Origin of the sequence: Desulfobacula sp., from assembly GCF_014237455.1 — a bacterium.
Lineage (GTDB): Bacteria > Desulfobacterota > Desulfobacteria > Desulfobacterales > Desulfobacteraceae > Desulfobacula.
In genome coordinates, this window is sequence record NZ_JABZFL010000068.1 from 56,161 (window position 1) to 98,728 (window position 42,568).

General features: G+C 42.7%; 37 protein-coding genes (1 of these 37 cut by a window edge). 22 read left to right on the forward strand and 15 right to left on the reverse strand.

Going from position 1 to position 42,568, the window contains the following annotated elements:
• The 4 genes from HGJ91_RS10075 to HGJ91_RS10090 all read left to right on the forward strand — a co-directional run.
• A protein-coding gene (locus HGJ91_RS10075; RefSeq protein WP_291347615.1) for an acyl-CoA dehydratase activase crosses the window boundary here: on the forward strand, positions 1 to 3,328 show its 3' portion. It extends 920 nt beyond the left edge of the window; 3,328 of the gene's 4,248 nt are visible here — the last part of the coding sequence; its start codon lies off the left edge, out of view; its stop codon occupies positions 3,326 to 3,328.
• A gap of 88 nt (positions 3,329 to 3,416) precedes the next feature.
• The gene (locus HGJ91_RS10080; RefSeq protein ID WP_291347616.1) at positions 3,417 to 4,907 is read left to right on the forward strand and encodes a 30S ribosomal protein S1; all 1,491 of its coding nucleotides are present in this window, start codon (positions 3,417 to 3,419) and stop codon (positions 4,905 to 4,907) included.
• Positions 4,904 to 5,908, forward strand: coding sequence for a D-cysteine desulfhydrase (locus HGJ91_RS10085; RefSeq protein ID WP_291347617.1), 1,005 nt, complete (start codon positions 4,904 to 4,906; stop codon positions 5,906 to 5,908). The genes HGJ91_RS10080 and HGJ91_RS10085 overlap by 4 nt, the downstream gene beginning before the upstream one ends.
• Complete coding sequence (locus HGJ91_RS10090; RefSeq protein WP_291347618.1) at positions 5,909 to 6,619, forward strand: amino acid racemase; 711 nt, start codon at positions 5,909 to 5,911, stop codon at positions 6,617 to 6,619. It abuts the gene before it with no gap.
• Between the two features lie 7 nt (positions 6,620 to 6,626).
• On the opposite strand, the gene murI is transcribed toward HGJ91_RS10090, so the two are convergent.
• The gene (gene murI / locus HGJ91_RS10095) at positions 6,627 to 7,415 is read right to left on the reverse strand and encodes a glutamate racemase (RefSeq protein ID WP_291347619.1); all 789 of its coding nucleotides are present in this window, start codon (positions 7,413 to 7,415) and stop codon (positions 6,627 to 6,629) included.
• A 287-nt stretch (positions 7,416 to 7,702) separates the two neighbouring features.
• Between murI and HGJ91_RS10100 the strand changes: the two genes are divergently transcribed.
• Complete coding sequence (locus tag HGJ91_RS10100; protein WP_291347620.1) at positions 7,703 to 8,860, forward strand: Fic family protein; 1,158 nt, start codon at positions 7,703 to 7,705, stop codon at positions 8,858 to 8,860.
• Positions 8,861 to 8,895: 35 nt separating this feature from the next.
• On the opposite strand, the gene HGJ91_RS10105 is transcribed toward HGJ91_RS10100, so the two are convergent.
• From HGJ91_RS10105 to HGJ91_RS10120, 4 genes are all read right to left on the reverse strand, one after another.
• Positions 8,896 to 9,228: a type II toxin-antitoxin system RelE/ParE family toxin gene (locus HGJ91_RS10105; protein WP_291347621.1), complete on the reverse strand. Its 333-nt coding sequence runs from the start codon at positions 9,226 to 9,228 to the stop codon at positions 8,896 to 8,898.
• Positions 9,229 to 9,510, reverse strand: a complete 282-nt coding sequence (locus tag HGJ91_RS10110; protein WP_291347622.1) for a type II toxin-antitoxin system Phd/YefM family antitoxin — start codon at positions 9,508 to 9,510, stop codon at positions 9,229 to 9,231. It lies immediately after the preceding gene.
• A 280-nt stretch (positions 9,511 to 9,790) separates the two neighbouring features.
• Positions 9,791 to 10,978, reverse strand: coding sequence for a hypothetical protein (locus HGJ91_RS10115; protein ID WP_291347623.1), 1,188 nt, complete (start codon positions 10,976 to 10,978; stop codon positions 9,791 to 9,793).
• A gap of 586 nt (positions 10,979 to 11,564) precedes the next feature.
• A complete protein-coding gene (locus HGJ91_RS10120) occupies positions 11,565 to 12,458 on the reverse strand; it encodes an alpha/beta hydrolase (protein WP_291347624.1) in 894 nt (297 codons plus the stop codon).
• An 86-nt stretch (positions 12,459 to 12,544) separates the two neighbouring features.
• On the opposite strand from HGJ91_RS10120, the gene HGJ91_RS10125 reads away from it, so the two are divergent.
• Positions 12,545 to 13,405, forward strand: coding sequence for an HAD family hydrolase (locus tag HGJ91_RS10125; protein WP_291347625.1), 861 nt, complete (start codon positions 12,545 to 12,547; stop codon positions 13,403 to 13,405).
• On the opposite strand, the gene HGJ91_RS10130 is transcribed toward HGJ91_RS10125, so the two are convergent.
• From HGJ91_RS10130 to HGJ91_RS10145, 4 genes are read right to left on the reverse strand one after another with little or no spacing between them, the layout of a single operon-like run.
• Positions 13,394 to 14,113: a pyridoxine 5'-phosphate synthase gene (locus HGJ91_RS10130; RefSeq protein ID WP_291347626.1), complete on the reverse strand. Its 720-nt coding sequence runs from the start codon at positions 14,111 to 14,113 to the stop codon at positions 13,394 to 13,396. The two genes, HGJ91_RS10125 and HGJ91_RS10130, sit on opposite strands and share 12 nt — an antisense overlap.
• Before the next feature lie 20 nt (positions 14,114 to 14,133).
• Positions 14,134 to 14,553, reverse strand: a complete 420-nt coding sequence (ybeY, locus tag HGJ91_RS10135; RefSeq protein WP_291347627.1) for an rRNA maturation RNase YbeY — start codon at positions 14,551 to 14,553, stop codon at positions 14,134 to 14,136.
• Positions 14,495 to 16,879, reverse strand: a complete 2,385-nt coding sequence (locus HGJ91_RS10140) for an HDIG domain-containing metalloprotein (protein ID WP_291347628.1) — start codon at positions 16,877 to 16,879, stop codon at positions 14,495 to 14,497. Before HGJ91_RS10140 ends, ybeY begins: the two co-directional genes overlap by 59 nt.
• Positions 16,854 to 17,804 (reverse strand): PhoH family protein, encoded by a 951-nt coding sequence (locus tag HGJ91_RS10145; protein ID WP_291347629.1) that lies wholly within the window; start codon positions 17,802 to 17,804, stop codon positions 16,854 to 16,856. The genes HGJ91_RS10140 and HGJ91_RS10145 overlap by 26 nt, the downstream gene beginning before the upstream one ends.
• A gap of 108 nt (positions 17,805 to 17,912) precedes the next feature.
• Here HGJ91_RS10145 and HGJ91_RS10150 point away from each other — a divergent pair, with 108 nt between their 5' ends.
• Together HGJ91_RS10150 and mazG are read left to right on the forward strand one after the other, a co-directional pair.
• Positions 17,913 to 18,419: a CvpA family protein gene (locus tag HGJ91_RS10150; RefSeq protein WP_291347630.1), complete on the forward strand. Its 507-nt coding sequence runs from the start codon at positions 17,913 to 17,915 to the stop codon at positions 18,417 to 18,419.
• A gap of 3 nt (positions 18,420 to 18,422) precedes the next feature.
• A complete protein-coding gene (gene mazG, locus HGJ91_RS10155) occupies positions 18,423 to 19,208 on the forward strand; it encodes a nucleoside triphosphate pyrophosphohydrolase (protein ID WP_291347631.1) in 786 nt (261 codons plus the stop codon).
• Between the two features lie 84 nt (positions 19,209 to 19,292).
• Here the strand turns inward: mazG and HGJ91_RS10160 are convergent, their stop codons facing one another.
• On the reverse strand, positions 19,293 to 20,582 hold the full coding sequence (locus HGJ91_RS10160; RefSeq protein ID WP_291347632.1) for a class II fructose-bisphosphate aldolase: 1,290 nt from the start codon (positions 20,580 to 20,582) through the stop codon (positions 19,293 to 19,295).
• A 296-nt stretch (positions 20,583 to 20,878) separates the two neighbouring features.
• Between HGJ91_RS10160 and HGJ91_RS10165 the strand changes: the two genes are divergently transcribed.
• The 13 genes from HGJ91_RS10165 to HGJ91_RS10225 all read left to right on the forward strand — a co-directional run bounded on the left by HGJ91_RS10165 (position 20,879) and on the right by HGJ91_RS10225 (position 37,635).
• Complete coding sequence (locus HGJ91_RS10165) at positions 20,879 to 21,463, forward strand: TetR/AcrR family transcriptional regulator (RefSeq protein ID WP_291347633.1); 585 nt, start codon at positions 20,879 to 20,881, stop codon at positions 21,461 to 21,463.
• Positions 21,464 to 21,593: 130 nt separating this feature from the next.
• Positions 21,594 to 23,657, forward strand: coding sequence for a (Fe-S)-binding protein (locus HGJ91_RS10170; RefSeq protein WP_291347634.1), 2,064 nt, complete (start codon positions 21,594 to 21,596; stop codon positions 23,655 to 23,657).
• Between the two features lie 65 nt (positions 23,658 to 23,722).
• Positions 23,723 to 24,508 (forward strand): electron transfer flavoprotein subunit beta/FixA family protein, encoded by a 786-nt coding sequence (locus HGJ91_RS10175; RefSeq protein ID WP_291347635.1) that lies wholly within the window; start codon positions 23,723 to 23,725, stop codon positions 24,506 to 24,508.
• A gap of 3 nt (positions 24,509 to 24,511) precedes the next feature.
• Positions 24,512 to 25,480, forward strand: a complete 969-nt coding sequence (locus HGJ91_RS10180) for an electron transfer flavoprotein subunit alpha/FixB family protein (RefSeq protein WP_291347636.1) — start codon at positions 24,512 to 24,514, stop codon at positions 25,478 to 25,480.
• A 315-nt stretch (positions 25,481 to 25,795) separates the two neighbouring features.
• Positions 25,796 to 28,162 (forward strand): PAS domain-containing sensor histidine kinase, encoded by a 2,367-nt coding sequence (locus HGJ91_RS10185; RefSeq protein WP_291347637.1) that lies wholly within the window; start codon positions 25,796 to 25,798, stop codon positions 28,160 to 28,162.
• A 123-nt stretch (positions 28,163 to 28,285) separates the two neighbouring features.
• Positions 28,286 to 29,017 (forward strand): SIMPL domain-containing protein, encoded by a 732-nt coding sequence (locus HGJ91_RS10190; protein ID WP_291347638.1) that lies wholly within the window; start codon positions 28,286 to 28,288, stop codon positions 29,015 to 29,017.
• The gene (locus HGJ91_RS10195) at positions 29,004 to 29,885 is read left to right on the forward strand and encodes an aldo/keto reductase (RefSeq protein ID WP_291347640.1); all 882 of its coding nucleotides are present in this window, start codon (positions 29,004 to 29,006) and stop codon (positions 29,883 to 29,885) included. The genes HGJ91_RS10190 and HGJ91_RS10195 overlap by 14 nt, the downstream gene beginning before the upstream one ends.
• Positions 29,886 to 29,985: 100 nt before the next feature.
• On the forward strand, positions 29,986 to 31,923 hold the full coding sequence (locus HGJ91_RS10200) for an ASKHA domain-containing protein (protein WP_291347641.1): 1,938 nt from the start codon (positions 29,986 to 29,988) through the stop codon (positions 31,921 to 31,923).
• Entirely contained in the window at positions 31,920 to 33,467 is a 1,548-nt protein-coding gene (locus tag HGJ91_RS10205) for an ASKHA domain-containing protein (RefSeq protein ID WP_291347642.1), read from the forward strand. The genes HGJ91_RS10200 and HGJ91_RS10205 overlap by 4 nt, the downstream gene beginning before the upstream one ends.
• 93 nt (positions 33,468 to 33,560) lie before the next feature.
• Positions 33,561 to 35,183: a glutamate formimidoyltransferase gene (ftcD, locus tag HGJ91_RS10210; protein ID WP_291347643.1), complete on the forward strand. Its 1,623-nt coding sequence runs from the start codon at positions 33,561 to 33,563 to the stop codon at positions 35,181 to 35,183.
• Positions 35,184 to 35,207: 24 nt separating this feature from the next.
• A complete protein-coding gene (locus HGJ91_RS10215) occupies positions 35,208 to 35,489 on the forward strand; it encodes a hypothetical protein (RefSeq protein ID WP_291347644.1) in 282 nt (93 codons plus the stop codon).
• A gap of 69 nt (positions 35,490 to 35,558) precedes the next feature.
• Positions 35,559 to 36,299: an NYN domain-containing protein gene (locus HGJ91_RS10220; RefSeq protein WP_291347645.1), complete on the forward strand. Its 741-nt coding sequence runs from the start codon at positions 35,559 to 35,561 to the stop codon at positions 36,297 to 36,299.
• Positions 36,300 to 36,456: 157 nt separating this feature from the next.
• The gene (locus tag HGJ91_RS10225) at positions 36,457 to 37,635 is read left to right on the forward strand and encodes an acetyl-CoA C-acetyltransferase (protein WP_291347646.1); all 1,179 of its coding nucleotides are present in this window, start codon (positions 36,457 to 36,459) and stop codon (positions 37,633 to 37,635) included.
• Positions 37,636 to 37,687: 52 nt separating this feature from the next.
• Here the strand turns inward: HGJ91_RS10225 and HGJ91_RS10230 are convergent, their stop codons facing one another.
• The 5 genes from HGJ91_RS10230 to HGJ91_RS10250 all read right to left on the reverse strand — a co-directional run bounded on the left by HGJ91_RS10230 (position 37,688) and on the right by HGJ91_RS10250 (position 42,426).
• Complete coding sequence (locus tag HGJ91_RS10230) at positions 37,688 to 39,103, reverse strand: trimethylamine methyltransferase family protein (protein WP_291347647.1); 1,416 nt, start codon at positions 39,101 to 39,103, stop codon at positions 37,688 to 37,690.
• A gap of 20 nt (positions 39,104 to 39,123) precedes the next feature.
• Complete coding sequence (locus HGJ91_RS10235) at positions 39,124 to 39,888, reverse strand: amino acid ABC transporter ATP-binding protein (RefSeq protein ID WP_291347654.1); 765 nt, start codon at positions 39,886 to 39,888, stop codon at positions 39,124 to 39,126.
• Positions 39,888 to 40,766: an amino acid ABC transporter permease gene (locus HGJ91_RS10240; RefSeq protein WP_291347649.1), complete on the reverse strand. Its 879-nt coding sequence runs from the start codon at positions 40,764 to 40,766 to the stop codon at positions 39,888 to 39,890. Before HGJ91_RS10240 ends, HGJ91_RS10235 begins: the two co-directional genes overlap by 1 nt.
• A gap of 71 nt (positions 40,767 to 40,837) precedes the next feature.
• A complete protein-coding gene (locus tag HGJ91_RS10245; RefSeq protein WP_291347650.1) occupies positions 40,838 to 41,689 on the reverse strand; it encodes a transporter substrate-binding domain-containing protein in 852 nt (283 codons plus the stop codon).
• Positions 41,690 to 41,826: 137 nt separating this feature from the next.
• Positions 41,827 to 42,426, reverse strand: a complete 600-nt coding sequence (locus HGJ91_RS10250) for a flavin monoamine oxidase family protein (protein WP_367142596.1) — start codon at positions 42,424 to 42,426, stop codon at positions 41,827 to 41,829.
• Between HGJ91_RS10250 and HGJ91_RS10255 the strand changes: the two genes are divergently transcribed.
• Positions 42,361 to 42,568: hypothetical protein (locus HGJ91_RS10255; protein WP_291347651.1), on the forward strand; the 208-nt coding region annotated here is incomplete at its 3' end. The two genes, HGJ91_RS10250 and HGJ91_RS10255, sit on opposite strands and share 66 nt — an antisense overlap.

Sequence of the window (42,568 nt, forward strand, 5' to 3'; positions counted from 1 at the left end):
GTCTAAAACGATCCCCCTTCAAACCTGCACCATTGAAACCTATGGGGGAAAAGACTGTTTCCTCGGTATTGATTCGGGATCAACCACCACAAAGATCGTTATCATCGGGGAAAATAAGGAGATATTATTTTCCTGGTATGCAAATAATGGTGGAAACCCGATCAAGGCAGTAATTAAAGGCCTGGTTGAATTCAGAAAACAGGTTTTTGAACTCAACCCTGAGGTGAAAATTGTCAAAAGTGCTGTGGCAGGATATGGTGAGGATTTAATCAGGGCAGCATTTAATATTGATAAAGGGATTGTTGAAACCATTGCCCATTATACGGCGGCACAGTTTATCGATCCCAAGGTTTCATTTATCCTGGATATCGGCGGGCAGGATATGAAAGCTATTTTTATTGACCATGGGGTCATCAACCGGATCGAGGTGAACGAGGCCTGTTCTTCCGGATGCGGATCTTTTTTGGAAACCCTTGCCAATTCTTTAAATTATCGTATTGAGGAGTTCGCACGCCTTGCCTGCCACGCAAAGGAACCCTGTGATCTGGGTACCCGGTGTACGGTATTCATGAATTCAAAGATTAAGCAGTCTTTACGGGAAAATGCAGCAGTGGAAGATATCAGCGCAGGGTTGTCCTACTCTGTGATCAAAAACTGTCTGTTTAAAGTCTTAAACCTTCAAGCCAATTCAGAAATGGGGGATCATATTGTGTTGCAGGGCGGGACGTTTAAAAATCCTTCTATTGTTCGGGCCCTGGAGCTGATGACGGGCAAGGCAGTGACATATTCTAAGATTCCTGAACTGATGGGTGCCTTTGGCGCAGCATTGGTTGCCTTTAATGATGATGTGGCAGATCCTGCATCACAAACCGGTTTCCCGGGATTGTCAAAGCTTGAACACATTGACAGCTATCAAACAAGCCAGATGTCCTGCAAGGGGTGTGAAAACAATTGTGCAATAACCCGATTTGTTTTTTCTAATGGAAAGTCCTTTTTTTCCGGCAATAAGTGTGAAAAATACTATACTTCAAAGGAGCTTCAGCAAGACAGGGGATTTAATTTTATAAGGTATAAGAATGATCTGATTTTCAGTCGAGACCTTTCTCCCCATGATCACCCGGTGATGACCATCGGGATACCGCGATGTCTTAATTTTTATGAGAATTTTCCCTTCTGGCATGCACTTTTTACCCGCTGCGGGATCAATATCCAGCTGTCGCCGCCTTCCACCGTCAGTTTGAGTGAAAAGGGCATGGGAACAGTGATGTCTGATAATATCTGCTTTCCTGCCAAACTGGCGCATGGACATATTTATGAACTGGCTCAAAAAAAAGTGGACAGAATTTTTTATCCTATTGTGGTGTTTGAAAAAAAGGAATATGAACAGGCGGTAAATACCTACAATTGTCCCATCGTATCCAGCTATGCCGATGTAATTGAAAGTACCATCAATCCCGAAAAAAGATTTGGTATTCCTCTGGATAAACCTGTGGTGAACTTTAATGATGAAATCTTGTTGAGAAAAACCTGTGTTGCATATTTAAAATTATTTAATATTAATACGCCACAAATTTATAAAGCGTTTGACGCAGCTCTTTCCGCCCAGAAAGAAGTTAAACACCAGATCAGAAACAAGGCCCTGAAAATCGTTGATCAGGCAGAGAAAAATAATTCCCTGCTCATTGTACTGGCCGGCAGACCCTATCATTCCGATGGACTGATAAACCATAAGATTCCTGATATACTGACAGGCCTTGGCGCAGATATTATCACGGAGGATGCAATTCCTCCTGATTCTGAATCCCTTAAGGATGTTCAAGTGGTAACCCAGTGGTCCTATCCCAACAGAATTTATAATGCGGCAAAATGGGTGGCTGAAAAACCGGATAACATTCAAATGATCCAGCTCAATTCATTTGGCTGCGGTCCGGATGCCGTCGTCACAGAAGAAGCAAAGGAAATTTTAAGGACCGGTCAAAAAAATCATACCCAGATAAAGGTGGATGAGATATCAAGCCCGGGATCTGTCCGGTTAAGACTGCGATCAATGGTGGAGTCATTAAAAGTAAAAAGACCGCAGAAAAGATCCGGGCCTGTCCTGAGAAAACCATTCTTAAGTTTTAGAAAAAAAGACAAGAAAAGAACCATTTGGGCTCCGTTTTTTGCAGAAGACTATTCTTCTTATCTGCCGGCAGTATTTAAAAACGCAGGCTATGAACTTAAAGTTCTTCCTAAACCGGACAGACAATCCGTAGAACTGGGTCTGCAATATGCCAACAATGATATTTGTTATCCAGGGATTGTCGTGATCGGGGATATCATAAAAGCATTGAAATACAGCCAGTTTAATACCAATGAAATTGCCATTGGTATTACCCAGACCGGGGGGCAGTGCCGGGCATCCAACTATCTTTCATTGATCAGAAAAGCGATGATTGGAGCAGGGTTTGATGACATACCCATTATTTCTGTTACCACTTCCCAGGGATTGATTGATCAGCCCGGGTTTCACATCAACTGGCTGGGGAAGACCAAGATTCTGTTTGTGGGCACCATGTTTGCAGACTGCATTGCAAAAATGTATTATGCAACAGCTCCCAGGGAGAAAATAAAGGGCTTAAGTCAAAGCTTAAGACAGCACTATATGAAAAAGGTCGGCAATTGTATTGTTACCCACAATTATCCCCAAATTTTCAGGATGCTGGAAAACGCCATTGATGCGTTTAATAAAATACCTGTTAATGAAAAACAATTGCCCCAAATGGGGATTGTGGGTGAGATATATGTAAAATACAATTATTTTTCAAACCAGCACCTGGTTCACTGGTTGATCAAGCAAGGCATTGAACCTGTCCTGCCGCCCATTATCGATTATTTTATCCAGGATCTTGTGAATTATAAAGAAAATATTAAGGCAGGAATACGTCATAGAAAACTCACAGATGTTCTGGGGTTTCCCATTGAATGGATGTTAAACAGATACCATAAAAAGATAAATACACTGTTTTCAAGATTTAAATATTATTTACCCTTTGAAGACATAAAGCAGGTTGCCCGAAAAGCCTCAAAAATTTTGACCATGACCAATCAATTTGGGGAAGGGTGGCTTGTTCCGGGTGAAATTGCCACCTTTGCAGGACAGGGCATTCATCATGTCATCAGCCTGCAGCCCTTTGGCTGTATTGCAAATCATATTATTTCCAAGGGTGTGGAAATAAAAATTAAATCTGTCTATCCTGATATGAATCTTTATTATCTGGATTTTGATGCCGGGATGAGCGAAGCAAATGTCCGAAACAGGCTGCATTTTATGATCGAACACCTGTAAGGCCCGGATGCGTTTTTTGACTTTACACTTTGAGCGGTAAAGGGTAGTACAGGATGCAAAAGAAAAACAAGTATTCAGGAGAATAAAAATGACAGACCCAATTGATGATAAGGCTGATGATACTGCCAGTGATAATAAAGGCGATAATGCGGAAGAATTGAGCTTTGCCGAGCTTTTTGAATCATATGATACAAAAATAAGTCATGAACTGAACCAGGGGGATAAAGTCGAGGGTGTGATTATCTCCATTGGTGATAAAAGCGTATATATTGATACGGGAACCAAAAGTGATGGTGTTGTGGGAAAAGCTGAGCTTTTGGATGAAAACGGTGAATTTCTGTATAAGGCCGGCGACAAAGTCACACTTTATGTGGTCTCATTAAGTGAGAGTGAAATTATATTGTCTAAAGCACTGTCCGGTGCGGGAAAAGCAACCATGCTCAAAGAGGCATCCCAAACCAGAACACCTGTTGAAGGCAAAGTCACCGGTGTGATTAAAGGGGGCTTCTCCGTGGACATTATGGGGAAAAGAGCGTTTTGTCCTGTAAGCCAGATAGATGTTAAATATGTGGAAAACCAGGAAGACTATATCGGGCAGACCCATCATTTTTTAATTACTCGATTTGAAGAAAGCGGAAGAAATATTGTTGTATCAAGGCGAGATTTGCTGAATGAAGAGATAAAAGAAAAACAAAAAGTTTTTTTTGAAAAAGTAAAAGAAGGAGATACGGTTCAGGGCACCGTCACCAAGTTGATGCCTTATGGTGCCTTTATTGAACTGATTCCGGGTGTTGAGGGGATGGCACATATTTCAGAACTGTCCTGGTCCCGTATCGAAAAGGCACAAGAGGTTATTCAACCGGGTGATGTGATAAATGTGAAAGTGCTGAAGATAGAACCCTCAAAGGAATCAGACACCTTTAAAATTTCCCTGTCAATGAAACAGACATCATCCAATCCATGGGACAGCATGGGAAGCGCTTTTAATACCGGTGATCAAGTATCCGGAAAAGTGGTCAGACTGACGTCTTTCGGGGCATTTGTGGAAATCGCACCGGGTGTGGACGGCCTGGTTCATATCAGTGAAATGAGTCATACCAGAAGAGTCCTCAGGCCCGAGGATGTGGTTCAGGCGGGTGACAGTGTCCAGGTGGTGATCAAGTCGATTGATATGGACAGCAAAAGGATCTCGTTGAGTATCAAGGATGCTTTGGGGGACCCCTGGACCGGTGCGTCGGTCAGATATGAAGTCAATTCAGTTGTAGAAGGGCGTTTGAAAAAAAGAGAAAAATTCGGTCTTTTTATAATTCTTGAGCCGGGTGTGACAGGGTTGATGCCGGCATCCAATATCAGCAATGCGGCAAACCCTTCGGATTTTGAAAAATTAAAACCGGGAAGTTCGGTTCAGGTGATGATCCAGGAGGTTGACGAGGATAAAAGAAGACTCACGCTGACATCGCCAGATCAAAAAGAGGGAGACAACTGGAAACAATTTGCAGGCAATGCAAAAACAAAGACATCCGGAACCATGGAAAGCCTGTTTCTGGAGGCCATGAAAAAGAAAAAGGACACAAAATGAATTTTACCGGATTCCCCAGACGAAAATACCTTCAGGGCCCAACCCCCATTGAATTTTTGCCTGCATTGAGCAAGGTTCTTGGTAATGAGACAAACCTCTATGTTAAACGGGACGACCTGCTTCCCGGTGCTGGGGGCGGTAATAAAACAAGAAAACTTGAGTTCTGCATTGCCGATGCCATGGAACAAGGTGCGGACACCATCATTACCTGCGGGGCGGTTCAGTCAAATCATGCCCGCCTTACTGCTGCATGGTCTGCCAAAGAAGGATTAGACTGCCATCTTATCCTTGAAGAGCGGGTCAAAGGATCATACAAGGAAGAGGCCAGCGGCAATAATTTTCTATTTGAACTGCTGGACGTCAAAAGTATTGGCGTTGTCGAAGGCGGTTCCGATATGATGGCTGAGATGAACAAAAAGGCCGGTGAACTTGCGGCAGCCGGTAAAAAACCCTATATCATTCCAGGGGGTGCCTCCAATACAATCGGCGCCACAGGATATGCGGTCTGTGCCGAAGAAACCATGACCCAGTTAAATGAGATGCGGTTAAAAATTGATCATATTGTTGTGCCTTCCGGTTCTGCCGGAACCCATGCAGGAATGGTGGTGGGTATGACCGGTGTGAACGGTAACATCCCCATCAACGGCGTAAACGTATCCAGAACTAAAGATGTTCAGGAAGAAATTGTTTACAAGCTGGCTGTAGATACCGCCGAAAGACTTGACGTAAAAACAGGGATTGAGCGTGACGATATTGTCTGCTTTGATCAGTATGTCGGGCCCGGTTATTCCCTTCCAACAGATGCCATGGTCGAAGCCGTAAAACTGTTTGCCAGAACTGAAGCGATTCTCCTTGACCCTGTGTATTCCGGTAAAGCTGCTGCAGGACTTATTGATTTTGTTCGCAACGGCCATTTTTCAAAAGGGTCAAATGTTCTGTTCCTTCACACCGGCGGATCTCCTGCATTGTACGCATATATGGATACCTTCAGACAGAAATAGATGACAGTGGAAAAAGAAAAAACAGTTGGGATTTTAGGGGGTATGGGCCCGGAAGCCACTGTGGATCTTATGCAGCGTATTATACGACTGACGCCGGCGTTGGATGATATTGATCATATCCGGTGTCTTGTGGATAACAATCCCAAGGTTCCTTCCAGAATAAAAGCCATTATTGAAGGAGAAGGAGAAGACCCGGGCCCGTGTATGGTGGATATGGCCCGTCGGCTTGAATCATGGGGGGCAGACTTCCTGGCGATTGCATGTAATACCGCTCACAATTATTATGATGCGGTTTCCAAAGCCGTTAAAATACCGGTGATTAACCTCATAGATCTTGTTGTTTTCCACGTAAAACAAACCAGGCCGGAGTGCAGTAAAATAGGCATACTTGCCTCCCCGGCGGTGCGCATGACAGGGTTGTATGACAACCGATTTCATTCGGCTGGAATAGAGGTTGTCTATCCAGGCCCTGTTTTTCAGGAAAGGCTTTTTAACGTCATTAAGGCGATTAAAACAGGGGACACATCTGTGGAAGTCGTCCAAACGTATAAAGGCATTTGTGAAAATCTTAATTCATCCGGTGTGGAGTCTGCCATCATCGCCTGCACAGAACTTAGCGTCATCACTTGTGATCTTCCCTTTGAAAGTATAGATTCCACTGAAATTCTGGCCCGGGAAATAGTTGATCTTGCCAAAGGGATAAAACAGTAAAAGCCGATCAGGCAAAATCACTGACGATGACAGGTTCTCCCCATAGTTTTTCAAACAACAGCGCTGTTTTTTCATGAATATTGCTGCTTAAAAATTTTGTATCTCCATCTTTAGTGTTCGATGTCAATAAATTATTTATATTGAGTTGCCTTGACGCCTCTGTTGCAACGGCTTGATACGTATTTATTATCTTTAACTCATTCCCCATTATTTCTCTTAATATTTTTGTCAGAAACGCAAAATGTGTACAGCCCATAACAATAGTATCCGCTCCTTTTTCTACCAACGGCATCACATATCTCTCTAGCATGCATCTAATTTCGTACCCCTCAAATTTATGAGTTTCCATTAGTTCCACCAGCCCTGGGCATGATTGTGTTTCAATGTGAGCTTCATCGGAAAATCGGTTGACTAAATTTCTAAATGATACGCTGTTTACTGTTTGTTCTGTAGCCAGTACGCCAATAGTACCGCTCTTACTTGCAGCCACGGCGGGTTTGATTCCCGGCTCAACCCCTATAATCGGGAGTGAGTAAGTGTTGCGCAGCATAGCAATGGCACTGACTGTAGCGGTATTACATGCGACAACGACTGCTTTGGCTTTCATGCCGATTAAGTGATCAATAATATAAGAGGATCGCATGGAAATAAACTTGTCAGATTTATCTCCATAAGGCGCATTTAATGAGTCCGCCATATAAACGATATCTTCATTCGGCAGTTCTTCCCTTATGCTTCGCGCAACCGATAGCCCGCCGACACCTGAGTCAAATATTCCTATAGGATTGTTATTCATTTCAAAATTTTCTTAGTACCTTTTTATGTTAACCGGATAGCATAAGCTGTCGGGAAAAGTGAAACATAATCAGGCACATAAGTCAACTAGGATTGCACACGGTGCTTTGTCCTAAAAGGTACTGAATTTTCCCGATCAATCTTACTGCAATTGCTGTGTTGTTTTTTCTTTACATTTGGCAAATGTAGTTATATAAGACAATGGACATTAATTAAGATATTTTGTTGGACTTATTTTATATTTTATATAAAATCTAAATAGTTGCACATATTTTAAGGTGGACATTTATGAAGACATTTGAAAAGACACACAATTGGATAAACTTCAGGCTTGACCTCCGAAAGGCTTCATATAAATTATGGGTGCAGCTTGGCGAAGCGCAATCAAAGTGCCGGCATATTTCCGGAGTACCTCTAATGCCAAGTGTTGCCGGAGAACTATATAAAGTTTTTTTAGCCAAGGGCGCTTTGGCAACCACAGCAATTGAAGGAAATACGTTGACAGAGGAAGAGGTAAAAAAACATCTGGATGGAGAATTAAAACTTCCCCCCTCAAAAGAGTATTTGAAAAATGAGGTAAACAATATCATTGAGGCATGTAATACTATTGGTAAAACTATCATTAGCACCGGAAACACCAAGCTGACACTAGATAAAATAAAACAATATAATGCCTGGGTATTAAACGATTTGCCACTGGATGAAGATGTTGAACCCGGAATAATAAGAAAACATAGTGTCGGGGTTGGAACATATATAGGAGCACCTGCAGAAGATTGCGAATATTTGCTTAAAAGATTGTGCGAATGGATAAACAAGGACTTCAATCCATCCGGGGACGAGGTAATTATATATGGAATTTTGAAAGCTATCATCTGCCATATATATATTGCGTGGATACATCCATTTGGAGACGGAAATGGACGAACAGCAAGATTGCTTGAGTTTGAAATGCTGCTTTCTTCCGGTGTGCCGGCCCCTTCAGCCCAACTATTAAGCAACCATTACAACCAGACTAGAACGGAATATTATAGACAGCTGGATGCGACTCACAAATCCGGCGGTGATATTTTCAAGTTTATTATGTATGCCCTCCAGGGATTTATTGATGGTCTTTTTGAACAATTAGACCTCATACAGGAGCAGCAGCTCCATGTTCATTGGCTGGATTATATCCATGATGTTTTCAGCGACAAAGACTCTGCTCCCGAAGTAAGGCGAAGAAGGTTTGCTGTGGATCTTTCAAATCTGGTTGACCCTGTGCCTGTAGCCAAAGCCAGACATATCTCACCTCGGATTGCTGAAGCATATGCCTCATTGACTGAAAAAACGGTAACAAGAGACATCAATGCATTAATAAAACTTGGTGTTGTAATTAAGACACCCCAAGGTATCGTTGCCAACAAAGGATTAATGCATGCCTTCCTTCCCCCAAAGGTTTCATGATTTTAAGTATTTCGGCTACATGATTCGCAAACACTTTATCCCATGTAAGTGAGTCTTTTAAATAAAGTGTCTTCTATGTTACGTCTTGAATCAATAACTGATAATACATAAACTTTCATATCTGTTATTTTAAACATAATTCTCCAAGGTGACACAATTAATTCTCGATACTGCATGATACCCTGGTCTCTGAGCTCTGGGACAATACGGCATCTTTCAGGCATAGTGTAAAGACTTGATGCTTTTTTTTTAATCTTTTGGAAAACTTGCAACGCATTTGCAGGGCTATCAGTTGCGATATGGTCAATTATATCCATTAAATCTTTTTCTGCAACACGAGCCCATACAATTTCATAAATTGGTGTCATTTATTTAAGCTTATCTTTTAGCGAGTTTTCGATTGCAGTGAACATTTCCTCTTGAGATTTAATTTTTCCATTTTTAAGATCTGATTCCCCCTGAGAAAGAGCCTTTAATATTCCTATTGTGTTACGCATGTTCTCATAACTTTCAGGATCTTGAAGAACAGCACGCGGTTTACCATTTTGGGTAATTATAACAGGGCGACGGGTATCATTTATTTGACTTAACAAATCTGCTGCTCTTGATTTTAAATATGTAATTGGTTTTATATCACTTGTAATATTCATAACCTCACCTCCAGTCTGAATATAATACCATATATAGACCGAATGTCAAAAATTATTTCATTTCAACCAGTTGCGAACGTTTGAAATGAATTATAAATGAGCTTTCAAAGTTTATATCTTATTGGGTTGTAAAAGGGGGTCATTTTTCGGTTGTAAATTCTAATTGTTAACCGGTTATAGGCCTCAACTAATTTATTAACGGAGTCTGATGAAATTTCCCAAAAACCTTGAAGCTCATAAAGGGTCTCGTCGCCGTAATTATCCGTAACTTCCATTGACTTTAATTTTCTTTCATCGAATTTGATATTAGTCTAATATTTTCCCAGCTTGTGTTTTCATCTATCACCAATTCGATTCCATATTCAGCTCTAACTGCGCCTAGTATTTGTCTAATCCAATCTATATAGGTCCATTCACATGGCTTTGGAGAATAAAGTGATTTCGTTTCTTCATTCCAATGGACCTCTGCAGCTGATCTATAGATATGATTGAATTCCATTTCTTCCGGATGAAGATGCAACCTTCCTTCATCATCAATTCGAATAATTTTAATTCTTTCTATTTTTCTTTCTTCTTTTTTCTTTTCATCAGTCCATGAGTCCACATATGTTGGAGACATTACAAAATTTTCACAATTGTTTAGTATGAACCGTGATAGTTCATAACGTTGATGAAACCCGTTTGAGGTAAGAACTCTATCCAAAGCTGCCCGTGCATGGAGAGAGTCAACATCCCTGTAAGAGATAACAACAAATGTTTGGGTCTGGGATATTGGCAATATATTTAAAGCAATCCTTAGTGCATCATCGTTCGCAACATGATTGTCGACAGAAAATAACGCACAAACTGCAATGGTTGGGTTCTCCAATTCAAAAACAAATGTGTTGTGGCAAATTTTGTCAAAATCTTTCTTTATATATGCCATGTCAAAGTCAGTTTTATATCTATAGGTTTCCCACGAAATCATCATTTTTTGAACAGCGATCATGCCTGCTTCACTTGGCACATCTTTTGGATCTAAACCAAGCTCTGTCTTTTTAATGTATGACGATTGAATTTTAACAGCTGCATCCATTGTTGCGTGCAATTCACGATGAACTGCTCTGTAGGCTAGGAGAAAAAGGTGTTGTTTATTTTTTAAATCAATAGCTTCGTCGTCTATTGGCTTGAAAATAGTGTTGTCATGGTCACTGCAAAGACCAGAAAATGTAGTGGCATTGTTCCTCCCTACGAGAGCATAGTCAACCTGAGCCCCTTTTTCTTTGTCAATTCGCAGATTGAACATTGTTACATGGCCATCTACAACTAGATTATCTAGAATTCTGGAGTTTTGGATTGAGTGTGCACGAATAGTTTTGTTTTCACAGGTCATCGAGAATTCAAGGCACCGATTGAACTCACTCTTGGCCGTTTTAAAAAATGAGGCCAACATTTCCTTTCTTTTCTCATCAGTCCATTCTGCTGACATAATATTTTCTTTGGTTGCCTAACTATTGTATTAAGCAGAAAAAAATCTGCGTATTAACCTTATATATTTTCTTTATATTATGATATTAAAGCATTTAATACAGTTTTTGGGCCAACTTTTAAAAATGAATATATTCCGACATATATATGTAAAGCTATAGTTAGCTATAGTGACCCCCGATGTCAAGACAAATCCTGTCCGGTCTTAATCGTCGGTTTCGGATGAGTTCTCCTATTACATTTTCCTTTAGCTGCTTTCACAATTTTCCTGAGAATTCATCTGAAAAACCTTATGTTTCCAGTGGAGGCCTGCTCAGCTTGCAACGAGCGGATTGTCTGCGATTTTTGCTCATGACCTGCAGGTTATAAAAGCTCAAAAGGCCTGGAATGTTGAAACGGCGGATTGTTTGAGGACATACCTGCCCGCAGTTTCCGCCGTTAAATGGAAGGCCTTTTACGTGTGACCTTCAGGTTAGAACTTTAAAAAATCGTTCAGGCACTAGCGAGTGTAAGGTGAACAGGCCGGAACGGGTATGGATGAAGTGCTTTTTTAAACTTTCAAATATCTTTGGCTATAGTTTATAATTTCAGGAATATTTTTTAATAAAATTACCAATCTGTTCAATAGCCTGTCTTCCCTCTGAAAGATATCTGGCAAAATAATGCCATACATGAAACATTCCTTTCCAGATTTCCAGTTGGACTGTTGCGCCCGCATCTATCAGCTTTTTTGACAGGATTTTTGAATCGTCAACCAGGACTTCATTTTCACCCGCTTGGATCAGGACGGGAGAGATCCCTGTAAAATTATTGTTGACCGGGGATATCAGGGGATCAGACAAGTCTTTATCCGTATAAAGACGGGCGGTTTTTTTTAAGATGTGTTGACTGAGCATGGGGTCTTTTTCCCGGTTTTCAACATGGGAGTTGTTTTTGCATTCAAGGTCAATCCAGGGTGAGATCAATACAGAGCATACCGGCAAAGGGCCTCCGTCCGTCAGGAGCCCGGATAAAAGGGCAAGGGCAAGGCCGGCTCCTGCGGAATCTGCGACAAGGTTTATTTTGTGCGAATCCTGAAAATTATCCGTCACCCATTGATATACCTCCCTTACATCCGTCAACCCATCTGGAAAAGGATGTTCAGGGGCCAGCCTGTAGTTGAAAATCAAAACTTTTGCATCAGAAGCAATCGCTATTCGTGATGCAAGATCCCTGTGGGAATTTATTGAGCCGGCAATATATCCTCCCCCATGGATATATATGATGATTCGTTTTTTATTATGATGTAAAGGCAACAGCCATTGAGCTTCAATGGCTTTGATTCGAAACGGCTCAGCTTTGATGGATTTATTCGGTTTAAAGGCAATAGCGCTTTTTTCAAGAAGTTTTCTGTAGGACTCAATACCGACTGATTCAAAGGTAGGCCGTGATTTTAGATGTCTGAAAATAGCTGATAATATATGCGATGTCATTTTACTCATAAAAAAAACCATATTGTTTATTCATTTAAAAAAAGGTATCACAGTTTGGCGCGAAACCAAATATTTTTTATGGGGAATACAGGGGAATGGAAAAAAAACTTTTTATCACTGATTTTGACAGAACATTATTAACAGATGACAAAACCATCTCCCATGAAGACATCAAAACCCTTGAGATGTTAAGACTAAGAAAAATAGTGACGGCTATTGCAACCGGACGGTCCGCATATTCATTTGAGAAAGCGTTGAAGGATATTGGCATGGCTGACGGGGATAATTTTTTACCGGTAGATTATGTCATATTCTCGACTGGTGCCGGTATCATGGAATTCCCAGGCGGCAGGGTGATATTTCAAAAAGCCGTGCCGTCCTCGGATATTGGAAAGATAACAAACTATCTGGACCTTCGAAAGGTTGACTATATGGTGCATAAGTCCATACCTGATACAAGACATTTTTTATATAAATCCCATGGAAATCATAATCCTGATTTCCAGGCCCGGCTGGCGCTCTACAAAGAGTATGCAGTGCCCCTGAAGGACGGGCATCCCCATTACGACTCAGCCACTGAAGTATTGGCCATTATACCGGGTGGGGCGGATATGGATGCCATAGAAACAATAAAAAAGGATTTATCCGGTTTCAGTGTGATCCATGCGACCTCCCCGCTTGATCATCTATCATCATGGATAGAGGTCTTTGATAAAGATGTATCTAAAGCCAGGGCAGCCTCCTGGCTTGTTAAAAGGCTTGGTGTAAACCGGAAAAATGTTATTTCAGTGGGAAATGATTATAATGACCAGGACCTTTTATCCTGGTCAGGAAAAGGATTTGTCGTGGGAAATGCGCCGGCGTTATTAAGGCAAGTCTTTAAGACTGTGTCTTCCAACAATCGGTGCGGTGTGTCAGGCGCTGCAAAAGAATCAGGATGGATATCAAAGTCCTGAAATTAGTTGTTTCATATCTCTGACAGCCTGTTCCATGCCCGTTAATATGGCTCTTGCAACAATACTGTGTCCGATGCTGAATTCGCTGATTTCGGCAAGCCCCTTAAAGGCTTTAATCGTATTATAACAGATACCGTGGCCGGCGTTTACCTCAAGTTTCAGCTTGGTTCCGATTTTTGCTGCGTCAACGATTCTAAAAAATTCTCTCTGTTTCTGGGCGGCTGTGGGTGCATCGCAAAAAGCACCCGTATGAATTTCGATCATGTCGGCATCAATTTTATGGGCAACTTTAATCTGATCAAGATCCGGATCAATAAAAATGCAGACAGCAATTCCGCCATTTTTTAAAGTTGTGACGGCTTCCCTGATATGGTTTTCATGGGTGATCAGATCCAGTCCTCCCTCTGTGGTCAATTCTTTTTTTGTCTCGGGAACAAGGGTGACGCACTCCGGTTTGATATCCAGTGCAATCCCTAACATTTCACTGGTAGCGGCCATTTCCAGTATGAGTTTTGATTGTACGATTTTTTTTAACAGCCTGACATCCCTCTCATTTATATGGCGGCGGTCTTCTCTTAAATGAACAACAATTCCGTCAGCCCCTGCTGTCTCGGCAGCAACAGCCGCCGCAACCGGTTCCGGATAGTTGATTCCCCGGGCTTCCCTTAACGTCGCCACATGATCTACATTTACAGCAAGTTTGGCCATTTGTTTTACTCCTTCGTTATTTAAAATATATTCAACTCTTTATTGGTTTCAATTTTTCTTAACAGCTCAAGGCTTTTGTCTTCCATCTTCCGCGCATCTGACGGACTTGCTTCATGATCAAATCCCATTAAATGCAGAATGCCGTGGATCAGAAGCTGGGACATCCTTTCATCCAGGCTGATGTTTGCCTTATCCGCCTCTTGTTGAGCGGTTTCACAGGAGATGACAACATCCCCTAAAAGGCCTGGTGTTATATCCGCAAATTGGCCTTCCTGCATGGGAAATGCCAGAACATTTGTCGGTTTGTCTATCCCTCGGTATGTCTTGTTGAGCTGTTGAACCTGATCATTATTCGTCATCACAATGGATATTTCATGGGCATCACAACCCAAGGCGTTTAAGATCTGTTTTGTCTTTTGACGGATGGTTTCCGTTGGCATTTTCTTTTTTTGCTGATTGTCGATCAGTATTTTTAGATATTCCATTTTTTTCTTTTTTCTTTTCCTGATTTTTCCCCGGGGATTTATCCGGGTATTCTATCCGGCTGTGGTAAATGCTGGTTAAAATATTATTAAAGCTTTTCGCAATCTGGTGAAGATCTTTTAGTGTCATTTCGCATTCTTCCAGTTGTCCGTCGGCAAAAATGTCGTTAACCAGTTCTTTAACCCGCCCCTGGATTCTCGCAGCTGTCGGCCGGTCTAATGCTCTGATAGCCGCTTCAACAACATCCGCCAGCATGACAATACCGGCTTCTCTTGTCTGAGGTTTAGGCCCCGGATATCTGAAATTCTCTTCTTTTACCGTGTCATTTCCGCTTTTTAAGCTTTTTTGATAAAAATATTTGATCAGGGAGGTGCCATGATGTTGAATGATTCCTTCAATAATTTCCTTCCCAAGCTTGTGTTTTTTAGCCAGTTCAACACCCTTTTTCACATGTCCGATTAAAACAAGGGCTGACATGGAAGGGGAGAGCTTGTCATGCCTGTTTTTACCGTCTGCCTGATTCTCGATAAAGTATAATGTTTTACCCAGCTTTCCGATATCATGGTAATATCCCATTACTTTTGCCTTAAGGGTGCTGGCACCTATGGCTGATGCAGCAGCTTCCGCCAGGGTGGCAACAATAATGCTGTGATTATACGTCCCCGGGGCTTCAATCATCAGTTTTTTAATCAGGGGCTGATCAAGGTTTGAAAATTCCAGAAGCGTTGAGTCTGTTGTATAATTAAAAATAAACTCAATTAGTGGTGTGAATCCGATGGTAAAGGTGGCTGCAAAAAGACCGCCGCAAAAAGCAAGGGCCATTTCTTTTGCAAGAATGGTAACATCGGGCTGGGAAAGGGAATAGAATCCAAGGGAAAGTGCCAGAACCGCATTGAATGCCGCAAGCTTGAAACCGGCGATGATAAAGTTTTTCCTCTCTTGCCGCTCTTTGACCCAATAGGCAGCTGTAATACTTGATAAAAAGAAGAAGATAAAGACCTCAAAACTGCCTGAAAATGCAAGGCTTGTCAGCAGAGAGAGGATAACGGTGAAGAAAACGGCAATATCAAACCCCAGGAACAGACAGGTCAGCATGGCCGCTGCCGGGATGGGGATAATCATGAAAAATGATAGAGAGGCGAAATCCCACATAACTTCAGGATTTGCCGACTGGGCAATATAGGTTGAAAACTTGGCAAAGGTGAGATACAGGATAAGCCCTAAGGATAGAAAGAGGATATGCTTATTATGAGACGGTTGTAATTTTTTGTGGTCTTTTAAGAAGAGGAGATAAACCACCAGGATGGATAAAAAAGTGATTAAGGAAATCCCTGTGCTGGAAATGAAAATATCCTTTTCTTCTGCCTGGTCCTGAAGGGCAACAAGCTTTACCTGCTGTACCTTGTCTACCCGTTCGCCTTCCCTTAAAATCATTTCACCGGCTTTGATTTTATACAGAATCGGTTTGATTTGGGCTTCAGCTTCCCGGATCCTTTTTTCCGTTTCATTTTTATTTAAGGTAATATTGGGCTGCAGTAATTTTTGGCACAAGTCAACGATCAGGTTGGAAAGAGTGTAGTTGATATCTTTTAATAGGGGTTGACCTTCGATTCGAACCATGGCTTTTGCCTGATCCGGACCATAAAAGACTTTCAAATTATTGACAGTCCTCTCTTCTCTGGAGCCTATGGTTCGAAGAATAATTCCCTTGTGCGCTTCCTTTAGTAAAATTTCTTTATTTGCTACAATTCCGTTTATAAGAACTTTGCCAATAATGGTTTTAATCTTCAGCGTAATGTCAGAAGAAAATTGATATTTGTAAAAAATAGAATAAGCGCCCTTGCTGATTTCAATTCCCAGTTTTTCTTCAAATTCGGGTTTGGCAGCCAATACAATAGCAAATGTCGGATCCGGTTCTATGGTCTGCTCGTCTGCTTTCTTGAACAGTTCCCGGGGAATTTTCATTGCAGCATCAATGTTGGAAGAGATCTTTTTAAGCAGGTCGGCATCAAAATCGTATATAATTTTAACTGATTCTTTTACTTCATTTTTTTTAATATTTGTGGCTTCTTTATCTTCAACAAAGAAATTTTTGGGCGCTTTGATATCCCTTTTTGCCACATCCCCGATACGATAAGAATAGGATGTTTTACTCTGTTTAGGGTAATGCGCAACGGTAAAGAGTACCGTGATAATGCTCAGTAACATCCACAACACATAAGGTGATGTCGAAAGAAATTCTTTTATCTGGTTGAGATTATTTCCGTTTTTGTTTTTTTTCATAGGCGTCTATAATGCTTGATACAAGTTTGTGCCGGACAACATCATCCTTTGAAAAATAAATAAATTCAAGCCCTTTTATATGGGTTAAGATTTTTTTGGCTTCAATCAGACCGGATTTTTTCCCGGACGGCAGGTCTACTTGCGTGATGTCCCCTGTGACAATGACTTTTGATCCATACCCGATACGGGTTAAAAACATTTTCATCTGTTCTGATGTTGTATTCTGTGCTTCATCCAGGATAATAAAAGCATTGTTTAATGTTCTGCCCCGCATAAAGGCAAGAGGGGCAATTTCAATGGTATTCTGTTCAATGAGTGTTTTTGCTTTTTCAAAGTCCATCATGTCATAAAGAGCATCATATAAAGGGCGCAGGTATGGGTTGATCTTCTGGGCCAGATCTCCGGGTAAAAATCCCAGGGTTTCTCCTGCTTCAACAGCAGGCCTTGTCAATACAATTCTTTTAACTTCCCCTTTTGAGAATGCGGCCATTGCCATGGCCATGGCAAGATAGGTTTTCCCTGTCCCGGCAGGGCCGATGGAAATAAGAATATCATTTTTATGGATTACTTCGACATATTTTTGCTGGGCAGGATTCCTGGGGGTGATGGCTTTGTTTCTAATCGTTTTAAATACCGTGGTCGAAAAGATATCTTTTAAATGAGAATTATTATTGTTTTTTATGGTATTGATTGCTGCATCAATATCTGCTTCCCCAAAGGAGAAGTTGTCTTCTAAAAGATGATAAAGCTGGTGGATCAGTTTTTCAGCAAGATTTACATCATGGGGCTTGCCACTAACCAGTAACGTGTTGCCCCGGGTGTTGATTGTAACTTTAAATGCCTCACAGATTTTGTCCAGATTGTTGTTATGATGTCCAAAAAGTTCCCTGGTAAGCACCAAGTTTTCAAACGTAATGTTTTTCATGGTGTATAGGGTGCATTTTATTTGCTTAAAGGTCAATAAAAATCTTGACTAAAAAAGGGGTTAACTGTTATTGAAAAAGCGCTTTTAATCAAAGCAAAAAGGAGGAATATGAACGCTTTTGATATTGCTGTGATTGTTATTATTTCATTTTGTTTGATCCGGGGGCTCTTTAGAGGATTAATCGGAGAAGTGTCAGGAACAATCGGTGTTGTGGCCGGTTTTTACGGTGCTTATACCTACTATCCTCTGATCACGCCGTATGCTGAAAAATGGATTGAAAATCCCGGAATCAGAAATCTTACGGCTTTTTTCCTTCTTTTTTGCGCCATTTTAGTCATTGTCAGTCTTATTTCCATATTGATCCGTAAAGTTTTAAAGCTTGTTTTTCTGGGGTGGGTTGATCGGATCTTCGGTCTTGTTTTCGGTGCTGCCAAAGGGGTATTGGTTGTTTCAGTTCTTTTTATTATGATCACAACCTTTCTTCCCAAAAGTTCAACTATTTTAACGGATTCAAAATTTTCTCCTTATGTTGCAGAAGTATCCAAAGCCATGACAGTGTTCGTTTCCCAAAATACCAGAAAAGATTTTCTAAAAAAGCTGGAAGGAATCCTTTAAGATTTGGAAACAATAGACAAATTGTTTAATATTATTCGAACATTAAGAAGTGAAAACGGGTGTTCCTGGGATAGGAAACAGACGCCTGAAACCCTGTGGAAATGCCTTGCAGAAGAAGTGTATGAACTTCAAGAGGCTATGGCAAAGCAAGACCTGCAAAATATCTGTGAGGAATTGGGGGACATCCTGTTTCAGCTTATTTTTATCGTGGAGATTTTTCAGGAAAGAGAGGAGTTCACCCTTTCAGATGTGGTGGGCCATGTGGCCCAAAAAATGATTCGCCGCCATCCTCATGTATACGAAGATGCCAGGATATTAACCCAGGAAGAATTGAACCGGCAGTGGGAGACAATCAAAGCCCTGGAAAAGAAGGAAAATGGACAGAAAAGAGAATCTGTACTGGATTCGGTTCCCAAGGGAATGCCATCGTTGATTCGCGCGCTAAAAGTATCTAAATGTGTCGTAAAAGAAGGGTTTGACTGGGATAATATCCATGAAGTACTGGATGCTGCCAAAGAAGAAATTAATGAATTTGAAGCAGCCTTAAAATCCGGGAATCAAACCGAGGCGAGTATGGAATTCGGGGATATTTTGTTTACCCTTGTCAATGTGGCAAGATTTGCAGAATTTCATCCGGAAACAGCGCTTGCCGGTTCAACTGCCAAGTTTGAGGGCAGATTCAGGTTGATGGAAAACGAATTAAAGGAGAAACAGGTCAAGCTTAAAGACCTTTCAAAGAATCAAAAAGACCTGCTTTGGGCCCGGGCAAAACAATCCTATGATAAATAATTTTGATGACGTCGTAAAAAGCCCCATCTACTGCGTTGCATCGGTGATACTTTTTACGACGACATCTATCAACCTTAGATTTTTTTAATCGTCAAAGTCTCCCACAGGACCCTTATCGGAAGTGATATTTAAAGCTTTTTCCATTATTTTCTCTTTTGTCCACTCATTTTTGGATTCAATTTTTTCAGCCTTGAAACCCGGATCATGGGATCTGTTCTTTAAGATTTCATCAATCACTATTTGGGCTGTATCTGTGGTATTGAATACATTGGTCAACAGACCATATACGAATTCTTCGACATTCTCTGCCATCCTGTCCCGGATTTCTTTTGGCTGGGCCAGCAATTTGTTTTCAAAGGGAAGGTTCAGTTTTTTAAAGTTGCCGCCTTTTAAATCATTTGCTTTTGTATAGGCAAGCATTTGAGACCACAGATCTTCTGAAGCGCCTCTGCCTTTTTGCTTGATGAAGTTACCGTCGTCAAGAATAGCGTTTCCATAATCATTGACCTTTAGGCCCCAGGAGATCATTTGAAGGGCAGTTGCCACATTGGCTTTGGTTGTCCGGGTTGTTGAGGCTATCTTCCGAAGTCTTTCCGAGTTGTTACCGGAGGTGCCGTGCTGGGCACCGGAAATTTTATATTTGGAAAGGGCCTCATGGATCTGAGCGGTCAGCTCGACAATGATGCCTGTATCGCTTGCCTCAATGCCATGGGTTGTCCCATTATTTAAGGCAATCCAGTTGGGGAAAATATTGTGGGCATTGAGTCCCTGGATGAGAAAGAGGGCTTCCTGAGAAGTTGAGAGCCCTAATTTTCCTTTTATTTCACCCACCTCTGTTTCAAGACCTGCCCAGTCAGGAATATACGGGCATAATTCAATATTTGCCAAAAGATTCTGGTCGTCCGGCATATGAGAGGCATCAATGGCAATGGAAGTAATACCCGCATCAAATAATGACACAATTTCTTTTTTCGCAGGCTCAACGTCCTCAGGTTTTTTAATACCGAAATGATCCGCATGGATAGCAACGGGAATAGTAATGCCAAGCTCGTTCATAAAGGCATCTGTCTGCCGGGCAATATTCCACAAATTCACCGCACAATAGGCGCCTGTTCCTCCTTCAGATCTGGCAATTTCAATCATAATCGCGGCATTGGCGCGTTGAGCGGCCGCAAGAGCACCCTTGATGACAAAAGAGTTTCGTCCGTTGGCGGCAATAGTCATGCAGTTTCTCTTGAGCGACATGGCCTGATCAATATATTTTCCAGTGACAAGAAGCGCTTTGGAGTTTGGAAAAAGTTTTTTCACATTAGGGGGTCTGCCAAGGTCAAGAGCGGTTTCAAAGTCTGAAGAGTAGTTTAGTGATTTTATCATATCCCTCTCCCTGATTTTCTTGGATTGTTTTTAAATATTGAGTATTTTTTACACGAAAAGGGTTTAAAATCAAGACATATTGAATAATGAATTTATATTCATAGCCCTTTATTATTAAAAATATAGAACTACTTTTAAAACAAAGAACAATGTTTATTCATAACTATCTGTAAAATAACAAAAAATTAATTTTTCGGATAAATTTTATAATAATGATTAACTGCTTGACATTTATAAAAATCTTTTGTTAGATAATGAACCTTTATTCATTTATATTAAGGAAGGATGATATAAGTTTGCAGAAAAACAAATCGGAAAAATATAATAAAATACTGAACAGTGCCGGTGCCGTGTTCGCAAAATTTGGATTTTACAAGGCAACCATATCACAAATAGCAGCACAGGCAGGTGTGGCGGATGGGACATTATATTTATATTTTAAAAATAAAGATGACATTCTTTATCAGTTCATCAGTTTCAAAACCAATGTTGTGTTTAAAGAAATGCATATTGCTGTCAAAAAGGGTCGAAATGCCGAAGAAAAGTTACGGTATTTGATTCGATGTCATCTTACAGAATTTCAAAATGATAGAAATATGGCAATTATTTTTCAGTCAGAAGTAAGATATTTAAGGGATATTGAATCTCAAATCAAAGACATATCAAAAATGTATCTGGATCTATTGTCAGATATTATTGAGCAGGGGCAGATTGAAGGTTCCATGCGTCAGGACCTTTTCGTCGGTCTTGTTAAACGGTTTATCCTTGGTGCAGTGGAAGGCGTTATCAGTACCTGGGTGTCTGCCGATGGCAGATATGATCTGGTGTCAATGGCAGATCCCCTGGTAGATCTTTATCTGACAGGGCTCAAAGGCCAATAAATACCACTTAGTATTTGAAGAATATAAATTTGTTGAATACGGCTTTTTACTTGACGTGTTCTTCCATGTTTATTAAATCTTGCTGAGTTTTTATTTATAAGGTTAAGAAATATTTGGGAGGTAAAGAAGTATGACTTCAATAATTGGTCCAGCAAGTTTTAAATTTTTCGGGATATTTCCCGCAGTAATATTGTCATTTGTTTTGCCTGTCATCGGGATAGGACTGTTTGCATATATAATGGCCAGGCGGGTTGCCCCTCTTGTGAGGGCAAACCCTGATAGCCGGTTTGATCAAATCGGCAAGCGTGTCAAGAATCTTATCATTGTCTGGCTAGGGCAGATCAGGCAGCCAAGATATATGCTGGCAGGTGTGCTGCATATTTTCATATTTGCCGGTTTTTTAATTCTGTCCATCCGCTCTACATCTCTTGTTATTGTTGGTTTTTCAGATGGATTTGTATTACCCGGGTTTGGGGGGCCTTTAGGCAGTATTTATAATTTTATTAAAGATTATGCCGCAACCTTTGTACTCATCGCCTGTATCATCGCCGCTGTCAGAAGGGGGATCTTTAAGCCCAAGCGATATGCCGTGCCGGAAAATTACGGAAAGGATCATACCGCAGAAGCTGTTTTTGTATTGGGTATTATTGCAACCCTCATGATTTCAGAAAGTCTTTTTGAGGCATCTGAGCTTGCCTATGAATTTCAGCATACAGGGATAGAACATTTTCTGGCGCCCCTTTCTCTGGTATGGATTTTTAAAGGTATCCTCTCCTCAGCATCCCCAAATATTCTCCAGGGACTTCATATTTTTACCTATTTTGTTCATGATTTAACTTTTTTCTTTTTCCTGTGTTTTTTACCCATGGGAAAACATTTCCACGTGATTACATCTATCTTCAATGTGTTTTTCATGCGGGTGGAAAAAGGCAAAATCAAACCGGTAATGCATGGGGTTTCCGATGACAAGCTGGATGATCTTGAATCCTTTGGTGTGAAGAAACTTGAAGATTTCACCTGGAAGCATATGCTGGATTTTTATTCGTGTGCCGATTGCGGCAGGTGTTCTGATCAATGCCCGGCAAACGCAGCGGGTCGTCCATTGTCTCCCAGGTTTATTACCATTAAGGCAAGGGATTTAATATTTAAAAATTATCCGATGTCAGGAGAAATTTATAAAAGCAACTTATTGGTAGAAGATATCTATACGGAAGACGAAATCTGGTCCTGCACCACCTGTGGCGCTTGTGAAGAAGAGTGCCCCCTGGGGATTGAATATATTGATAAAATTGTTGATCTGCGCCGGGGTATGGTGGACGAAGGCATGGTGCCCCAGTCCCTGCAAAAACCCTTGAAGGCCCTTGAAAAAAGGGGTAATCCTTACGGAAAAATGGAGAAAAAACGGGCAGACTGGGCAAAGGATAAAGAATTTAAGGCAAGCTATCAGATTAAAGATCTTGCCAAGGAAAAAGCAGACACTCTCTATTTTGTAGACAGTATTACATCCTATGATGATGAAATTCAGGATATCGCAAGACGAACGTCCATTATCCTTGAAAAAGCAGGGGTTGATTTTGGAATTCTGGGTAAGCTGGAAAAGGACAGCGGGAATGAAGTCATCCGGTTTGGCGAGGAAATGCTGTACCAGGATTTAAAAGAGCAAAATATTGAGGCCATCAAGGAAAGTGGTGTAAAACAGATTGTGACAGCAGACCCTCATGCCTATAATGCATTGAAAAATGATTACAGCAACCTTCCTTCTGTTAAACATATCAGCCAGGTAGTTGCCCAAAAAATAACAACGGGCGAGCTTGATCTTAAACCCTGCCTGAATCCTGACAAGGTCTATGTATATCATGACCCCTGCTATCTGGGGCGGCATAATGGTATTTATGAGGATCCAAGACAGGCGCTTGATGCCATTGACGGGTTAACCAGGGTCGAGCTTGAAAAGAGCCGTGATCGATCATTCTGTTGCGGTGGTGGCGGGTTGATGCTTTTCTATGAACCGGAAGAAGAAATAAGAATGGGTGTTTTAAGAGTCAATATGGCTGCTGAGGCCGGAGCAAATGTCATTGTAACTGCCTGTCCTTTCTGCCTGGTCAATATCCAGGATGCGATCAAGGTCGCAGGAAAAGAAGGAGAGATGGAAGCTCTGGATTTCACAGAACTCATTGAGCAGCATCTTGAATAAATAAATGAGTTATAGGTTTCGTGCTAAAGAACCTGTGACAGATAATTGATTTAAAGGAGGCAATAATGGAGATTTTGGTATGTGTCAAGAGAGTACCGGATACTGCTGAGAATGAATTTGAACTCAACAGTGCCGGAAATGATCTTGATCGTGATGATCTGGTTTATTCAGTGAACGAATGGGATAATTATGCGGTTGAAGAAGCGATCCAGATTGTTGATAAAGCCGGTGGGAGTGTGACGGTTATCACTGTTGGTGATGATGAATCAGAAGAAGTGTTAAGGCGTGAGATGGCAATGGGTGCCAATAATGGTATCCTCCTCTCTGACGATGCGTTTGAAGGATCTGATGGGTTGGGAGTTGCGGCTATCCTTAAGGCAGAAATCCAAAAAGGCAATTACGATCTGATACTGTCAGGTGCCCAGGCAGATGAAGGAGCAGGGCAGGTGGGCGGAATGCTTGCTGCAATGCTGGATATGCCCTATGCATCCCTGGTGAATAAAATTGAGGCCGGTGATGGTAAAATAACAGTGGGAAGAGAGATTGAGGGCGGAAACCAGGAAATGAATGAAATGGACCTTCCTTGCGTTCTTTCTATCCAGACCGGTATTAATGAGCCTCGTTATGTGGGTATCCGTGGTATCAGAAAAGTTGCCAGTGTTGATATTCCTGTTAAAGGAGCGTCTGATCTTGGTCTTGATGCGGTTAATGTCGGAGAAGCCGGCGCAAAAACAAAGCGGGTGGATTATTTTGTACCGGATATGGGTGATGGTGCTGAGATGCTTGAAGGCTCCACCGATGAGATCATTGAAAAGCTGATTGAGAAGCTTAAAGCAAATGGAGGGCTTTAAATCATGACACAAATTTTCGCATATATCCCATTTATAAATGGTGTTGCTGCAGACGTGGCATTGGAATACCCGTCAGCCGCTAAAAAAATTGATGAGGGTGCCTCTTTAACTGCTGTTGTAGCTGGATCAGGAGCAGATCTGGATAAAGTGGCCAACGAGATGACGTCCATTTATTCACAAGTGATTAAAATTGATAACGCCGACCTGGCTTATCCAAACGCAGAAGTTGTCAGGAAAGCGCTGGTCAATATTCTTCCGACCGATGCTGTTTTTCTAACGGCTCACGATACGTTTGGGATGGACCTGGCTCCAGGTCTTTCCGTAAAAATGGATTCAGCTTACGCCGCTGATATGGTTGACTTTGAAGGGATAGATGGAACAACCTTGAAAGCAGTTCGCCAGGAACTTGGCGGGGCTGTGAGTACCCATGTGGCCGTTGATATATCTTCCGGGGCCGTTATGACTGTCCGGCCCGGATCTTTTGCTCCAGTTGACGGCGGGTCAGCCGGCGGGTCAGTGGTTGATAAATCCGGTGATGCCGGTGATCTTTCCACAAAAAGAAAATTCCTTGAAATTGTTGCGGCAGAAGTGGGTGATGTTGACATTACTAAATCTGATGTTCTCGTGTCTGTTGGCCGCGGTATTGAGGATGAAGAAAATATTGAAATTGCCCAGGAACTTGCTGAAGCAATGAATGCGGTTGTCTCCTGCTCAAGACCGATTGTTGATGCCAAATGGCTTGAGAAATCACGACAGGTTGGAACGTCCGGCCAGACGGTTAAGCCAAAAGTATACATGGCCATGGGGATTTCAGGTTCCTTCCAGCATATGGGCGGTGTAAAGGGCAATCCGTTTATCGTTGCTGTTAACAAGAACCCCAAAGCACCGATTTTCCAGGTTGCTGATGTCGGTATTGTTGAAGATATCCTCGATTTTATCCCTGAGCTTACTGAAGCAATTAATGATCTTTAAGATTATTTAAAGATATTTTTTAAAAAGGGGCCTGAATTTTTGAGTAAGGCCCCTTTTTATTTTTTCTGTCTTTTTACCAAAGTCGAATCCTATATTTCCACAGAGCTATCTGAAAATTAGTTTGCCTTGCACCACAATCTATATTATTGTGATTTTTATTGAAATTGGATAGAACAGTAAACGCATTCCGGTGATTTGATGATTGGGAATTATGCGGGCTATGGCAAATGTATTGTATGTATCTATTTTAATTTTGTAATAAAAAGTCTCAGCCAAAAATAATTTTTCGTATGGGCTTTTTTATCGGATAAAATTATGAAATTTAAAGCAACAGAAGAAAAACTGAAAATACTTTCTTATATGGTGGAGCAATCAACAGAAGGAATGGCTCTTGCTGATTTAAAAGGAAATATTATATTTTCCAACATGGCGTGGTGCAAAATGCATGGTTATGAGAGCCCCAAGGACTGTTCAGGTAAGAGCTTAGAAATTTTTCACAATAAAGAGCGACTCGAGAATGATGTAATTCCCTTTAATAAAGAAGTAAAAAAACAAGGGACATACAGTGGAGAAGTCGGACATATCACAAAAGAGGGAAAAATATTTCCAATCTTAATGACAACAACACTTTTGAAAGACCCCAAAGGGAATCCATTTGCTTTGGCTGGAATAGCAAAAGACATCACTGAGCAGGTGAAAACCGAGAATGAACTACGGGCAAGCAAAGAAAAATACCGTTTGATATCAGAAAATACGGGTGATTGTATTTGGCAGATGACGCTGGATTTGGAATTTACTTATATCAATCAGGCAGTTTTCCCTCTTTTCGGATATACACCGGAAGACTGGATAGGAAGCAAACTATCCGACCATTGTTCATCAAAAGAAATGGAAAAAATGTTGGCAATAATTTTAGATGGTTTTGCTGACTTGCCTGACAAAACGACCGAAATTTTTGAAACAAGTATTTATCATAAAAACGGTGAAGAAATCCCCTGCGAAATAACCGGTAAAATAATATTGGACGATGCAGAAAATCCTATATATATTCAAGGGAGCACCCGGGATATCACGGAACGTAAGAAAGCGGAAAAAGATCTGAAGGAAAGTAAAGAAAAACTGTCACAAGCCGTTCAGGGCAATTCGATCCCAACCCTTATCATTGACACCGACCACATCATCACACACTGGAACCATGCCTGCGAAAAATTGACGGGTTTTCTTGAGGCTGAAATGGTGGGCACAAAAAAACAATGGCAGGTTTGCTATGATCAAGAAAGACCGATTTTAGCTGATTTTATAGTGGATGGCGCATCAGATGAAGTGATCAACAGATACTATAAGAGAAAATATCATAAATCCATTCTGGTTGAAGGGGCATACGAAAGCGAACAATTTTTTTCTGATTTCGGGGAAAAAGGTAAATGGATTTTTTCTTCCGCATCTCCGTTGAGAGACCCCAACGGAAATATCATGGGTGCCATAGAAACTTTCCAGGATATTACTGAGCGAAAGAGTACGGAAGCCCAACTCCGGCAGGCTCAAAAAATGGAAACCATCGGCACCCTTGCCGGCGGAATCGCCCACGATTTCAATAACATTCTTTTCCCGATTTTAGGCCATGCAGATATGTTATTAATGGACATCCCTGAAGACAGCCCGTTTCGAAATGGTGTGAACGAGATTTATACCAGTGCCCTGAGAGCCAAGGATCTGGTAAAACAGATCCTCACCTTCTCCCGCCAGGATGCCACCGAGTTGATCCTGATGAAGATGCAGCCGATTGTCAAGGAAGCATTAAACCTGATCCGGTCGACCATCCCTACAACCATTGACATCAAACAGGATATCGAATCTGACTGTGGTGCGATCAAAGCGGCTCCCACCCAACTTCATCAGATTGTAATGAACCTTACTACCAATGCCTATCATGCAATGGAGGATGCCGGCGGTGAACTGAGCGTCAGTCTCAAAGAAATTGATCTGGGTGAGTATGATGTAATAAGTCCTGATATGCTACCCGGTGCTTATGCTTGTTTAACTGTAGCTGATACAGGCGTAGGCATGGATAAAAATGTGACAGAAAAAATTTTTGATCCGTTCTTTACTACCAAAGAACCAGGCAAGGGTACGGGCATGGGACTCTCTGTTGTCCACGGCATTGTGAAAAGTCTGGGGGGAGCTGTCCAGGTATACAGCGAGCCTGGTAAAGGGACAAAATTCCATGTTTATTTCCCAGTGGAAAAGAGTTCTTTTGAAAAACAGAGTATCCAGACTAAAGAACCCGTCCGGGGTGGAACAGAGCGAATTCTGCTGGTGGATGATGAAGATGTAATTGTTACAATGGAGAAACAGATATTAGAGCGTTTGGGGTATCAAGTTACTTCACGTACCAGCAGCCTTGAAGCTCTTGAAGCGTTTCGGGCTAACCCTGACAGGTTTGACCTGGTCATCACGGATATGGCAATGCCGAATATGGCCGGAGACAAACTATCGGTTGAATTGATCAAAATACGTTCCGATATTCCCGTATTACTTTGCACCGGGTTCAGTGAAACCATATCTGAAGAAAAGGCGACATCTCTGGGCATTAAGGGATTTATATTGAAACCGATTGTGGCGCAGGATCTTGCTAAAAAAATTCGTGAAATATTGGATAATAAGTCTGAAAAAACAAATTAATGCCCCTGTTCGGTTTGGGATCGGAGCTTGATTCAGGGCATTCAAGGTATTACCATGAGAGAATATTTTAAATGGAAACCGGAGGCTATTTGTAAATCAGGTACCCAACCCCGGGAGGCAAGAATGAGAAAAATATTTATTCTGATGCTGTTAGCTGGTGTTTTCCTGAACGTCCTTGTTGTTTCGGCCGAGTCTGTGCCGACTGCAGATCGCAATTTAATTTTTACCGACGGTACGGCTGAGGTGATTGGTAAAAATGATTCTGTCAGGATTTTCATTGCTGTTGTTACCGAAGGACAGAGTCTGGAAATGGTCAGTGCTGCAAACATGGATATCACAGGTAAAGTTCTTTTGGCCGTCAAGTCGTTGAATATTAAAGGTCTTACACTCAAGACCATGGATTACCGCGTAATACCTCAAAGGGATTACAAAGCAAAACCGCCTGAAATTAAGGGATATGAAGTGCACAATGGTGTTGCAGTGATCCTTGAAGGGTTTGCACCGGATCAATTATCTATGCATGCTTCCACAGTTGTCGCAAAAGCACTGGAAAATGGTGCCAACAATATTCATAGTATTAATTTTTACATTAAAGATAAAACGCTTCTGGAAAACAAAGCCCTTGCCCGTGCCACCCGGCAGGCGATAACCCGGGCTGAAACGCTGGCCAAAGCCGCCGGTGTAAAGTTAAAACGGATTGTTTCCTTGAGCACCTATCCGGCTCACAAGCCGCCTGTACCAAATATGTTTCGTTCCGCCGGTATACAGGTAAAAACTGAGGCAATGGCACCACCCATGGAGTCGGGGGAAAGTCGAATTCGTGTCCAGGTCAGCCTTGTCTATGAAATTGAGTGATATGCGGACAACCGTAGAACACAATAGTATTTATAGTGATTTTTCATTTAGGGTTTTGCCTGTAATTGGAAAACGGGTCTTCAGGATGGGTATTGCCGGCAACTACGGAATAGATTCTTCTGATGTCGAATGGGCCGCGGACCAGGGAGCTAATTACTGGGTATGGGGTGCTGGGTTTAAAAAGGTTACAGCAGGGATTAAGGAAGTAATCAGAAAGAATAGAGAGAAGAATGTGGTGTCTTCGCTTGGCTGGGGATTTTTTGGCTGGCAGGTGCGCCAAAGTATTGAAAAAGCGTTGCGAAAATTAAATACTGATTACTTGGATATTTTCAAACTCGGGTGGCTGGGGCGGACATCAACTGATAGTCGGGGTGTTGTCGATTCATTGTTGAAACTTAAACAGGAAGGTAAAATTAAGGCTATTGGAGCCAGCATCCATGACAGGAAACGGGCCGGGAAATTGGCCCTGGACTCAGAACTCGATCTGCTGATGATCCGCTATAACGCCAAACACACTGGAGCAGAAGAGGATGTTTTCCCGTATTTAAAAAAACGGACTCCTTGTGTTGTCAGTTATACAGCGCTGGCCTGGCAGCAGTTAATCAACCCTGTGAAAGATATTGAAATGGCTCCCTGGCCGACTAGCAAAGAAGGGGTTAAAATACCGCCTCTGACACCTGAACTCTGCTATAGATTTGTTTTGTCAAATCCTCACATTCACCTGGTCCTGACCGGTCCAAAAAACAGGGAGCAGCTGAGGATGAATTTTCGAGCGATACAGCAGGGGGCTTTGACTCCGGAGGAACTGGACTGGATTCGACAATATGGAAAACTAATCAAAGCTAAGAAAAAATTTGATTACATTTAAGAAATAAAGGGCCTCTTAGCTTGCCAAACTGGCGAGAGAATGTTTATACTCCTTTGCGGTTTTAAGGTTTGGGTAAACGCATTCAAAAAAGGATGTTTGTATGACATATTCAGTGAAATTTCTGCCTCATAACGTAAGTGTTGAGGTTGATGATAATGAAAGCCTGATCAGGGCGGCCATGGAAGCAGGTATTCACATCAATGCATCCTGCGGTGGTGGCGGTGTCTGCGGGAAATGCAGGGTGTTGATCGAAGAAGGAAACGTTGACGGCGGTGTGTCCGAACATCTTTCCCGGGAAGACCAGGAAAAAGGATATCGGATGGCGTGCCTGTCCGAAGTGACGTGTGATCTTGTGGTAAGGATTCCGGTTGAGTCCGAGATTGATACCAGTCGTTTAAATGTACACGCAGGCAGCCGACATACGGCAAAGGTCATGTACTCAAATATTGACGAACTCCGGCAGGACGGGTTGTTTATCCCGCCCGTAGAAAAGATTTATCTTGAACTGGATTCGGCAACTACCGAAGATAATCAGGCAGATGTGGCAAGAATTATCAATCATCTGCGTCTTAAACATGATGAGCACCGCCTGACCATGGGCCTGGATTTGATTAGAAAAGTGTCCGATATTCTCAGAGAAGGCGACTTCAAGATTACGGTAACCATTGTCAGACCTGTAAGAGAAGATGGCCAGAATGAAATCGTCAATATTGAGCCCTTTGATACCAGTAACAGAAATTTTGCCATTGCAGTGGATATTGGAACGACCACAGTCTATGGGCAAGTTCTTGATCTGCAGACAGGTGAGGTTCTTTCCGAGCACGGAGAATTCAACAGCCAGATCAGTTATGGCGAAGATGTTATCTCAAGGATTATTTTTGCAGAAAAGGATGACGGGCTTGAAGTTCTTCATCAAAAAGTGGTTGAAACCATTAATAAAATTATAGAAAAGATTATTAAAAAAGCAAATATTGGAAGACGTGAGGTGACCACCATTACTCTTGCCGGTAATTCCACCATGACCCAGCTGATGCTAAAAATAAATCCAAGCTATATCCGCCGTGACCCCTATGTGCCGGCATCTATCATGTATCCGCCATTTTATGCTTCCCAGATTGACATAGATCTGGCAGGCCATACCATTGCTTTGGTTTATCCGGGAGTTTCAAGTTATGTTGGCGGTGATATTATTGCAGGCATTATGGCCTCGGGCATGTACAGGACCAGTGAGTTGACACTGTACATGGATATCGGGACCAATGCGGAAATTGCCATTGGCCATAAAGACTGGATGGTCTGTACGGCAGCTTCTGCCGGCCCTGCCTTTGAGGGAGGAGGCGTAAAATTCGGCATGCGGGCAACCAAAGGAGCTATTGAGGATTTTTCCATAAACCCTGAAACCTATGAACCCATGATCCTCACCGTTGGGAATAAAAATGCGAAAGGGATTTGCGGTTCCGGCATGATTACCTTAGCTGCCAAGCTTCTGGAAACCGGTGTCATTGATTCCAGAGGGAAGTTTAACCAGACCCTTGATACACCAAGAATCCGGCAGACAGACGATATCTGGGAATATGTTATTGTATATAAGGGAAATACCCAGATAGACAGGGATATTACCATTACTGAACCGGATCTGGACAACCTGATCCGGGCCAAAGGTGCCATGTACAGTGCGGTATTGACCCTGCTTAAAGAGATCGGATTGAAGGTCAATGATATTGAAAAAATCATTCTTGCCGGTGGGTTTGGCAGTTATGTTGATCTGGAAAGTGCCATCACCATTGGCCTGCTTCCTGAAATTGAACCCGAAAAAGTCACTTATCTGGGCAACGGCTCTCTTTTGGGCTGCAAGATCAATTCTTTAACCAATGCCCTTCGCCGGGATGTGGCAAATGTCGTCAATATGATGACCAATTTTGAACTGGCTTCAACGCCTTCATATATGGATCACTATATGGGTGCATTGTTTTTGCCCCACACGGAACTCAATTATTTCCCGAGAGTTAAAGAGCGTCTGGAAAGGCTGCATAAATGACGTCCAAAAAAGGATTTGTTCGCACCATTTTGGTTGAAACCCCGAGTTTAACCGATAATACGGCAGATGCCCAGAGGCTGGAAAAATGCCTTATAGATGAGCTGGGTACGGACAACATCAGGATTTCATTGCAAGTGCTCAAAAATCTGCCCTCAAATTTAAGATCCTGGGGGTTTAAGGCAAGAGCAGTCCTGTTTAAAGATCGGCAGTCCTGGATACTGGTGGATTTGCTGAATCCAATATCAAACAAACCTGTTCTTGGAACAGCCATTGATATCGGCACCACAAGAATTACAATGTTGCTTATTGATCTTGAATCCGGACAGGAAATAGGCGAGACAGGGTTTGATAACCCCCAGACAGTTATCGGACCTGATGTCCTGGCAAGAATTCATTATTCCAGGCAGAATACCGGACTTGATGAATTAACTCATCTTGTTATTGATGCTGTAAACTTAAATATTTCAGCCCTGTGTAAAGAGTACGGATATCAAAAAGAGGATATCTATCTTGTTGCCGGCGCCGGCAATACTGCCATGACCCATCTGTTTTTAGGGATAGAATCCTTTGATCTTATAAAGGAACCTTATATCCCCTGTGTAAATATCCCGGATACACAGCCTGCTGGAAACTTGGGCCTTGATATCAATGAAAACGGTGTGGGATTTCTTTTTCCCAATATCGGGTCCTATTTTGGTGGCGATCTGATTTCCGGCATTCTTTTTTCAGACCTTGATCAAAAAGAACACCCCTGCATCATGGTGGATGTGGGCACCAATGCGGAGATTGTCGTGGGGAACAAAGACTGGCTTATTGGCTGTGCCGGCGCTGCCGGGCCCGCTTTGGAAGGTGGGGTCAGTAAAATGGGCATGACAGCAAAACCGGGCGTGATTGATCAAGTATGGATTGACCCTGATACCTGGGATCTTGCGATTCATACCATAGGCGATAAAAGACCGGTTGGTATCTGTGGGTCCGGGATGATTGATCTGGCCGCAAGCCTCTTTTTATCCCAACGGATCGATATCAGGGGGAAATTTTTTAAACCGGCCTGCGGGGATCACCTGTTTGAAAAAGACGGGATCACCTATTTTATCCTTGTGGATGAAAAATATTCCGGTACAGGAGAACCCATCTGCCTGAGCCAGGTAGATTTAAATTCCTTAACCAGTTCAAAGGCCGCCATGTATACCATCCTGGAAGTGATTGTAAAAAATACTGCGGGGCTTGAATTCGAAGACCTGCATAAATTTTATGTGGCAGGAACCTTTGGATCATTTATTAATCCCGTGTCTGCCATATCCATTGGAATGCTTCCTGATCTTCATCTGGAAATATTTGAAGTCCTGGGAAACAGTTCTCTTGGCGGAGCAAAAGTGCTGCTGAAAAACCCGGATGCCTTTGAAAGGATCATGAAGATTCGGCAATCCATTACCTATATTGAACTCAACGTCAACCAGGAATTTATGAACATGTTTTCCGGGGCAAAATTTTACCCTCATACTGATAAGTCCAGATTCCCTTCGCTGCAAAATATGATTTAAAAAGGCTATACCTGTATATATAAGTTGTCTGCTTTATGGTAAAATAGGGGATAAATAACAAATTGTCATTCATCATAAAGGAAATAAACCCGTATGAAAAAAATAGTCGAGTGTGTCCCGAATTTCAGTGAAGGCCGGAACAAAAAAACCATAGAAGCCATAGCCGATGCCATTCGGCAGACCAAAGGCTGCCGCCTTCTGGATGTCGATCCGGGAAAATCCACCAATAGAACTGTCTATACTTTTGTGGGCTCCCCTGAGGCGGTGATAGAGGGCGCATTAAATTCCGCCAGAGTGGCAAGACAAAAAATTGACATGAGAACCCATCAGGGGGAACATCACCGCATGGGCGCCATGGATGTCTGTCCCTTTATTCCCGTTGCCAATGTCACCATGGAAGACTGTGTCAAAATTTCCAAAGAATTTGGCAGGAGAGCTGCCGATGAGCTGGGTATTCCCATTTATCTGTATGAAGAATCCGCCACCCGTAAATATCGCAAAAAACTGCCTCAGATCAGGGAAGGGCAGTACGAAGGCATAAAAGACAGGATTATTACCAAAGAGTGGAAACCGGATTTCGGACCCGCCGAATTTATTCCCGAGTGGGGGGCAACCGTAACAGGGGCACGGTTTTTTCTGATTGCCTATAACGTCAATCTTTTGTCCACACCCAACCAGGCCCATAGAATTGCCCTGAACCTTCGGGAGGCCGGCCGCAGCCCGGATGAACCGGGTCGGCTTGCACAAGTCAAAGGCATGGGATGGTATGTGGAAGACTACAATCTGGCCCAGGTCACGGTCAATTTGAACAATTATCAGGTCACCCCTCCCCATATGCTGTTTGAAGAAGTCCAGAAAGAGGCAAAAAAGCTGAATGTCGCTGTTACCGGGTCTGAAATTGTGGGGGTGATACCGCTGGAGGCCCTGCTCATGGCGGCGGATTATTATATTAACAAAGAGAATCTTTTTGTTCTGGATGAAGATCAGAAAGTCAGACTTGCCATTGAACGGCTGGGCCTGAACTCTGTTGCCCCGTTTAATCCAAAAGAGAAAATTATCGAGTATATTATTGCCCAGGAAAAGACCGAACCCCTGGCAGGCCTGACGGTAAGACAATTTATTGAAGAAGTGGCTTCAAGGAGTTCAGCCCCGGGCGGTGGATCTGCTTCTGCCGCTATTGCCGCTATGGGTGCCGGGCTTGGCTCCATGGTGGCAAAATTGACCCTGGGGGTTCGTAAATTTGAAGACCTTGATGCAAAAATGCGCAAGATTGTTCCGCCGCTTCACCATGCGGCTAACGCCCTGATCCCCATGATTGATGCGGATACCGATGCGTTTAATGACTATGTGGCGGCCCTGCGTCTTCCTGAAAACACAAAAGAAGAAAAAGAACTCAAGCTTGAAAAATTGCAGCAGGGGTTACAAAAGGCCATTGATATTCCCTTAACCACAATGAAGCTTGCCGATGCTGCCTGGGATGCCATGGTCGAGGTTGCAAAATACGGTAATATCGCATCAAAATCCGATGTTGAAGTGGGCGCAAAAGCCATGGAAATCGGAATTTGGGGAGCGTATAAAAATGTCATGATCAACATGGTAGACATTACAGACGATACTTTTAAAAATACGACCATGAAACTGGCAGAAGAAATAAAAATAAGGGCGGAAAATCAGTGCAAAAAAGTCCTTGAAATCCTGGAAAAGCGGGAGAAATAGTTTTGAGACAACATGGAGGATAAAATGGGGGATATAATTCAGGAAAAAATTGACAGGGTTTTGGATCGTATTCAAGATCCTCAGACCGGTATGACAATGTCACAATTGGGGTTAGTGGAAAAAATCCGCTATGTGGAAAAGTCTCAAAAACTTATCGTATTTTTCAATCGTCTGGGTCACAGCAAGGCCTGTTGTGCAGCGTTGAACATGGTCTTGCTGGCTGATTTTGAAACTGCGATTAAATCGGGTTTAAAGGCGGAGTTTCCCCAATTTTCAATAGCGCTTGCAGATTTTTCACATACTTAAATCCATCGATAGTATTGAAATAACCCGATGAACCGCGGATATTCATATTAAAAGTTCGAAAGGAGAAAAATGTCAGACATTAAAACTGAAAAATTAGCAGTATTAATAGATGCTGATAATGCGCAGCCGGCTATTGTTGAGGGACTATTGACAGAAATTGCAAAATATGGGACGGCGAATGTAAAGCGGATTTACGGCGATTGGACAGCGCCGGATCTGAAAGGATGGAAAGAAGTTTTGTTACAGTATTCCATTCAGCCCATTCAGCAATTTGGATATACCAAAGGGAAAAACGCCACTGACAGCGCCATGATAATTGATGCAATGGATTTACTTTATACGGATAAATTTGATGGATTTTGCATTGTATCCAGTGATAGTGATTTTACAAAACTCGCCGCAAGAATAAGAGAAGCCGGCCTTTTTGTTTGTGGTTTCGGGGAGAAAAAAACGCCTGAACCCTTTGTTTCAGCATGCGATAAATTTATCTTCACCGAAGTCCTCCGATCAAAAGATGACGATGCAGTTAAAATTAATCGCAAAACAACGCCTGAATTAAAGCAGGATACAAAGCTGGTTAATTTATTGAGAAACGCGGTTGAAAATTCTTCTGATGATAGTGGCTGGGCACACTTGGCATCTGTTGGCAGTAATATTGCTAAGCAGGCATCAGAGTTTGATCCACGGAATTATGGGTACAAAAAATTAGGCGGACTCATCGTCGCAACAAAATTATTTCAGATTGAGGAAAGAGAAGTCGGCAATGGGCCTTCAAAGGCATTATACTTAAAAGATATAAGAAAAAGATAAATCTCTGAGTCCTATGCCCGTTTCGGGTACTTTTTCTAAGGGGTTGGGGGGTGCCTGGATAAATGTTTTTGTTGACACACCCAACTATTTATAATACAGCTATATTAAAGCTATATTGAGGTTAAAATATAATAATGATGTATTTTCAGGAGGAAAAATGAAAGAAGTTGTCATAGCTGCTGCCTGTAGAACGGCAATCGGTAGATTTGGTGGATCTCTTGCACCGTTGAGTGATATTGATTTTGGGCCCATCCCCATAAAAGAAGTTATTAAAAGAGCCGGGTTGACCGGCGATCAGATTGATGAGGTTATTTATGCCTCCGGTTACAGGACAGGGGATCTTCCCATTAACTCAGCCCGTGTTGTGGCGGTAAAGGCGGGCATCCCTCAGGAAAAACCCCAGTTCACCATCAGCAAAGCCTGTGCCGGAAGTATTAAGGCTGTTACGCTTGCAGCCCAGGTGATTAAATCCGGTGATGCAGATATTATTGTTGCCGGTGGTATGGAGAGTATGAGCAATGCCACATTCATGCTGAAAAAAGCCAGATGGGGTTATCGTCTGGGACATGGACAGCTTATGGATCAATTGATTCTTTTTGATCCCTTAAGCGGAAACACCATGGGAGAGACAGCTGAAAATGTTGCTGAAAAATACAATGTGTCCAGAGAAGATCAGGATGTATTCGGGCTTCGAAGCCAGCAGCTGGCTGAAAAAGCCATAACAGAAGGAAAATTTAAAGAACAGATTGTTCCTGTTGAAATTCCCCAGAGAAAGGGTGATCCCAAAATATTTGATACAGACGAGCATCCAAGATTTGGCACCACTATAGAAGGCCTTCAGAAATTAAAACCCCCATTCAGAAAGGGGGGGTCTGTTACAGCGGGAAGTTCATCCGGTATGAATGACGGTGCATCAGCACTGGTTGTCATGTCAAAAGACAAAGCAGATGAGCTGGGGCTGGCGCCCATGGCGTCCATCGTTGCCTATGCCTCTGCCGGTGTTGATCCGGCTTACATGGGAATCGGCCCGATTCCGGCCACAAGGATGGCCCTTGAAAAAGCAGGGCTGACCATAGATGATATTGATTTGATTGAGCTGAATGAAGCGTTTGCATCCCAGGCCCTGGCATGTATGCGTGAATTGAATATGGATATTGATAAGGTGAATGTAAATGGTGGTGCCATTGCATTGGGACATCCTGTATCAGCATCCGGCGGTGCCATCTTAACAAAACTTTTGTATGAAATGGAAGCAAGAGATTTAAGATATGGACTGGCAACGCTTTGCATCGGCGGTGGCCAGGGTATGGCCCTGATTGTAGAACGAAAAAAATAGTACGATACGAATTGAAAACTGTACACAGACTCAAGTTTGTGTGCAGTTTTTTTTATGGTGTCAAAAAAGCGTCTCCCTTTGATATGATCTCATTTTGATCTTTTGGACTTGCCGGGTTGTTCAAAAGCTCACATGTCCTGTCCCTTAAAATTTTTTCAGCTGTCGGCTTTCCTTGATTATTCCATTTATCAAGATTTAAAAACGGCCAGATATTGCTTGAAAATTGAGAATCTCGAAACCGATTTGTTGTAAGGTCGGACATAAGGAAATTGCCTCCCGGCCCGATTTTTTCAATATCAGGGAATCCGATTTCCTCTTCTTCCAAAGAAAATCCCGATGCAAATTTTCTGGACTGGCAGATTACATCATCTGCATAGACCACAAGTTCCGGAGAGAAAACAAGAGAATCAAAATTACCGCCCACAAAAGGGACCATCCCCGCAGATCCGAGACAGGAAGAAAAATGATTCATACACAGAGTTGTCCCGGCCAGGAGATCTGCTCCCCATCCGTTTCCGGATCCGGATGTGCCGCAGTGGGGGATGTCGTAGGAGACTATCATTTCAGCACATGCCAGGTTCAGCAATATGGTATGTGGAGAATAAAAACTTCCGGGATTTTTCATGTCAAACGCCGCAGGAAGGCTTCCTAAAATAACAGGAGCACCTTCTTTTACAAGCTGGCTGAATACCAGTCCTGCCAGCAGTTCAGCCGTGAGCAGGGCCAGTGTTCCGGCCGGTGTGATGGGACAGGTAGCCCCGGACATGCCATAGTTGGAAAAAATAAGGGGCAGTCCCCGTTTAATGGAAGCATCCATTTTCAGGGTGGTTTCAGCATTTAAAACCAAAGGGGTAATGGGGTTTACATAGGGAATCAGAAATGGGGCATCGGAAAGATCTCCGATAAGATGCTGGCACAGATCCAGAGCCGGGTTGAACAATTCAAAGTTGGAAACCAGCAGGACTATCGGTTTCGTTGTATTGGCCAGCATTTCCAGAACACCGAAAAGTTCAGCAGTTTCCGGTGGCAGGTCCTGAATAACACCCGGTGTGGAAATAAAATCATATCCGTCAAGGGTATTCCCAAGCCCTGCAGCGGCAGACATATGCTGTCTGTGAAACGGTTTGATCTCTTTGTTAAAGGGGTCCTGATAATGGAGGTTGGTCACTCCGATACCGAATACGGGTGCACGGGTTCCGTCCCCTGTCAGTTCAAAACAAGGATTTCCAAGCCGGTTGCAGATAGTGATTGTGGAAGGAGAAACATCAATTGCCCATTGGATAAGTTCGCCGGGTATCCGGACCCGGTGATCCTTATGAGATTTTCCGATTGCCTTTTCAAACAAGTTTCTGGCCTTGTTTTCTTCAACAATGATACCGGTGTTTTCAAGAATGGAGACAGCATCGCAATGCACTTTTTTTTTCTGTTCCGCTGTCAAAACCTGTAGTTTGGGGGTTACTTTTGTCATGGAGTTTATTTTTTCCGCATTTATTGTAGAATATGAGTCAAAAATTGTCGGGTCCGCTGATGTTTGGGATGGCTGAAAATTTGTTCCGGAGTTCCTTCTTCAAGCCAGACTCCTTGCTCCATAATCAGAACCCGATCGGCCACATCACGGGCAAAATGCATTTCATGGGTCACGGCAATGATGGTCATGCCTTCCTTTGCCAGCCGCTCCATAACGTCTACCACCTCCCCGATCAGTTCCGGATCAAGGGCGGAAGTGGGCTCGTCAAATAACATGACTGCAGGCTTCATGGCAAGACTCCTGGCAATGGCCACCCGCTGTTGCTGCCCACCGGACAGGCGGGAGGGATGTTCATCCCGTTTCTCAGTTAATCCCACCCAGTCGAGGAGTTCCTCTGCATAGGGAATGGCCTCATTTTTTTGTTGTTTCAGAACCGTTACAGGCCCTTCAATAATATTTTCAAGTACTGTCATATGGGGAAACAGGTTAAAGGATTGAAAACACATGCCTGTTTTTTTTCGAATATCAAGAATTTGGGCGTCCCGCTGTTTGCTGTTTTCCCCGGCATGAATGATGGTCCCGTCTACTTCAATACTTCCTGCCGTGGGTTCTTCCAGAAGATTTATACAGCGCAGAAGTGTACTTTTCCCAGATCCGGAGGGACCTAAAATAACAATTGTTTCCCCTGAATTTACCTCAAGATCAATACCGCAGAGTACATGAAGCTTTTTGTTGAATACTTTGTGAACATTGGTAATTTTTATCATAGGATTTGAATTTTCCATCATGATGTCCCCCTGTCACCCCGTGCCATGTGCGTTTCAATTTTTTCCTGAACTAATTGAAGAATAAAGCACATGACCCAGTAAATCATCGCCACCATGATTAGCATCTCCAGGGATTGAAAATGCCGCCGCCCGATTTTTATAGCCCGAAAGCTCAACTCCCATACTCCCATAAGAGATACCAGAGAAGAGTCTTTGATCATGGCGATAAACTCATTTGATACCGGTGGAATGATCACCCGGACTGCCTGGGGAAATATGATCCTGCGCATGGCCTGACTATTGGTCATGCCAAGTGCTTTGGCCGCCTCTATCTGGCCGATTTTTATGGACTGGATACCGGCACGGACGGTTTCCGTCATATAGGCACCATAACAAACCCCTAAGGCCAGAATTCCGGCAGGGATTGCTGGCAGTGTGAATAATGCCTGAACACCAGTGATTCCCAGATCCTCAAGGGATTTTCCAATCTGGGGAAGGGCGATATACCACATGTACACCTGAACCAGCAGCGGAGTGCCCCTTACAAGAGAAACATAGGATGTGGCAATACTGTTCAGAACAGGATTTAAGGACAGTCGGCCCAGGGCACCCGCCACTGACAGAAAACATGCCAGGGATATCGCCAGAAAGGAGACCAGAAGTGTGTATCCGATACCGGTAAGAATAAATGGCACCCATTTGATCATAAACTTAAAATCAAGTCCTATGATGATAAGGGTGGCTACCATAAGCGTAATCAATACAGCAAATGCAATGATCAGATTGCGTCTGTACCTTGTTTTTTTTACTTCAATTCCATGAAGGGTTGCTTCGGCTTCTGGAGGTATTCTGGAAAGTATTATCGGTGTTTGTTGATCTGTTGTCGTGTTTTCCATCAACTGCTCCTAAATGAAAAGAAGCAGCCTTTGGTTGATACAGAATCCAGGACTGCTTCTTAATTTTTCTGTTATAACTTGGGAATCAGATTTGTGTGATAGAATTTTTCCGACAGTTTGACCAGAGTACCATCATCATACATGGACTTTAAAATTTTATTGAGTTTGTCGACAAGGGTCTGGCTGTTGGGCCGGCTTTTATCCAGAGCAAAACTAAGGGGTTCATAATAGGTCGGGTCACCCAGCATTTTTACGGGACAGCCTTTGCCGCATCCGGAGCGGATGGCTTCAGCAAGAGTCTGCCTGGATGTAAAGATGGCATCCAGTCTCGCCCCGTCACCCAGTGACAAGTCTTCAATATGGTTTGCATCAGTTGGATAGGTTTTGATTTTGCCGGGCTTCCAGTCCTGGTAAACAATTTTCACATCTTCAATTTCCAGATTTTTCTGAAGATATCTTTCATTGGTGGTTTCAGTGGCAACCCCTATTGTTTTGCCGGTCAGATCAGCCAGAGTTTTTATAGTTGTGTTGGCTTTATGGATGGCAAACTGGGCCGGGGAGCTGTAATAAGGCAGGGTGAACAAAAGGGCGTTTTTCCTTTCTGCCGTGGGAGTCATGGATCCAATGGAGACATCCCATCGTTTTCCCCATTTCCCTGCTGTAATGAGATCCCAGTCCGGTGTAATGAATTTTACCTTGACGCCCAGTCTTTTGGCGACTTCCTTTGCCACACTGATATCAAATCCTTCCAGCTCTCCTTTATCATTGAGAAAGCTTTGGGGTGCATAATTAGCATCAGTGGACACTTTGATGGTGTTTGCTCCAAGAATTTCCTCAAGTACGCTTTTCCCAGCTATGCCGGTTCCGGTAAAGGCAAATAGCAATCCTGTGACCAAAACCCCGATCCAAAATCTTTTTTTCATGGCAATTCTCCTGTTCAGATTAAAATTAATTTGAATTGTCCCGGAAAAATTTCCGGGAGTTTATTGACAAACATTAATTGTTGAATAATTTTGTTTGGCCAAAACCGTATATAGAACAGTTGCATATGTCAAGTTTTTTAAATCTTGTGTCCTTTCGGCGTTTCCTGGTAATTCATCACGGCTCGTTCAGCAGAGATCAGAGCGCCTTCGAGATAACCACCGTGCTGGTCCGCAGTTTCCGTTCCGGCAAAATGGATGGTACCATCCCAAATGGAGGTTTGACCTGCCGGGGGGTGATAAAGGGGGTGTTCGACCATCGGCGGCTGGTCGAACTGGGTGGCGGTAAATCGTTCGCGAGCCCAATCCTTATAGTAGAAGGTCGTCGGCTGCGCTGCCGGTTTACCGTAAATGACTGCAAGTTGGGAAAGAATTGCCTCTGTGAGGAGTTGTTGATGGTTGCGTTGCACTGCCGGAATGTTGACAAATCCGGTCAGTCCGTAGGGTCCCTGGTTGTTGTTGGAGCCGTCATGAATCTCGCCCATCGGACCTTGCTGGCTGAAAGCCTGGCCTGAGAGGCCTGCTTGCCGCCAGTAAGGTTTTTCGTAAAGGGCACAAAATTTTGCCTGACCAGCCATCCACGTACCAATTCTCAGCATTGCCTGGGTCAAATTATGAGACAGGTCAGGGGTAAAGAGAATAGTGGCGGCGGCAAGGCGCGGCGGCAGAGCAAGGATTATTTTTTTGGTATAGAACCGACTCCAGGGCTCTCCAAGGTGGGTAATAACATGTATGGAGCGACTGATGCTTCAGGAACTGCGATTGTTGGTACCGTTGGTTCTGGTGTTGGTAAGATTTTCACCAATTCGCTTGAAATGTCAA

Excerpts from the sequence above, each read along its gene's own strand:
- HGJ91_RS10120 (WP_291347624.1), bottom strand. The coding sequence starts at position 12,458 with ATGAGTAAAATGACATCGCATATATTATCAGCTATTTTCAGACATCTA.
- HGJ91_RS10080 (WP_291347616.1), top strand. The coding sequence starts at position 3,417 with ATGACAGACCCAATTGATGATAAGGCTGATGATACTGCCAGTGATAAT.
- HGJ91_RS10200 (WP_291347641.1), top strand. The coding sequence starts at position 29,986 with ATGACATATTCAGTGAAATTTCTGCCTCATAACGTAAGTGTTGAGGTT.
- ybeY (WP_291347627.1), bottom strand. The coding sequence starts at position 14,553 with ATGCCAACGGAAACCATCCGTCAAAAGACAAAACAGATCTTAAACGCC.
- HGJ91_RS10240 (WP_291347649.1), bottom strand. The coding sequence starts at position 40,766 with ATGGAAAACACGACAACAGATCAACAAACACCGATAATACTTTCCAGA.
- HGJ91_RS10110 (WP_291347622.1), bottom strand. The coding sequence starts at position 9,510 with ATGAATATTACAAGTGATATAAAACCAATTACATATTTAAAATCAAGA.
- HGJ91_RS10145 (WP_291347629.1), bottom strand. The coding sequence starts at position 17,804 with ATGAAAAACATTACGTTTGAAAACTTGGTGCTTACCAGGGAACTTTTT.
- HGJ91_RS10160 (WP_291347632.1), bottom strand. The coding sequence starts at position 20,582 with ATGATAAAATCACTAAACTACTCTTCAGACTTTGAAACCGCTCTTGAC.
- HGJ91_RS10245 (WP_291347650.1), bottom strand. The coding sequence starts at position 41,689 with ATGAAAAAAAGATTTTGGATCGGGGTTTTGGTCACAGGATTGCTATTT.
- HGJ91_RS10225 (WP_291347646.1), top strand. The coding sequence starts at position 36,457 with ATGAAAGAAGTTGTCATAGCTGCTGCCTGTAGAACGGCAATCGGTAGA.
- HGJ91_RS10220 (WP_291347645.1), top strand. The coding sequence starts at position 35,559 with ATGTCAGACATTAAAACTGAAAAATTAGCAGTATTAATAGATGCTGAT.
- HGJ91_RS10235 (WP_291347654.1), bottom strand. The coding sequence starts at position 39,888 with ATGGAAAATTCAAATCCTATGATAAAAATTACCAATGTTCACAAAGTA.
- HGJ91_RS10085 (WP_291347617.1), top strand. The coding sequence starts at position 4,904 with ATGAATTTTACCGGATTCCCCAGACGAAAATACCTTCAGGGCCCAACC.
- HGJ91_RS10185 (WP_291347637.1), top strand. The coding sequence starts at position 25,796 with ATGAAATTTAAAGCAACAGAAGAAAAACTGAAAATACTTTCTTATATG.
- HGJ91_RS10190 (WP_291347638.1), top strand. The coding sequence starts at position 28,286 with ATGAGAAAAATATTTATTCTGATGCTGTTAGCTGGTGTTTTCCTGAAC.
- HGJ91_RS10140 (WP_291347628.1), bottom strand. The coding sequence starts at position 16,879 with ATGAAAAAAAACAAAAACGGAAATAATCTCAACCAGATAAAAGAATTT.
- HGJ91_RS10125 (WP_291347625.1), top strand. The coding sequence starts at position 12,545 with ATGGAAAAAAAACTTTTTATCACTGATTTTGACAGAACATTATTAACA.
- HGJ91_RS10205 (WP_291347642.1), top strand. The coding sequence starts at position 31,920 with ATGACGTCCAAAAAAGGATTTGTTCGCACCATTTTGGTTGAAACCCCG.
- ftcD (WP_291347643.1), top strand. The coding sequence starts at position 33,561 with ATGAAAAAAATAGTCGAGTGTGTCCCGAATTTCAGTGAAGGCCGGAAC.
- HGJ91_RS10170 (WP_291347634.1), top strand. The coding sequence starts at position 21,594 with ATGACTTCAATAATTGGTCCAGCAAGTTTTAAATTTTTCGGGATATTT.
- HGJ91_RS10195 (WP_291347640.1), top strand. The coding sequence starts at position 29,004 with ATGAAATTGAGTGATATGCGGACAACCGTAGAACACAATAGTATTTAT.
- HGJ91_RS10175 (WP_291347635.1), top strand. The coding sequence starts at position 23,723 with ATGGAGATTTTGGTATGTGTCAAGAGAGTACCGGATACTGCTGAGAAT.
- HGJ91_RS10150 (WP_291347630.1), top strand. The coding sequence starts at position 17,913 with ATGAACGCTTTTGATATTGCTGTGATTGTTATTATTTCATTTTGTTTG.
- HGJ91_RS10180 (WP_291347636.1), top strand. The coding sequence starts at position 24,512 with ATGACACAAATTTTCGCATATATCCCATTTATAAATGGTGTTGCTGCA.
- HGJ91_RS10230 (WP_291347647.1), bottom strand. The coding sequence starts at position 39,103 with ATGACAAAAGTAACCCCCAAACTACAGGTTTTGACAGCGGAACAGAAA.
- HGJ91_RS10130 (WP_291347626.1), bottom strand. The coding sequence starts at position 14,113 with ATGGCCAAACTTGCTGTAAATGTAGATCATGTGGCGACGTTAAGGGAA.
- HGJ91_RS10115 (WP_291347623.1), bottom strand. The coding sequence starts at position 10,978 with ATGTCAGCAGAATGGACTGATGAGAAAAGAAAGGAAATGTTGGCCTCA.
- murI (WP_291347619.1), bottom strand. The coding sequence starts at position 7,415 with ATGAATAACAATCCTATAGGAATATTTGACTCAGGTGTCGGCGGGCTA.
- HGJ91_RS10090 (WP_291347618.1), top strand. The coding sequence starts at position 5,909 with ATGACAGTGGAAAAAGAAAAAACAGTTGGGATTTTAGGGGGTATGGGC.
- HGJ91_RS10105 (WP_291347621.1), bottom strand. The coding sequence starts at position 9,228 with ATGACACCAATTTATGAAATTGTATGGGCTCGTGTTGCAGAAAAAGAT.
- HGJ91_RS10100 (WP_291347620.1), top strand. The coding sequence starts at position 7,703 with ATGAAGACATTTGAAAAGACACACAATTGGATAAACTTCAGGCTTGAC.
- HGJ91_RS10215 (WP_291347644.1), top strand. The coding sequence starts at position 35,208 with ATGGGGGATATAATTCAGGAAAAAATTGACAGGGTTTTGGATCGTATT.